The sequence below is a fragment of the Arthrobacter silvisoli genome, from assembly GCF_003369445.1.
In the GTDB taxonomy this organism is placed as follows: domain Bacteria; phylum Actinomycetota; class Actinomycetes; order Actinomycetales; family Micrococcaceae; genus Arthrobacter; species Arthrobacter silvisoli.
The window spans coordinates 1-57,671 of sequence record NZ_QRCU01000036.1 but is presented as its reverse complement, the minus strand read 5'-3'; the positions used below and the strand labels follow the sequence as shown (position 1 = coordinate 57,671).

At 66.3% G+C, this 57,671-nt stretch carries 47 protein-coding genes and 2 pseudogenes (1 of these 49 running past the window's edge); 22 read left to right on the top strand and 27 right to left on the bottom strand.

Annotation, left to right across the window (positions count from 1 at the left end; all coding sequences use genetic code 11):
• Positions 1-1,276, bottom strand: partial view of a helix-turn-helix domain-containing protein gene (locus tag DWV11_RS09105; RefSeq protein ID WP_115788572.1) — the 5' portion only. It extends 35 nt beyond the left edge of the window; 1,276 of the gene's 1,311 nt are visible here — the first part of the coding sequence; its start codon is at positions 1,274-1,276; its stop codon lies beyond the left edge, outside the window.
• 177 nt (positions 1,277-1,453) lie between these two features.
• Between DWV11_RS09105 and DWV11_RS09100 the strand changes: the two genes are divergently transcribed.
• From DWV11_RS09100 to DWV11_RS09090, 3 genes are all read left to right on the top strand, one after another.
• Positions 1,454-3,244, top strand: coding sequence for an NAD(P)/FAD-dependent oxidoreductase (locus DWV11_RS09100; protein WP_115788571.1), 1,791 nt, complete (start codon positions 1,454-1,456; stop codon positions 3,242-3,244).
• 13 nt (positions 3,245-3,257) lie between these two features.
• Positions 3,258-4,313 carry a 2,3-butanediol dehydrogenase gene (locus DWV11_RS09095; RefSeq protein WP_115788570.1) on the top strand — a complete coding sequence of 352 codons (1,056 nt, stop codon included), beginning with the start codon at positions 3,258-3,260 and terminating at the stop codon, positions 4,311-4,313.
• A 208-nt stretch (positions 4,314-4,521) separates the two neighbouring features.
• Positions 4,522-5,601: an alkene reductase gene (locus DWV11_RS09090; protein WP_115788569.1), complete on the top strand. Its 1,080-nt coding sequence runs from the start codon at positions 4,522-4,524 to the stop codon at positions 5,599-5,601.
• A gap of 265 nt (positions 5,602-5,866) precedes the next feature.
• Here DWV11_RS09090 and DWV11_RS09085 read toward each other — a convergent pair whose 3' ends face one another.
• The gene (locus tag DWV11_RS09085) at positions 5,867-6,463 is read right to left on the bottom strand and encodes a TetR/AcrR family transcriptional regulator (RefSeq protein ID WP_115788568.1); all 597 of its coding nucleotides are present in this window, start codon (positions 6,461-6,463) and stop codon (positions 5,867-5,869) included.
• A 92-nt stretch (positions 6,464-6,555) separates the two neighbouring features.
• On the opposite strand from DWV11_RS09085, the gene DWV11_RS09080 reads away from it, so the two are divergent.
• Positions 6,556-7,344 carry an SDR family NAD(P)-dependent oxidoreductase gene (locus DWV11_RS09080; RefSeq protein ID WP_115788567.1) on the top strand — a complete coding sequence of 263 codons (789 nt, stop codon included), beginning with the start codon at positions 6,556-6,558 and terminating at the stop codon, positions 7,342-7,344.
• Positions 7,345-7,432: 88 nt separating this feature from the next.
• Here the strand turns inward: DWV11_RS09080 and DWV11_RS09075 are convergent, their stop codons facing one another.
• Positions 7,433-11,053: a TM0106 family RecB-like putative nuclease gene (locus tag DWV11_RS09075; RefSeq protein ID WP_115788566.1), complete on the bottom strand. Its 3,621-nt coding sequence runs from the start codon at positions 11,051-11,053 to the stop codon at positions 7,433-7,435.
• A 147-nt stretch (positions 11,054-11,200) separates the two neighbouring features.
• Positions 11,201-13,519, bottom strand: coding sequence for a hypothetical protein (locus tag DWV11_RS09070; protein WP_115788565.1), 2,319 nt, complete (start codon positions 13,517-13,519; stop codon positions 11,201-11,203).
• A 344-nt stretch (positions 13,520-13,863) separates the two neighbouring features.
• On the opposite strand from DWV11_RS09070, the gene DWV11_RS09065 reads away from it, so the two are divergent.
• Positions 13,864-14,301: a CBS domain-containing protein gene (locus DWV11_RS09065; protein WP_115788564.1), complete on the top strand. Its 438-nt coding sequence runs from the start codon at positions 13,864-13,866 to the stop codon at positions 14,299-14,301.
• A 72-nt stretch (positions 14,302-14,373) separates the two neighbouring features.
• Here the strand turns inward: DWV11_RS09065 and DWV11_RS09060 are convergent, their stop codons facing one another.
• Entirely contained in the window at positions 14,374-14,670 is a 297-nt protein-coding gene (locus DWV11_RS09060) for a hypothetical protein (protein WP_115788563.1), read from the bottom strand.
• Here DWV11_RS09060 and DWV11_RS09055 point away from each other — a divergent pair.
• Positions 14,669-17,218, top strand: a complete 2,550-nt coding sequence (locus tag DWV11_RS09055) for a Tex family protein (RefSeq protein WP_115788562.1) — start codon at positions 14,669-14,671, stop codon at positions 17,216-17,218. The two genes, DWV11_RS09060 and DWV11_RS09055, sit on opposite strands and share 2 nt — an antisense overlap.
• Positions 17,219-17,408: 190 nt before the next feature.
• Complete coding sequence (locus tag DWV11_RS09050; protein WP_115788561.1) at positions 17,409-19,217, top strand: gamma-glutamyltransferase family protein; 1,809 nt, start codon at positions 17,409-17,411, stop codon at positions 19,215-19,217.
• A gap of 13 nt (positions 19,218-19,230) precedes the next feature.
• On the opposite strand, the gene DWV11_RS09045 is transcribed toward DWV11_RS09050, so the two are convergent.
• The gene (locus DWV11_RS09045; protein WP_115788560.1) at positions 19,231-20,118 is read right to left on the bottom strand and encodes an MSMEG_6728 family protein; all 888 of its coding nucleotides are present in this window, start codon (positions 20,116-20,118) and stop codon (positions 19,231-19,233) included.
• 199 nt (positions 20,119-20,317) lie between these two features.
• Between DWV11_RS09045 and DWV11_RS09040 the strand changes: the two genes are divergently transcribed.
• Together DWV11_RS09040 and DWV11_RS09035 are read left to right on the top strand one after the other, a co-directional pair.
• Complete coding sequence (locus DWV11_RS09040; protein ID WP_115788559.1) at positions 20,318-21,343, top strand: adenosine deaminase; 1,026 nt, start codon at positions 20,318-20,320, stop codon at positions 21,341-21,343.
• Positions 21,344-21,490: 147 nt separating this feature from the next.
• Positions 21,491-22,330, top strand: coding sequence for a pullulanase X25 domain-containing protein (locus tag DWV11_RS09035; RefSeq protein ID WP_115788558.1), 840 nt, complete (start codon positions 21,491-21,493; stop codon positions 22,328-22,330).
• Here DWV11_RS09035 and DWV11_RS09030 read toward each other — a convergent pair.
• The 10 genes from DWV11_RS09030 to DWV11_RS08980 all read right to left on the bottom strand — a co-directional run bounded on the left by DWV11_RS09030 (position 22,327) and on the right by DWV11_RS08980 (position 34,348).
• Complete coding sequence (locus tag DWV11_RS09030; protein WP_115788557.1) at positions 22,327-23,970, bottom strand: ABC-F family ATP-binding cassette domain-containing protein; 1,644 nt, start codon at positions 23,968-23,970, stop codon at positions 22,327-22,329. The genes DWV11_RS09035 and DWV11_RS09030 overlap by 4 nt on opposite strands.
• A gap of 316 nt (positions 23,971-24,286) precedes the next feature.
• Complete coding sequence (locus DWV11_RS09025; protein ID WP_115788556.1) at positions 24,287-26,086, bottom strand: ABC transporter permease subunit; 1,800 nt, start codon at positions 26,084-26,086, stop codon at positions 24,287-24,289.
• A complete protein-coding gene (locus DWV11_RS09020) occupies positions 26,073-27,629 on the bottom strand; it encodes an ABC transporter substrate-binding protein (protein ID WP_245953520.1) in 1,557 nt (518 codons plus the stop codon). The genes DWV11_RS09025 and DWV11_RS09020 overlap by 14 nt, the downstream gene beginning before the upstream one ends.
• A gap of 30 nt (positions 27,630-27,659) precedes the next feature.
• Positions 27,660-28,352: an ATP-binding cassette domain-containing protein gene (locus DWV11_RS20480; protein WP_115788555.1), complete on the bottom strand. Its 693-nt coding sequence runs from the start codon at positions 28,350-28,352 to the stop codon at positions 27,660-27,662.
• Positions 28,349-29,086: an ATP-binding cassette domain-containing protein gene (locus DWV11_RS09010; RefSeq protein ID WP_136017890.1), complete on the bottom strand. Its 738-nt coding sequence runs from the start codon at positions 29,084-29,086 to the stop codon at positions 28,349-28,351. Before DWV11_RS09010 ends, DWV11_RS20480 begins: the two co-directional genes overlap by 4 nt.
• Before the next feature lie 160 nt (positions 29,087-29,246).
• Positions 29,247-30,554, bottom strand: a complete 1,308-nt coding sequence (locus DWV11_RS09005) for an RNA polymerase sigma factor (protein WP_115788553.1) — start codon at positions 30,552-30,554, stop codon at positions 29,247-29,249.
• A gap of 9 nt (positions 30,555-30,563) precedes the next feature.
• Positions 30,564-30,941, bottom strand: coding sequence for a YciI family protein (locus DWV11_RS09000; protein ID WP_115788552.1), 378 nt, complete (start codon positions 30,939-30,941; stop codon positions 30,564-30,566).
• A 90-nt stretch (positions 30,942-31,031) separates the two neighbouring features.
• Complete coding sequence (locus DWV11_RS08995) at positions 31,032-31,649, bottom strand: ankyrin repeat domain-containing protein (RefSeq protein ID WP_115788551.1); 618 nt, start codon at positions 31,647-31,649, stop codon at positions 31,032-31,034.
• Positions 31,650-32,784: 1,135 nt separating this feature from the next.
• Positions 32,785-33,099 (bottom strand): 2Fe-2S iron-sulfur cluster-binding protein, encoded by a 315-nt coding sequence (locus tag DWV11_RS20655; protein ID WP_115788550.1) that lies wholly within the window; start codon positions 33,097-33,099, stop codon positions 32,785-32,787.
• Positions 33,092-34,348: an MFS transporter gene (locus DWV11_RS08980; protein WP_115788549.1), complete on the bottom strand. Its 1,257-nt coding sequence runs from the start codon at positions 34,346-34,348 to the stop codon at positions 33,092-33,094. Before DWV11_RS08980 ends, DWV11_RS20655 begins: the two co-directional genes overlap by 8 nt.
• A 352-nt stretch (positions 34,349-34,700) precedes the next feature.
• Between DWV11_RS08980 and DWV11_RS08975 the strand changes: the two genes are divergently transcribed.
• The 4 genes from DWV11_RS08975 to DWV11_RS08960 are packed head-to-tail and all read left to right on the top strand — an operon-like array spanning position 34,701 to position 38,973.
• On the top strand, positions 34,701-35,879 hold the full coding sequence (locus tag DWV11_RS08975) for a cytochrome P450 (protein ID WP_115788548.1): 1,179 nt from the start codon (positions 34,701-34,703) through the stop codon (positions 35,877-35,879).
• On the top strand, positions 35,869-37,014 hold the full coding sequence (locus DWV11_RS08970; protein ID WP_115788547.1) for a glycine amidinotransferase: 1,146 nt from the start codon (positions 35,869-35,871) through the stop codon (positions 37,012-37,014). The genes DWV11_RS08975 and DWV11_RS08970 overlap by 11 nt, the downstream gene beginning before the upstream one ends.
• 2 nt (positions 37,015-37,016) lie before the next feature.
• A complete protein-coding gene (locus tag DWV11_RS08965; RefSeq protein ID WP_115788546.1) occupies positions 37,017-38,366 on the top strand; it encodes a preATP grasp domain-containing protein in 1,350 nt (449 codons plus the stop codon).
• Entirely contained in the window at positions 38,350-38,973 is a 624-nt protein-coding gene (locus tag DWV11_RS08960; RefSeq protein ID WP_115788545.1) for a peptide deformylase, read from the top strand. Before DWV11_RS08965 ends, DWV11_RS08960 begins: the two co-directional genes overlap by 17 nt.
• 787 nt (positions 38,974-39,760) lie before the next feature.
• On the opposite strand, the gene DWV11_RS08955 is transcribed toward DWV11_RS08960, so the two are convergent.
• Genes DWV11_RS08955 through DWV11_RS20100 form a run of 5 tightly spaced genes read right to left on the bottom strand, consistent with a single transcriptional unit; the run spans position 39,761 to position 44,502 of the window.
• Complete coding sequence (locus tag DWV11_RS08955) at positions 39,761-40,873, bottom strand: mandelate racemase/muconate lactonizing enzyme family protein (RefSeq protein ID WP_115788544.1); 1,113 nt, start codon at positions 40,871-40,873, stop codon at positions 39,761-39,763.
• A gap of 40 nt (positions 40,874-40,913) precedes the next feature.
• Positions 40,914-41,678, bottom strand: a complete 765-nt coding sequence (locus DWV11_RS08950) for an amino acid ABC transporter ATP-binding protein (protein WP_115788543.1) — start codon at positions 41,676-41,678, stop codon at positions 40,914-40,916.
• Positions 41,675-42,655 (bottom strand): amino acid ABC transporter permease, encoded by a 981-nt coding sequence (locus DWV11_RS08945; protein WP_115788542.1) that lies wholly within the window; start codon positions 42,653-42,655, stop codon positions 41,675-41,677. Before DWV11_RS08945 ends, DWV11_RS08950 begins: the two co-directional genes overlap by 4 nt.
• Complete coding sequence (locus tag DWV11_RS08940) at positions 42,652-43,593, bottom strand: ABC transporter substrate-binding protein (RefSeq protein ID WP_115788541.1); 942 nt, start codon at positions 43,591-43,593, stop codon at positions 42,652-42,654. Before DWV11_RS08940 ends, DWV11_RS08945 begins: the two co-directional genes overlap by 4 nt.
• 39 nt (positions 43,594-43,632) lie before the next feature.
• The gene (locus DWV11_RS20100; protein ID WP_168404627.1) at positions 43,633-44,502 is read right to left on the bottom strand and encodes a chorismate synthase; all 870 of its coding nucleotides are present in this window, start codon (positions 44,500-44,502) and stop codon (positions 43,633-43,635) included.
• Positions 44,503-44,605: 103 nt separating this feature from the next.
• Between DWV11_RS20100 and DWV11_RS08930 the strand changes: the two genes are divergently transcribed.
• On the top strand, positions 44,606-46,360 hold the full coding sequence (locus DWV11_RS08930; protein WP_168404625.1) for a PucR family transcriptional regulator: 1,755 nt from the start codon (positions 44,606-44,608) through the stop codon (positions 46,358-46,360).
• A 382-nt stretch (positions 46,361-46,742) separates the two neighbouring features.
• Here the strand turns inward: DWV11_RS08930 and DWV11_RS08925 are convergent, their stop codons facing one another.
• Together DWV11_RS08925 and DWV11_RS08915 are read right to left on the bottom strand one after the other, a co-directional pair.
• On the bottom strand, positions 46,743-47,573 hold the full coding sequence (locus tag DWV11_RS08925; RefSeq protein WP_115788538.1) for a GntR family transcriptional regulator: 831 nt from the start codon (positions 47,571-47,573) through the stop codon (positions 46,743-46,745).
• A 561-nt stretch (positions 47,574-48,134) separates the two neighbouring features.
• A complete protein-coding gene (locus tag DWV11_RS08915) occupies positions 48,135-48,566 on the bottom strand; it encodes a VOC family protein (RefSeq protein ID WP_115788537.1) in 432 nt (143 codons plus the stop codon).
• Between the two features lie 112 nt (positions 48,567-48,678).
• Between DWV11_RS08915 and DWV11_RS08910 the strand changes: the two genes are divergently transcribed.
• Positions 48,679-49,362 (top strand): hypothetical protein, encoded by a 684-nt coding sequence (locus tag DWV11_RS08910; RefSeq protein WP_115788536.1) that lies wholly within the window; start codon positions 48,679-48,681, stop codon positions 49,360-49,362.
• A 14-nt stretch (positions 49,363-49,376) separates the two neighbouring features.
• Positions 49,377-49,775 carry a GNAT family N-acetyltransferase gene (locus DWV11_RS08905; RefSeq protein ID WP_115788535.1) on the top strand — a complete coding sequence of 133 codons (399 nt, stop codon included), beginning with the start codon at positions 49,377-49,379 and terminating at the stop codon, positions 49,773-49,775.
• Between the two features lie 86 nt (positions 49,776-49,861).
• Here DWV11_RS08905 and DWV11_RS08900 read toward each other — a convergent pair whose 3' ends face one another.
• The 3 genes from DWV11_RS08900 to sigK all read right to left on the bottom strand — a co-directional run bounded on the left by DWV11_RS08900 (position 49,862) and on the right by sigK (position 51,951).
• On the bottom strand, positions 49,862-50,314 hold the full coding sequence (locus tag DWV11_RS08900) for a DUF4383 domain-containing protein (RefSeq protein ID WP_115788534.1): 453 nt from the start codon (positions 50,312-50,314) through the stop codon (positions 49,862-49,864).
• 124 nt (positions 50,315-50,438) lie between these two features.
• The gene (locus DWV11_RS08895) at positions 50,439-51,308 is read right to left on the bottom strand and encodes an anti-sigma factor (protein ID WP_115788533.1); all 870 of its coding nucleotides are present in this window, start codon (positions 51,306-51,308) and stop codon (positions 50,439-50,441) included.
• A gap of 1 nt (position 51,309) precedes the next feature.
• Entirely contained in the window at positions 51,310-51,951 is a 642-nt protein-coding gene (gene sigK, locus DWV11_RS08890; protein WP_115788532.1) for an ECF RNA polymerase sigma factor SigK, read from the bottom strand.
• Between the two features lie 294 nt (positions 51,952-52,245).
• On the opposite strand from sigK, the gene DWV11_RS08885 reads away from it, so the two are divergent.
• The 5 genes from DWV11_RS08885 to DWV11_RS20650 all read left to right on the top strand — a co-directional run bounded on the left by DWV11_RS08885 (position 52,246) and on the right by DWV11_RS20650 (position 56,176).
• Positions 52,246-52,557, top strand: coding sequence for a hypothetical protein (locus DWV11_RS08885; RefSeq protein ID WP_115788531.1), 312 nt, complete (start codon positions 52,246-52,248; stop codon positions 52,555-52,557).
• A 485-nt stretch (positions 52,558-53,042) separates the two neighbouring features.
• The gene (locus DWV11_RS08880) at positions 53,043-53,843 is read left to right on the top strand and encodes a GmrSD restriction endonuclease domain-containing protein (protein ID WP_342767732.1); all 801 of its coding nucleotides are present in this window, start codon (positions 53,043-53,045) and stop codon (positions 53,841-53,843) included.
• A 5-nt stretch (positions 53,844-53,848) separates the two neighbouring features.
• Positions 53,849-54,619: an excalibur calcium-binding domain-containing protein gene (locus DWV11_RS08875; protein WP_245953519.1), complete on the top strand. Its 771-nt coding sequence runs from the start codon at positions 53,849-53,851 to the stop codon at positions 54,617-54,619.
• A gap of 419 nt (positions 54,620-55,038) precedes the next feature.
• Positions 55,039-55,875, top strand: coding sequence for a restriction endonuclease (locus DWV11_RS08870; RefSeq protein WP_168404623.1), 837 nt, complete (start codon positions 55,039-55,041; stop codon positions 55,873-55,875).
• Entirely contained in the window at positions 55,862-56,176 is a 315-nt protein-coding gene (locus tag DWV11_RS20650; RefSeq protein WP_115788527.1) for a winged helix-turn-helix domain-containing protein, read from the top strand. Before DWV11_RS08870 ends, DWV11_RS20650 begins: the two co-directional genes overlap by 14 nt.
• 195 nt (positions 56,177-56,371) lie before the next feature.
• Here the strand turns inward: DWV11_RS20650 and DWV11_RS08860 are convergent.
• A pseudogene (locus DWV11_RS08860) lies at positions 56,372-57,106 on the bottom strand (ISL3 family transposase); the annotation flags it as partial.
• Positions 57,107-57,218: 112 nt separating this feature from the next.
• Between DWV11_RS08860 and DWV11_RS08855 the strand changes: the two are divergent.
• Positions 57,219-57,671 (top strand): annotated as a pseudogene (locus DWV11_RS08855) (IS1634 family transposase); the annotation flags it as partial.

The window sequence follows — 57,671 nt, the reverse complement described above, 5'->3', positions numbered from 1 at the left end:
TGGCCCTGGCCAGCTGGAAGCGGGGATCGCCGGGAACCGCGAGCCGGGCCATGGCCAGGGCGGCCTCGGAATCGCCCTGGCCCATGTCCGTGGAGCACCATTGCGCAAGCAACTCCGGGTCCCCACTGGATCGGACCGAGGATGCCACCGCCTGGTCGAGTTCGTCCCGCATGAGCTCCACGGCGAGGGTGGTGGACCGGTTGAGCAGCCGTCCGGTGTAGGCGGCAACGGCGTCGTGGATGCGTCCCGCACGAAGGTGCTCCGCCACCAGCCCCGCGTCGGAAACCACCTTCACGGCTTCGGCAAAACGGTAAGGGTTCGCCTCCACCAGTTGGCCCAGCGAGGCGCGGATGCGGTGCATCTCGGTCCGGATCGTCGCTGCGGCACCGTCCTCGCCATGCAGCTGGTATGCGAGTTCTTCCGCGCTCCAGCCCTGGGACCTGGAGGCGAGCAGCGCCAGGATTTCCGCCCGCCGCAGGGTCACCGGAACTTTCCTGCCGCCGTCGAGCTCCGCCGTCGGTTTGTCGCCGAGCAGCCGCAGGAAGAGCGTGGACCCCGGCCGCCCGGCGCGTCCGGCAGTCCCGACGGCGGCCGCCGGGCCACCTGCCACCGCGCCCGCCGAGCGGAGCAGTTCCTCCGCGAGCCGGACGCCGCAGCGCACCATGCGCATGCTGTCCGGGGTCACGGAGTCGATGGGGCCGGAAACATCCAGCACGCCGAGCAACTCACCGGTGAAAGGGTCGCGGATGGGTGCTGCCGTGCATGCCCACTCGTGATGGGTCCGGACGAGATGCTCGGCAGAGAACAATTGTGCGGCGTCGCCGGTGATGAGGGCTTCGCTGATCGCATTGGTCCCGATTCCCGCTTCGGACCAGTCGGCCCCTTCGACGAATTCCAGCGAATCCGCCTGCCGCAGCGCGGAGGCGCTGCCAAGCCGCCAGAGGACTTCGCCCTGGTGATCAGTGACGATCAGCAGGTGCCGGCCCGCCGCGGATTCGTCGGCCAGCAACTGGGTGAGGGCCGGGACCACTGTGGCCAGGCGGTGCTCCCGGCCGAGGGCCCGGGCTTCAGCCACCTCATGCCGGTGGATGGGCCGGTGTTGTTCGGGGTTGATGCCCAACGCCAGGGAGCGCTTCCACGATTCCAGCAATGACGGCGTGAAGGCGGGATCCGGGGTGCCGGACAACGTTGCATCGTGCGCGTTGCGCAGTGCCTTGGCGTATTCGCGCGGGGCCGAAAACCGCAGGGCGAGGTCGCTTGCCAGCACGTGGCGCATGCGCCAACTCCTTCGCCGTCGAATGGAATCCTGCGGTCCGCAGAAGCAGCGGACCCGGTGCAACCCGATTGTAACCCCCGCCCGCATTTACTTGTGATGCGGGTCACCCACCGGACGTTGCTTGGCGACGTTGCTTGGACCGGGCGGACCCCATGGTCAGCGATGGAAAGAGGAGAGATGCCTGAAACCGCAAACGCCATAGCCGCGGCCTGGCTGGCGCAGTTCGATGAAGCGCTGCGCAGCAATGACACCGGGGCCGTCCTGGAACTGTTCGATGACGAACCATACTGGCGCGACTTCGTGTCCTTCACCTGGAACCTCAAGTCGCTCGAGGGCAAGGCTGAAATCAAGCGCATGCTTGAAGCCACGCTCGGGGACGTGCAACCAGGCAACTGGACGCTCGCCGAAGACGCCACAGGCGATGCCGCCGCCACCGAAGCCTGGGTCAACTTCGAAACTGCGCAGGCCAGGGGACACGCTCATCTGCGGCTCCGGAACGGCAAGTGCTGGACGCTGTTGACCACGATGCAGGAACTCAAGGGCTTCGAAGAGAAGAAGGGCCCCAACCGTGAACAGGGTGTGGCCCACCGGATCGAGAAAGGCCGCAAGTCCTGGCTGGAGCGCAGGGAAGAACAAGAAGCCCGGCTCGGCTACGGGGAGCAGCCCTACACCGTGATCATCGGCGGCGGCCAGGGCGGCATCGGCTTGGGCGCCCGGCTCCGCAGGCTCGGCGTGTCCACGATCATCGTGGAGAAGAACGCCCGGCCCGGCGACTCCTGGCGGAACCGGTACAAGTCCCTGCACCTGCACGACCCCGTCTGGTACGACCACCTGCCGTACCTGAAGTTCCCGGACGACTGGCCGGTCTTTGCCGCCAAGGACAAGATCGGCGACTGGCTGGAGCATTACACCCGCATCATGGAGCTGAATTACTGGAGCAGCACCGAATGCACCAACGCCCGCTGGGACGAGGACGCCAAGGAGTGGGCGGTCCAGGTGGTCCGCGACGGCGAGCCCGTCACCTTGCGCCCCAAGCAGCTGGTCTTCGCCCTGGGCGTGTCCGGGTACCCGAACATTCCGGCGTTCGACGGCGCCGAATCCTTCCTGGGGGAGCAGTACCACTCGTCCAGGCACCCGGGTGGCGGAGACTGGACGGGCAAGAAGGTGGTGGTGATCGGCTCGAACAACTCGGCGCACGACATCTGCGCCGATCTGTGGGAGCACGGCGCGGACGTCACCATGGTGCAGCGCTCCTCCACGCACATTGCCCGCAGCGAATCGCTCATGGACCTGGCCCTCGGAGACCTCTATTCGGAGCGGGCGCTCGCCAACGGAGTGACCACCGAGAAGGCAGACCTGCTGTTTGCGTCCTTGCCGTACCGCATCCTGCCCGAGGCGCAGGTGCCGGTGTACCAGGAGATGGCCAAGCGGGACGCGGAGTTCTATTCGCAGCTTGAGGCGGCCGGCTTCGAACTGGACTTCGGCGTTGACGGCTCCGGGCTGTTCCTGAAATACCTGCGGCGCGGCTCCGGCTACTACATCGACGTAGGTGCGTCCCAGCTGATCATCGACGGCCGGGTAAAACTGGCGTCCGGGCAGGTCGCCAAGATCACCGGCAACGCCGTGGTCATGGCCGATGGCACCGAGCTCGAAGCGGACGTGATCGTCTATGCCACCGGCTACGGCTCCATGAACGCCTGGCTGGCCGATCTTGTTTCGCCCGAAGTGGCGGACAAAGTGGGCAAATGCTGGGGCTTCGGCTCGGACACACCGAAGGACCCTGGACCTTGGGAGGGCGAACTGCGCAATATGTGGAAGCCCACCAACGTGGAGAACCTCTGGATCCACGGCGGCAACCTGCACCAGAGCCGGCACTATTCGAACTACCTGGCGCTGCAGCTCAAGGCCCGCCTGGAAGGCCTCCCGACGCCGGTGTACGAACTCCAGCCCTCCCACCACACACGCTGAAAGGCGGAACTGCATGAAAGCGGCACGTTTCCACGGGCAGAAGGACCTTCGCGTGGAAGACATTCCGGAGCCGGGCACCCGGCCGGGCACAGTCAAGATCGCCGTCGCCTGGTGCGGCATCTGCGGTACCGACCTGCACGAATTCCTTGAAGGGCCCATCTTCATTCCGCACCCCGGCCATCCCCATCCGCTGGCCGGGGAGGACCTTCCGGTGACCATGGGCCACGAGTTCTCCGGCGTTGTCGAGGAACTCGGCGAAGGCATTACGGGTCTCGCCGTGGGCGACGCTGTGGTGGTGGAACCCTATTTCGTCTGCGATGCATGCGGCCCCTGCAAGGCCGGTAACTACAACCTTTGCACCCGGATGGGTTTCATCGGCCTGGCCGGCGGCGGGGGCGGTCTCAGCGAGAAGATCGTGGTGGATGCCCGCTGGGTGCATCCCGTAGGAGACCTTCCCCTGGATGAGGCTGCGCTGATCGAGCCGCTCTCCGTGGCCTACCACGCGGTTTCCCGTGCGGGCCTCACGGCCGGCGACGTCGCCGTCGTCGGGGGTGCCGGGCCGATCGGGCTGCTCACCGCGGCCGTGCTCAAGGGCCTGGGCATCACCACCATCCTCACCGAGCTGTCCAGCGCCCGGAAGGAGAAAGCGCGCAGCTCCGGTGTCGCGGACCATGTCCTCGATCCCTCGCAGGAAGACGTCACGAAGCGCGTCCTGGAGCTGACGGACGGCGCCGGTGCGGATGCAGCGTTCGAATGTGCCGGCGTCAACGCCGTGCTGGATGCGATGCTCGACGTCGTCAGGCCGGGCGGGGTGGTGGTGAACGTTTCCATCTGGGGGCGGCCAGCAACGGTGGACATGCAGAAGATCGTGCTGAAGGAGATCGACCTCCGCGGGACCATCGCGTACCGCGGGGACCACGCACCCGCGATCCGGCTGGTGCAGGACGGGAAAGTGGACCTCAAGCCGTTCATCACCGGAAGGATCGCGCTGGAGGACCTGGTGGATGAGGGATTCGACACCCTGATCAACCACAACGACACCGCGGTGAAAATCATCGTCCATCCGTAGCTGATCATCTGACAGCGGCAGCCTTTCCGGCGGCACCATGAGCCGGCTTCGTTGCGCAGGCGTCACGCCTGCGCAACGAAGGCCCCGGTGACTGTACAACTGCGCAGCCGGACACCCGAAGACGTGATCTACGCCTCACCCGGAATAGTTGCACGCGCCCCATAGTTGCGCCAGACGGAAACGATTCCCTCTGTGAAAGGTTCTGCGCATGCTGTTCTCACCCCTGACCGTCGGCGAGCTGGAAATCCCCAACCGCCTGGTGATGGCACCCCTCACCCGTGTCCGCGCAGGCCAGGAAGGCATTCCCGGTCCCCTGCTCGTGGAGCACTACCGCCAGCGGGCTTCGCTGGGCCTGATTGTCAGCGAGGGCACCTACCCGACACCTGCCGGCCAGTCCTACCCCGGGCAGCCGGGCCTCGTCACCGACGAACAGATCGCCGGTTGGAAGAAGGTCACCGACGCCGTCCATGCCGAGGGTGGACGCATCTTCGCCCAGATCATGCATGGCGGACGCGTCTCCCACCCGGACATCATCGGCGGCCGCGAAGTCGTCGCCCCGAGCGCAGTGGGGATCAGCGGCGAGGTCCGCACCCCGAACGGCAAGCAGCCCTACCCGGTGCCGCGTGAACTGCGCACCGACGAGCTTCCCGTGGTGATCCAGGAACTCGTCACGGCCTCCCGCAACGCCATCGAGGCGGGCTTCGACGGCGTCGAGCTCCATTCCGCCAACGGCTATCTTCTCCATGAGTTCCTCGCACCGAATACGAACGTCCGTACGGACAGCTACGGCGGTTCCCCCGAGAACCGGGCCCGCTTCGTGATCGAAACCGTACAGGCCGTGGTCGAGGCCCTGGGCGCCAGCCGCGTGGGAATCCGGATTTCCCCCGAGCACCTGGTCCAGGAGATCGCCGAGACCGACCCGGCCGACGTCCGTGCCACGTACGAGGTGTTGGTGGACACGATCGCTCCGCTCAACCTTGCCTACCTGAGCATCCTGCACGACGACCCCAAGGGCGCCCTCGTGCAGGACCTGCGCGAACGCTTCAAGGGCACCTTCCTGGTCAACACCGGGTTCAGCTCCGTGACCGGCCGGGACGAAGCCGTGGAACTGGTCGCCGGCGGCCACGCGGACGCCGTCGTGGTGGGCCGTCCCGCCATCGCCAACCCCGACCTTGTGCGCCGCTGGCGTGAGGGCCTGCCGCTGAACGAAGCGGATCCCACCACGTTCTACGGCGAAGGGGCCAAGGGCTACACGGACTACCCGTACTACGAGGAATCGCAGAACTAATCCCCACCGGCCCCCTAACCTCCGCTGCGCTGCGGTCAGGGAACCCTGCCGGCGTGGGCCCAGCCACCGGCCCCCTAACCTCCGCTGCGCTGCGGTCAGGGAACCCTGCCGGCGTGGGCCCAGCCACCGGCCCCCTAACCTCCGCTGCGCTGCGGTCAGGGAACCCTGCCGGCGTGGGCCCAGTCACCGACGGCGGCATGCCCCAGAAACGGGTATGCCGCCGTCGGGCGTTGAGGCGTCTTACCGGTATGCGAGCCCCGCGGCCTCAGCGCGGGGTCACGGTGATCGCCCGCAATAACAGCTCGACTGTTGCCGCGGTCGCGTCTTCCACACTCATGCCGTCGAGCAGTTCATCCGTCGCGAGCGATGCGACGCCGTGCACGCTGGCGAACACGACGAGCGCGATGCGACCGGAGTCGCCGGGTATCACCTGCCCGGCCGCCTGTGCGGCCGCGACGAGGGAGACTGCCAGATCCATGCTCCGCCGGCCTGCGGCGATGAGCGCGTCGCTGGCCCCTTCGGCGTGCTTCGCGATGTACATGAGCCCGAGGAGGGCCGCGTTTTCGACGGCGAAGTCGACGTAGGCAGTCGCCAGCGCACGGAAGCGGGTCTCAAATGAGCCTTCGGATCCCGCGGCGTCGGACATCATGGCGTTAAGCCGCTCGAAACCATCGAATGCCAAGGCGTCCAGCAGCGCCTGCCGGTCACGGAAATGCCGTGCTGGTGCGGCGTGGCTTACGCCGGCGTCGCGCGCCAGCTGCCGCAAGGAGAGCGACTCCACACCAGAGCTGCGCACCGTGGCCTCGGCGAGCTCGAGCAGCGTCGCGCGGAGGTTCTCGCGGTGATACTTCGAAGCGGGCATGCCTCGAGTCTAGGGACGTAAGTAGGCATTGACAACATTGGGTAGTGCGGGCATGATGTTGTCATTGCCAACATCGATCGATCGGAGCCCCTATGTCCCGCAGTCACGCCGGCACAACCGTCCTCATCACCGGCGCTAGCTCTGGCCTTGGTGCCGAGTTCGCCCGGGTGCTCGCCGCCAGGGGCGCATCTCTCGTGCTCGTGGCCCGCCGCGAACACCGTCTCACCGAACTGGCCGACGAGATCAGGTCGACGCACGGCGTCGACGTACACACCGTCGCCCTCGACCTCACCGCGCCGGCCGCTACCGCCACCCTGGTTGCCGCCGTTCGTGACCGGGGCCTCACGGTCGACTCGCTCATCAACAATGCCGGGTATGGCATGCACGGCGGACTCGTCGACGCGGATGCAGCCCGGCTCGACGAACAGGTGAGGCTCAACGTCGCCGCGGTGGTGTCGCTAACGCGGGCCTTCCTGCCCGAGATGACGGCGTCCGGCCGCGGCGTGCTCGTGAATGTCGCGAGCACGGCCGCTTTCCAGCCCTTGCCGCTCATGGCGGTTTACGGTGCGACGAAGGCCTTCGTGCTGAGCTTCACGGAGGCGGTCGCCTTCGAGACGCGCGATTCCGGACTGCGCGTCACCGCGCTCTGCCCCGGTGCCACCCGCACCGAGTTCTTCGACGTCGTCGGCACCGAATCCGCCGCAGTCGGCAGGCTGCAGACCGCCGGGCAGGTCGTCACGACGGCCATGCGCGCCCTCGACGCCCGCCGCACCCCCGGCGCCGTCGTCTCGGGCGGCATCAACCGCGTGGGCGCCGTGTTCGCCCGCATCATGCCCCGGTGGGTGGTCGTGCCGATGACCGCCCGGTTCATGGCGCACTGAGCGGATCCCGCACCTCCGATCAGTGCGCGGTGCCGGCCTCTCGCCGAAATGACGGCACCCCTTGGCGGGCGGGTTCGCTCGTCGTGCGTTAAGTCGTTCCGAGCAGTTGACCATCCGCCCTCCGGCCGCCTGCTCTCTGACAGAGTCCGATGAACCCGCCCAGCTGCTCGAGGCCCTCCGGGTGGACGGGCAGGTAGTTGCTCAGCTCCGGTGAGCGGACGACGACGGCGCGCCACTGCCCGCGCGAAACCGCCACGTTGATCCGGTTCCGGGAGAGCAGGAACTCCATGCCGCGCGGAACCTCGCCGGCCGCCGACGCCGCCATCGACACGATGACCACCGGCGCCTCCTGGCCTTGGAACTTGTCCACGGTCCCCACCCTCACGTTCCCCAGTCCAGCCGCCCGCAGTTCGCTCCGGATCAGTTGCACCTGGGCGTTATAGGCGGCGACCACCAGGACATCCTGCTCCTCGAGTGGCCTGGCTTCGGGATCCTTCTGGGGGTCGAGCCAGCCCAGGCCGAGGTGGGCCCCGACCTGCCGGACCACCTCCGCAGCTTCCTCGGGTGACGACGTCGAATTCCCGCGGTGTGGCACATAGACACACTCGATCCCGGGTGGGCAACCCTCAAGGTGCCGTGCCGAGGCCGGGGGAGCGGCGCGGAGCCGGCCGTCGTAGGAGAGTTCTGACACGGCCGCGCACAGTTCAGGGTGCATCCGCCATGACGTGGCCAGGAAATAGCCCAGTTCCGGCGGCAAGGTGTGGTGTCCCTGCGAGAGCCAGCCGAGGGCCGATTCGTCCACCGGCTCCGGATGCTTCCCTTGCGTGACCTGCGGGAGTTGCTGCGGGTCGCCCAGGAGAAGGAGCCGTTGTGCCGCGCGGCTGACCGCCATGGTGTTGGCCAGCGAGAACTGACCGGCCTCGTCGATGACGAGCAGGTCCAGGGACCCCGCTGGCACCCCGTTGCCTGTCATGGTCCACGCCGTGCCGCCGATCAGGGCGCCGCCGGGTCCGGCGAGGAGGCGTTCGACGCCGGATTTGTCGCGTTGCTGCCAGGGCAGCGGATCGTCGTGCTTGACTTCCTTCGCCACCCGCTGCGGATCGACGCCCGCTTTCTCCACGGCAGCGCACAGCATGTTCTCCACCACGGCATGCGATTGGGCGACGACCCCCACCTTCCAACCGCGCGCCACCAGCCGGGCCACCACATGGGAACCGACGTGCGTCTTCCCGGTCCCGGGCGGCCCCTGCACCGCAAGGCAGGAATGGTCGAGATCTGCCACGGCTTCGGTAATCGCGTCGATGTAGCCGTCCGGGCCGTCCGCCACCGGGGGCAGCGCAGCACGGCTCCTCAGCCGGGGTGGGCGGCGGCGGAGCAGATCCAAGGCGGGGTCGCGGGGCCACGACGGAAGGGCGTGCCGAAGACTGGTGGCCAGCTGCGCCAGGGCGGCCTTCTGCCCGTCGGTGGGAATCGGCCTGTCCGGGGTCAGGGCCATGGGCAATGCCGCAAACTCCGTGGCGCCGCGGGGCAACCGCTCGGCGATGACCACGGCATCCCGGCCACCAATTTCGGCGCTGTCGACCACCTCCGTGCCCGCCCAACCGGAGCGGCCCAAGGCGGACTGAAGGCCCGAGGCGTCGTCCTTTCCCTGCAGGCACTCCGGCAGGGGAGGCCCATACATCCGGAAGAACGTCCTGCCCGCCGAAAAGTCGGACCCTTCGGCGGCCCTGCCGGTCAACCGGATCGTGCGGACAGGATTCTTGCGCGGCCCGGGTTTCGCCCAGTTCTGGAGCACTTCAACGTTTTCGGCCAGGAACACATCCCGGGTGTCTTCCCATTCTGAGACGGGCTTGTCGAGGCGGTCGAAGTGGCCCCACCAGTACTGTTTGTCTTCGCGCCGGTGGTAGCCGACGGCGGCAGCCACCAGGGCAATGGCGCGGGCATCGTCAGACTGGAGTTCTTCCTCCGTCAGGGTGCCCAGGTACTCCAGCAACGCAGCTTCCCCAGGGGCGGCTTCGTACCCGGCGGCGACCTGCGAGGACTCGATGACTGCGTCGGCGGGGGACACCGGGGCAGCAGCGCCTACCTCGATGGACCGCTCCGCGGCGAGGCCGAGCAGCCAGTTGCGCAGTTCCAGGGTGGAGAGGCAGTCGTATTCGTTGTAGTCGGAGATGCTCGCCAGGATCGCCGCGGCTTCGTCCGTTTGCCCCGTGTCCCGGGCCGTGCAGTAGTTGGCGTACGCAATCACGGAGGCTCCGGCGTCGGTGACATCCCCGGAGCGCAGGTGTTCGCCCATGTAGAGGGGTTCGAGCTTCTTGATGCTGTAGGAGTTCTCGGAAATCCGCAGACTGTGGCGCACGGTGTCGTACAGGTCCACGAGCACGCCGTCGCGCAAGAGCCCGTCCACCTCGGCTTCGCCCATCACGTGGCTCAGGGACAGGTTCCGCAGCGCCGTCTTCTCGTAGGACGCGTAGTGGTAGATGTGCATGCCGGGATACTTGGCGCGGCGTTCGGCGACGTAGTCCAGGAAGTTCCGGAAAGCCTTGCCCTCCTCGGCCCGGGAGTGGGCCCAGAACGGCCGGAACACGGGCGCCGCACCAGGCTCCACCGGATTTTCGACCACCCCGAACAGATACTCCAGCCCCCACACGCCGGCGGGATCCTGCCACAGGGGGTCGCCCTCGAAGTCGAAGAAGATATCGCCGGGGTCCGGAGCCGGGATACGGCCCAGGGTGTTGTCGGGCAGGACCGTACAGCCCACGGCCTTGGCCTCACCCAGCTTGTTCGTGTAGTGGACGGTGCCGTCCGGCGTGCCGGTGCCGGTCTGGAGCCGGGCCTGCTCCCGCAGCCGCCGGAAGGTGGCGTCGCCGTCAGCGGGCGCCGCGGCCAGTTGGTCGATGGTGGTGATCCCTGATTCGATCAGCTTCTTGCGCCGGTTGACGCGCATCCCGGCCACCATCAGGAGGTCGCGATGCAGGAGGACCTGCTCGGCGCAGTAGTCGCAGCGGCCGCAGGCGGAGTAGCGCGGATCGCCCCAGCCGACCGGACCGGTGCCGGCGATGTGGTCCGCCGTCATGTCGAGGAAACGCTCCCGGCGTTCCCTGAAGACAGGAAGGATGTCTGCCAGGACGTGGTCGCTGTGGCTTCCGTTTCCGAGCACCAGGGTGACAGTGGGATCGGGTGCGATATCCGCTGTGAGGAGCTGATCTGCGTACGCGGCCAGCTGCAGCAACGCGGTGACTTTCGCGTGCCGGGCCAGCTTGGTGTCGAACACCGCATACCTGCCCTGGCCGCGCTTCACCAGGAAGTCGGAGCGGCCGTGGAAGGTGCCGTCGAAGAACGCGGCCTGGAACACGATGTCCGCCCCGGACCGAAGGGCTCCGATCGATTCCTCATGCTTGGCGCGCAGGGTGGCCCGGTCCATCTCGCCGGCGGGAACGACGTCGTACACGCCCCGTCCCGTGGCCGGATCCCAGGTGCCGAACTCCGCGAGGAACGCGTCAAGCACCTTGTGCTCGTGGACGTCGCCGAGCGTCGCGGCGCGGTCCAGCATGGGGTCCTTCGGGAAATCCGCAGGGGCGCTGCGGCCGAGTTTCTCGTCGAGCTTCCGCAGGACCTGGTACTCGCACGTAGCAGCGGCCACAAGGTCGCTGGCCGAATACACCAGGTCCTTGGGCCGGCCGGCCGTCTCCGCGTCGAGAAAGAACATTGCGCCCCCAAAAGGCTGTCGAACTGATGAAGCCAAGCTATCAGCGGGGGCTGACATTCACGCCGCGCCATAACGCAGCACGACGGCGGCACCCGCCTTCCCGAAAGAAGGCGGGTGCCGTCGTCGTCGGCTATGCCTGGGGGCGCCTCATTTCCGCGGTGACCGGCGGGTCTTGGGAGCGGGCTTCTCCTGCTGCTTTTCCCCAGCCGCCACCGGGGCCATCAAGTCCCGGACTTCAGCGACCACGCTCGGATGGACTCCGCGCTCGCTGAGGTCCTTCGCCAGGGTCTCGACCTCGGCGTTGGCGGCCTGGGCGTTGTCGGCGGCCAGGTGCAGGCCGGTCCGGAACTGGACCAGGTTCCGGTACGCGAGGTTTCCCGACGGCGTCGCGGCCGCCTGGTACCGCTGCAGCCCCGGTTCGGTGAGGGCCAGCGCCCGTTGCGGGTCGGCGCTGTGGCTCTTGACCATGGTGAGGTGCTCCCGTCGGTAGAAATCGTCGCCTACGGACTGCGCGACGGCGGTAGCGGCCTTGACGCCCAAGGGTTCGCCCGTGAAGCGTTCGGCTGCCTCCGTGAGGGCGTCCAGTCCCTTGCTCAGGTAGGGCGACATGGACCCTTCGAAGGCGAGGGTGAGCCCGACTTCGCGGTTGAAGAATTGCGGCGCGAAGCGGTCCTCTTCCTTGGTGACGGGGAAACCGATCCGCAGCGGGAAGGTGTTGGATGCCTGCAGCACTCCTTCGCTGCCGTAGACCACGCGGACCAGGTATTGGCCCGGCTCGTCGAACACGAAACCGCCGGTGCTGTAGGCCAGTTGGACCAGTTCGCTGAAGCGGTCCTCGCCCTCCTTGCCACCGGCCCCGGCCGCCGGGCCGAGGGTCACGGGTTCGGGGATGCCGTAGTAGCACACCACTGATTCGTGCAGCACGGTGGTACCGTTGGGCTTCTGCACGTACACGGTGGTGTTCCCGTAGCGTGGGTCGAGGCGGCGGTCCAGCACCAACGGCGCGTCGCTGGTGTTCCGGAGCCGGAACTCCAAGGCCACCGGCTCCATGAAGTCGAAGTGGTTCTTGCCGGTGACGGTGAATTCCACATCGCTGCCCGGGCCCGAAACCGTCATGGCACCGGCCGGGGATTCCAGGTGTCCGCCCGAGGCCCACGGATCCCCGCCCATGATTACCGAGGCGCGGTCGCCGTGGCGCATGTGCAGGAGTTCGTCGTCGTCGAAGCGGAACCGGAAGTTCGCCCAGAACTGGTCCGCCCCGTTGCGCTGGTCATAGCGCCAGTCGTAGTTCATCCAGGACAGCGAATCCGGGCGGGCCTTGTCCCACGAGTGCAGGAAGTTGAAGGCGTGCCCGGCCTCGTGCACCCAGGTGTAGAGGTAGTGGCGCTGCGCCCACGCCTGGTCCTGGTTCGCGGGGGTTCCTGCCACCAGGTTGGTGAACCACGAGTGGTTGCGGAACACGGCGAAGCCCTGCCGGTCGGGACCGCGGCCCGCCCCGCCAAAACCGGCGGCGGCGTCGAACATGATGCCCCCTACGCCCGCGCTGTCGAACAATCCGGCCTGCATTCCCCAGAGATTCCAGGCCGGCCAGCCCGAGTTGAAGCGGCTGAAGGAAGTCTCCATGGCATCGTGGAGTTCGCCGACATTCCACGACACGAAGGCCGGGGCGCTGTCGTCGATCACGGTGTGCACGGAGTCGATCCGGACGTCCACGCCGGCGTCCTTGTAGCTGGCGCCGATGTCCAGGGTGCGTTCGGCGAGGTCCGCGGGGCGGTTGTTGTGGCTGTGAGTGTTGTAGGACGGGGCTTTGGGGTCAACGTCCACCGAACTGCAGAAGTCCATTTCCAGGTTCACATCCCGGAAGCAGTCGGACTTGTACGCGCAGGTGTATGCGGCTTCCGCGGCGCCGCCGACCGTGAAGACCACGCTGGCCGGCTGGATGGCGCCGAAGAACCAGCCCACGGAGATGTCCACCGTGGTGGGCGGGTGTACCCCCTGCCAGTAGCGGACGGTGCCGCTGATCCGTACCCGGCAACGGGTCCACGTGACCACCGGATTGTCTACGATCCAGGACTCCAGGTAGGTGGTGACCAATTGGAACCGGCCGCCGATCCGCACGAAACGCTTGGTGTAGATGTCCCCGCTGACCTTGTTCAGCACGGGGGATTCGACGTTGTTCCGCCGGTCGATGTCCAGGCGGAGGTCCAGGGACCGGCCGATCAGCGACGCGCCGGCCTGGCTTCCTTCGTAGCGCCCGCTGATGGCCGCGTTCCGCCAGCACCGCCACCAGTCGTGGTCCGGCGGGAGCGGCAGCGGTCCCGGCTGCGGGAAGGGGATAGGGCCGGGCAACGGAACGGGTCCCGGAAGCGGGATCGGACCCGGCAGGGGCGACGGCGGCAGCGGCACGGGAAAGGGGTTGTCGGGGTTGGGCGTGAATGAGGCATCGGGCATGTTGGGGTTGTTCATCGCGGGGGTCTTTCTCGCTCAAAGCAATGGAACATAATCGTTCGCCGGGACGGCACGGGCGGCGCGGCGGGCAACGGGTAGCCCGGAGGGCGGGTCCATGGAGGGGCCGGCGGAAAGACGGTCCAGAGCGAGGCGGTGCGAGTCGGTCGGCGTCCCCAGAACAGTCAGAAGTTGGCCCGCGCCCCGAATCCGTAAGTAACCAAGGGGAACAATACTCCAACGAATGGATTATTGAAATGGTGGGCTAGACCACGATCCTTCCGGTCCCCTCGAGGCGTAGTCTGGCATCATCGGCGCCGGTGCCGGGCGGGTCAGCGTCGATGCCAATCGATCAAGGAGGACTCATGAGTGTTGTACGCGAATTCATGACCACCGATGCCCAATGCGTGAAGGAAGACCAGTCGCTCTTGGAAGCGGCCGTGATGATGCGCGATTTGGACGTTGGTTCCCTGCCTATCTGTGGCGGTGATGGGAAGCTTAAGGGATTCATCACCGACCGCGACATCGTGGTCAAGTGCGTCGCCGAAGGCTGGGTTGCCAGTGAGAAGAAGGCCGCCGACCTTGCCCAAGGAAAGCCCATCTGGATTGACGCCGATGCCAGCGTCGACGCCGCGATCGACCTGATGGAAAAGCACCAGATTCGGCGCCTTCCGGTCATTACCGACCACAAGCTGGTGGGCATCATCAGCCAGGGCGACATCGCCAGGAACTACTCCGAGCAGCGTGTCGGCGAATTGGTGGAGCACATTTCCGCCAAGACTCCGATGGCGCCCATGGGCTGACCAGACAACGGACCGGGCACCGCGGCGGACGCGCCGCGGTGCCTTTTCTTATCCAGCGTTCCTGTACTGCAACTAGAGGAACGCCTCGCGCCCGGTGCCTTCCCGCAACACGAGCTCCCCGCCTTCAACCGACGCCAGCAGGCTCTTCGGCCGGCCGTGGACCGTGATCTGGGCGGACATCTCCCTGGACGGTATTTCGACGCCGACCGTGGCCCCCTTGGCCGGCAGTTCCACGGAGATTTCGGCAGCCATCCCCAGCAGCATCTTCGTGGACGCGCCCGGTTCGTGGTGGGCTTCCTTGCCGTTGACGGTGATAGTGACGTCGTCGCCGTCGAACCCGTCCTGGAGGATAACGAGCAATTCCTGCATGGTGCGCCCCTTCCTCGCGGTGCCTTCCCACTACAGCACGCGCCTGCTCCTTTCGGTAGGGCAAACTGTGTTGGTGACTCAAATTCCTTCCGGTACCGCAACCGCCGCATCGCCCGAGGCCGCCATCCACGCCGTGATCGCCGAGGAACTCGGCGTGAAAGCCTGGCAGGTGAAGGCCGCCGTCGAACTGCTCGACGCCGGCTCCACCGTGCCGTTCATCGCCCGTTACCGCAAGGAGGTCACGGGCACCTTGGACGACACCCAGCTGCGCCAGCTGGAGGAACGGCTGCGGTACCTGCGGGAACTGGAGGAACGCAAGCGCACCGTCCTTGAGGCGATTGCCGCCCAGGGCAAACTGACCCCGGAACTGGAGGCCGCCGTCGTCGGCGCGGACACCAAGGCCCGGCTCGAAGACATCTACCTGCCCTACAAGTCCAAGCGCCGCACCAAGGCGCAGATCGCCCGCGAGGCAGGCCTTGAGCCCCTCGCCGACGCGCTGCTGGCCGATCCCACGCTGAACCCCGAGGCCGAAGCCGCCAAGTACCTCAACGCCGAACACTCGGTCGACGACGCCACTGCCGCGCTCGCCGGTGCCCGCTCCATCCTGGTGGAGCGCGTCTCCCAGGATGCCGACCTCGCCGAGACCCTCCGCGAGCGGCTGTGGACCCAAGGCAGCATGGTGTCGCGGGTGAAGAAGGGCATGGAGGTACAGGGCCAGAACTTCAAGGACTACTTCGAGTTCTCCCAGCTGCCCGCCAAGATGCCCGGCCACCGGGTGCTCGCGCTGCTGCGCGGCGAGAAGGAAGACGTGCTGGAGCTGCAGCTCGCCGAGGCGGAACCGGCCGACGACGACGCCCTGGCCGCCGCGCGCACCCGCTATGAGAACGCCGTGGCCGCCTGCCTCGGGGTCGCCGACCGCGGCCGGGCTGCGGACAGCTGGCTGATGCAGACGGCGCAGATCGCCTGGCGGTCGAGGATCCTGGACCGGCTCGCGAACGACCTGCGTGGGCGCCTCTTCGCCCAGGCCGAGGACGAGGCCGTGCGCGTCTTCGCCGCCAACCTCCGCGACGTGCTGCTCGCCGCGCCGGCGGGCAACCGCGCCACGCTGGGCCTGGACCCGGGGCTGCGCACCGGAGTGAAGGTGGCCGTGGTCGACGGCACCGGCAAGGTGGTCGCCACCGACACCGTCTACCCGCACGCCCCGGCAAAGAAATGGGATGAGGCCCTGGCGACCCTTTCGCGGCTGGTGGCGCAGCACGGCGTCGAACTCGTCGCGATCGGCAACGGCACCGCCTCGCGGGAAACGGACAAGCTGGCTGGCGAGCTCATCAAGTCCCTCAAGGCCGCCGGCGGTCCGGCGCTGCAGAAGCTCGTGGTCTCCGAAGCCGGCGCGTCCGTGTACTCGGCGTCTGCGCTGGCCGCCGCCGAACTGCCCGGCATGGACGTCTCCCTGCGCGGGGCCGTGTCCATCGCACGGCGGCTGCAGGACCCGTTGGCGGAACTGGTGAAGATCGAACCGAAGTCGATCGGCGTCGGACAGTACCAGCATGACGTGACGGCCGCGAAGCTGGACCGCTCCCTGGACGCCGTGGTCGAAGACTGCGTGAATGCCGTCGGGGTGGATTTGAACACGGCCTCGCCCGCGCTGCTCAGCCGGGTGGCCGGCGTCGGTCCGCTGCTGAGCGAGAACATCGTGGCCTACCGGAACGAGAACGGCCCCTTCGCCAAACGTGCCGAGCTGAAGAAGGTGCCGCGCCTGGGCGCCAAGGCCTTCGAACAGTGTGCCGGCTTCCTGCGGATCAGCGGGGGAGCCGAGCCGCTGGACGCCTCCAGTGTGCACCCGGAGGCGTACTCCGTAGCCCGGAAGATCCTGGCTGCCGCTTCTTCTTCGGCTTCGCCGGTGTCCGCGCTTGACCCGCACGCATTCGTGGACGGCGCGTTCGGTGTGCCGACCGTGCGGGACATCATGGCCGAACTCGAAAAACCCGGACGCGACCCCCGCCCTGCGTTTGTGGCTGCGAGCTTCTCTGAAGGCGTCGAGAAGATCTCCGACCTGAAGCCGGGGCTGATCCTGGAGGGCACGGTCACCAACGTGGCAGCGTTCGGTGCGTTTGTGGACGTCGGGGTGCACCAGGACGGGCTGGTCCACGTCTCGGCGATGTCCACCAAGTTCGTCTCCGACCCGCGCGAAGTGGTCAAGTCCGGCCAAGTCGTGCGGGTGAAGGTCCTTGAGGCCGACCCCGAGCGGAAGCGGATTTCGCTGACCCTGCGGCTCGACGACGAAGCTGGGGTTGGCGGGGCCGGTCGTCCGGGAGGGGGTGCTCGTCCGGGCGGCGCTGGTGGCCAGCGCGGGGCCGGCCAGGAGCGGGGAGGACAGGAACGGGGCGGGCAGCGCGGCTCCCAGGAGCGCGGTGGCCAAGACCGCCGCGGCTCCAACGACCGGGGCGGCCAACGCCGGAACCCGGGTGGCAGCCAGCAGGGCCGGCAGGCGCCGGCGGCCGATACGGCGTTGGCGGAAGCCCTTCGCCGGGCCGGCCTCGCCAAGTAGCGCCGCCCCGCAACGCAGGCCAAGCACCGCAGGCCAAGCAGCATCCGACGTGGGAAGGAGCATCGCACGACGCTCCTTCCCACTTGCTTTTCCGGGCACCGCCCGGGCCGCGGCGAGTCGCCCGGACACGCCCGGGGTTTTTCGTGGCCCAAGCTGAGTAAGCGGGAGGGAACGCGCCTACAGTGTGGCAATGAGCTTCACCAGGCCCGATGCTTTCACCACCCGGCCCACCCTCCACGGCACTTTCGGCATGGCCGCGTCCACCCACTGGCTGGCAACAGCATCGGCGCAGGCCGTGCTGGAACGCGGCGGCAACGCCTTTGATGCCGCAACTGCCGCCGCCTTCGTGCTGCATGTGGTGGAACCGCACCTCAACGGTCCCGGCGGCGACCTGACCGCGGTCTTCAGCACCGCCGTCGAGCCCGGGAAGGCAGTGGTCCTCATGGGGCAGGGACCGGCACCGCAAGGGGCCACGGTGGAGCACTTCCGCGCCGAAGGGCTCAGCCTTGTCCCCGGATCCGGAGCCCTCGCCGCGGCGGTCCCGGGCGCCGTCGACGCCTGGCTCCTGCTGCTGCGGGACCACGGCAGCTGGGAGCTGGCCGAGGTGCTGGATTTCGCGATCCACTACGCGCGCGACGGGCACCCGGTCCTGGCCAGGGTAGGAGCGACGATCGCCTCGGTGGCCGGGCTGTTCAGGGAGCACTGGCCAGCGTCCGCCGCGTTGTGGATGCCGGGCGGCCGGATTCCCGCGGAGGGCGAACTGATCCACAATCCGGCATATGCCCGGACGCTGCAAAAGCTGGTCCAGGCCGGGGCCGGACTCGGCGAGGCGGATGGCGCGGTGGCCCACACCCGCGAGGCAAGGATCGACGCTGCCCGCCGGGAATGGCGCGAAGGGTTTGTCGCGCGCGCCATGGTGGAATCCGCCCAGCAGCCGCACCGCCATTCCACCGGCACGGACCACTGCGGCGTTCTTGTGCTGGCTGACTTGGCGGAGTTCAGGGCAGGCTACGAAGCCCCGGCCACCTTGGAGTTCCGGGGCCACACGATTTCGAAGACCGGTCCGTGGGGCCAGGGGCCTGCGCTGCTGCAGGCTTTGGCCATCCTGGACGGCTTCGACGACGAGCACCTGGACCCCTCCACCGAGCTCGGCGCCCACACGATCCTGGAGGCGATGAAGCTCGCGCTCGCCGACCGGGAAGCCTACTACGGCGACGGCGATGTGCCCCTGGAGGAGCTCCTCTCACCCGGCTATGCGGCGTCCCGGCGGTCGCTGATCAGCGACACTGCATCCCTTGAGTTCCGGCCGGGCCACGTCCCGGGATGGGAGCCCTACCTTCCCGGGCTGCGGACCGACGGCGTTGCAGAGGCCGGGACGGGGGAGCCTACCGTGTCCCCCGAGGGCGAGACCCGGGGCGACACCTGCCACCTCGACGTCGTGGACCGCTGGGGCAACATGGTGTCGGCCACGCCGTCCGGCGGCTGGCTGCAGTCCTCGCCGGCCATCCCGGAGCTGGGGTTCTGCCTGGGCACCCGCCTGCAGATGACCTGGCTGGAGCCTGGCACGCCGTCCACCCTGACGCCCGGCAAACGACCGCGCACCACGCTCACTCCCACCCTGGTCCTACGGGACGGCGCCGCCGTTGCCGGGCTCGGCTCACCCGGCGGCGACCAGCAGGACCAGTGGCAGTTGCTCTACCTGCTGCGCACCATCGTCGGCGGTTATTCACCGCAACAGGCCATCGACGCGCCCGCGTTCCACACGACGTCCATGCCCGGATCGTTCTGGCCGCGCACCTGGGAACCCGGCGGCGCTGTGGTCGAGGACCGGCTGGGCGAAGAAGTGATCGCAGGACTCGAGCGGCGCGGACACCGCATCACCCGCGCCGGTGACTGGGCGCTGGGACGGCTGTCCGCCGTCGTGCGCGACCCGGTGAACGGCGTGCTGCTTGCGGCCGCGAACCCGCGCGGTGCGCAAGGGTACGCGGCCGGCCGGTAGCGGGTTTTCGTTATTAGAGCGCGGGATCCGGGACGGGGAAGAAGATCCGCGGGTCCTGGAGCAGGGCAGGGTTGGACAGGTCCGAGCGGTCCAGGACCTGGCTGAGCTCGAAGTTGCGGCCGAAGCGTCCGTCGTCGAGCGTGATCGGCCGGCCCACGACCTTGCCGAGGGCCAGGGTGCGGCCGTCCTCCAGCGGGACGAGCACCGGGGTCTTGCCCGGAAGGGTCCGGAAGATTTCCTCCTGGCGCTTGCGCCGCGCGGTGGGCTTCTTCACGAGGCGCTGCGGTTCCTTGCGGACGGGCGGGGCCTCTTCGGGGGTCTCGACGTCGGCCGCTTCGCTTCGCGCTGCAGGCTTGCCGACGGCGGGGAGGCCCACCGTGCGGATCTTTTCCGGGACGTTTCCGGTCTGATCGGAGCGGACCACCCAGAGGAAGTCCTCTTCGGGGTCTTCCGGGATCAAGTCCATGGCGGGCTCGGGCCAGATGTACTCGAGTCCGGCCGGCGTTCCGGGGAAGGCCTCGCCGTAGAACCTGGCGTCTTTCTGGATCAGCTTGGAGCGGTGGCTCAGGTGGAGGTCGGGCTCGCCAAGCCAGTGGGGCATGGGAATTTTCGCGGCATAGTCCGGGTGGGCTGCCTGGGGAGCGAATTCGGTGATGTCGGCCCGGAGCTTGTCCGGGTTGCCGCGTGACTCCCATTCGTCGACCATCGCCAGGCCGTACAGGGTGAGGGCCGGGACGTGGCCCATCCACATCCGGATGGCGGGGTGGCCCAGTCGGCCGAACTCGGGAATGACCAGGGTACGCAGGATCTGCAGGACCTCGGCGCGCTGCTTGCCCAACCGGTTGGTGTCCAGGGCGGCGGCGCATTGCTTGAAATCAGGGAACGGGAGGTAGGTCTGCATCCCTTTAGTTTGAGGGTGGGGCTGGCTTGCAACCAAGTCGGGCGGGCCAACCCCGGCTTGGGTGCTCACCTGTGGCGGGTATTCCGCGGAAAATCGCACCACAAAGGAGCACTCAGCGGCGGGACCGATCAGGCTGGAAGGTTCAGGACCCGCAAGCGCGGCCCGCGACGGCGGTACCCTCGCAGGCTAGTCTTGTCGGGTGGAAACTCATGGCGCGAACACAGCACTCCCGGTGGCCGAACTGCACCTGCACATTGAGGGGACGCTCCAGCCGGAGCTGATTTTCGCCCTCGCGGAGCGGAACGGCATCGAGCTACCGTACGTGGACCTGGATGAGCTTCGCTCGCGCTACGAATTCACGGACCTGCAGTCATTCCTGGACCTCTATTACGCCAACATGGCTGTGCTGCGCACTGAGCAGGACTTCGCGGACATGACCCGCGCCTACCTGGCCCGGGCCGCGTCGGGCGGTGTGCGGCATGTCGAGGTCATGATGGACGCGCAGGCCCACGTTTCCCGCGGGGTGCCGCTTGAGACCTGCGTCAACGGTGTCGCCTCAGCGCTCGCGACGTCGGAGCGGGAGTTCGGTGTCTCGACCCTCCTGATTGCCGCTTTCCTGAGGGACTTGCCCGAGGACGACGCGCTGGAGGTGCTTGAGCAGTTGCTGGCCATGAACGCCCCGATCGCCGGCATCGGCCTGGATTCCGCGGAAGTGGGCAACCCGCCGTCGAAATTCGTCCGTCTTTACCAGCGCGCGGCGGAAGCCGGGCTGCACCGGATCGCCCACGCGGGCGAGGAAGGGCCGGCGTCGTACATCACCGACTCGCTGGACCTTCTGGGCGTGGAGCGGATCGACCACGGCATCCGCTGCATGGAGGATCCTGCGCTGGTGCAGCGGCTGGCGAAGGAACAGATCCCGCTGACGGTTTGCCCGCTGTCCAACGTGAGGTTGCGTGCCGTGGAAACCCTGGCCGACCACCCCTTGCCGGCGATGCTCGCCGCGGGCCTGAACGTCAGCGTGAATTCGGATGACCCCGCGTATTTCGGCGGCTATGTGGACGACAACTTCGTCCAGCTCACCGCCGTCCACGGACTGACGACGGCGCAGCGGTCGGCACTCGCGGCGAACTCGATCCGTTCGTCGTTCGCCTCCGAAGCACGCAAGGCGGAACTGCTGGGCGAAGTGCGTGCGTGGGAAGCGGCTGCCGGTTCAATTTCGGGCTGAAACCACCCCTACCCGAGACTCCACAATCACTTGGGCGGCCGTCGGCGTAACAGTGGGTCACGACACACGGAGTTAACCGGTTACGGTACCCGGAATTTACAGAAGCTTGGCAGACTGCAAGCAAATACCCGCCGCTGAAGGAGCCACATGGCCAAGACTGCCGCCGACAACAGCATCGCCCGTCTCAAGACCGTCCTCGATGTACTGGCCGAGGGAACCTGGTCCGAAACCACTTTGAATGCCGGCGAAGTCCTCGCCGAAGCGGCCTCTCGCGTGCCCTTCAGCGACCACGAAGCCGAGCTCCTCAGCGGCGGCATCCCGCGCGGCCACAAGGGCCTGACCACGGCCACCGCCAAGCTGGTCAAGGCCGGCTGGCTGGTCAAGGGCCGCTCCGGCTGGACCATCACCGAGGACGGGCTGCGAGCCACCGTGGCGTTTGCCAAACCGGATCAGTTCGCCGCGGCCCTTGCCGAAGGCACCCCGGTTCCCGAAGGCACCCCGCTGCCGGAGGCACCCAAGAAGCCGGCCGCCAAGAAGACCGCAGCCCGGAAGCCGGCCGTGAAGCGCACGGCCAGCACCGCCGCCGCAGGCACTGCCGCCTTGAGCACCGAGGCCATCGGGACGGACAGCACGACGGCGGCGGAAGCCCCCGCGAAGAAGGCCCCCGCCGTGAAAGAACCGAAGCTCGAGCAGCCCTCCGCCGTCGCCGTCGCCGGTGACTTCAGCACCATCCTCGGCGCGCCGGAAGACTGGGCTCCCCAGCATGACGAAGTCCAGATGAAGTACAACGCGCGCAAGAAGCTCTGGACCCTCACCGCCGAGCTGCCCGCCGGTTTCTACACCTACAAGATCGCGCTGAACCGCTCGTGGGACGAGAACTACGGTGCATTCGGCGTCCGTGACGGTGCCAACCACGAACTGCACCACGACGGCGGCAAGGTCACCTTCACGTACAACCACGCCACCCGCGACATCGTCCTGAGCTAGTCCAAGGCAACATCCTCCAGGCTTCGCCGCTGCTGGAGCCGGCCGTCCGCGCCGAGCTCCAGCACGGTGTCGATGCCGAGCCGTTCGAGGAACGCGAAGTCGTGGCTGACGATCAGCACGGCGCCGCGGTAGGCATCCAGGGCTTCGGCGAGCTGTTCCACGCTGGAGATGTCCAGGTTGTTGGTGGGCTCATCCAGCACGAGCAACTGCGCGGGCGGTTCGGCGAGGAGGAGTTTCGCCAGGCCCACCCGGAAGCGTTCGCCGCCGGAGAGCGTCCCCACCGGCCGGTCCGCCGCCGGTCCGCGCAGCAGTAGCCGTGCCAGCCGGTTGCGGATGGTTCCCGACGGCGTCGAGGGCGCCACGGACTGCACGTTCGCGAGGGCGCTTGCGCCATCGTCGAGCCCGTCCAGCCGTTGCGGAAGGTACCCGACGCGGTCGGTCAGCAGGACCCCGCCGGGGAGCCCTGGAGGGGTACCACCGACGACGGCGTTCCCGCCCGCCGCCGGGCTGCCGGCCAGCAGCCGGGTCAGCAGCGTCGACTTGCCGGAGCCGTTCGGACCCACCAAAGCCACGCGCTCGGGGCCTTGGATGACGAAGGTGCGGCCGCCGTCGTGGAGTTCGGCGATCCGCTTGGCGCGCGGCACCTGAGGATCGGGCAGTTCGAGCTTGATGTGCTGCTCGTCCCGGACCTTGGCGTCGGCGGCGTCGGCGGCGGCTTGCGCCGCAACGATCTTGTCCTCCAAGGTGCCGCGCAGCTTCCCCGCGGAAACCTGGGCGTTGGCCGCCCGCTTTCCTGCCAGGATTTTCGGGATGCCGCCGTCTTTCTGGGTTTTCTGTGCCGTCCGTTCCCGCCGCGCCAGCTTCGTTTCGGCCTCGGCGCGCTGCCGCTTCTCAACCTTGAGGGCCTGTTGGGCGGATTGTGCTGACTGCAGGGCGGCGGCCTGCTCCTGTTCCCGGTAGGCCTTCCATTCGCTGTACGGGCCGCCGAAGGTTTCGAGCTCCCCGGCATGCAGCTCGGCCGTGTTGTCCATGTGTTCCAGGAGATCGAGGTCGTGGCTGACCACCACCAAGGTGCCCGGCCATTCCTCCACCATGCGGGTGAGGCTGCGGCGCGTGGAGCGGTCGAGGTTGTTGGTGGGTTCGTCCAGCAGCGTGATGGGCGTTCGCCGGATCCGCAGCCCAGTCACGGCGATGAGCATCGCCTCGCCGCCGGAGACCTCGGCCACGCGGCGCTGGAGGTCGGCGGCGCCGAAGCCGGTCTGCTGCAACTCTTCGTCCGCCCGCGATTCGATGTCCCAGTCGTTGCCGATGGTGTCGAAGTGTTCCTGGCTGACGTCGCCGGATTCGATGGCCTTCATGGCTGCGAGGATGTGCTCGATACCCAGCAAAGCGGCGACGGTGGTGTCGCTGCGCAGGGTGAGATTCTGCGGCAGATAGCCCACCTCGCCGCTGCGGTCCACCCGGCCGCTGCTTGGTTCAAGCAGCCCGGCGACGAGCTTCAGCAGGGTGGATTTGCCGGTGCCGTTGCGTCCCACCAGGCCGGTCCGTCCGGGAGTGAAGGAACCGTTGAGGCCGGATAGGGCAGGGGTTCCGTCGGGCCATTGGAACGTGAGGTTGTGGAGGGAGATCGCTGATTTCATGGAAGGGGTCTTTCGTCCGGAACGCCGCGTCCCCGAACTGCCCGGCGACGGGCAGGCGGCACGGCAGCGTGTTTCGCGTGAAATGGTTCGAATCAGAGGCGCGGTAGGTTCCGGTTCCCGGGAGCGTCACCAGAGGGTGCGGCGGGGAATCAAAGAGAGCGGCGCATGCCGTATGAGCTGAGGATTTCCCTGCTGCGGGTCCACACCCGGCGTGACAACGCGGCGGGTGCTCAAGAAGCGGGTGCTCAAGAAGGGCGATGGCCACCGGAACTCCGGCGGCTAGATTCTGTCGACCTCAATCTCCATGCGGTCGAGGCTACCACAGGGCCCCGCCCGCACCGTCGCGCTGTACGGCCAGGGCTGTCTTCCTGCCAGTCCCGCGCCGCGCCGCCTGCCGGTCCCGCGCTGCCTGCCGCAGTCCCGCCAGTGCGACCGCCAGGACCGAGGTCAGCACGAGTGCCGCGGCTGGGGCCAGGGTGGTCCACGGCGCCCGCTCCACATAGTCGATTCCTTCGGAGAGCAACAACCCCCATTCGGGGAGGGGCGGCTGGGCCCCAAGTCCCAGGAAGCCAAGTGCTGCGAGGGCCAGTGCAACCCCCGGCAGGCGCAGCATCCCGTGCCTCAGCAGTGGCGGGACGGTGGCCGGCAGCACGTGCCGCAGCCAGACCTCCCAGGGCGGGACGCCGGCCAGCGGCAGCCACCGGATGTGGGGCATGGCCCGGGCTTCGTCCAGCAGGGCCGTGGCATGGGCCGTGAGCGGGGGCCACGTGACCCAGAGGACAGCCAAGGCGGCGCCGCCCACGGAGGGCCCCAGCAATGCTGCGATGATGACACCGGCAAGAATCGGTGGTGTGGCGTTTGCGATTTCGGCCGGTCCGCGCGACACCTCGCCGAGCACGGCCAGTATGAGGGCCGTGAGGATGGCCAGCAGGACGATGCCCAGGGACGGCAGGAGTGTGCCGAGGGTCCCGTGGGCCACGCGCGCCAGCAGGTCCCGCCCGGTGGCATCGGCACCGAAGGGCAGCTCAGCGCCCGGTGGTGCCAACCTTGGATGCGCGATCGCGTAAGGATTCCTGGGCAAGCCTGCCGCGAGCAGCAGCGTCAGGCCCGCCAGGGCGAGTCCGGCGGTCCACCGGGCGGCACGGTCGTCGCCGCGCGGTTCCGGAGGGCCGGGAAGGGTTCCCGGGGCCAGCGGCCCGCCCAGCAGGGCCCGCCGGGCCAGGCCTGCAAGCATGCCCAGCAGCACGGCGGCAGCCGCCATGAGCAGGACCCCGGCCTGCAGTGCGGGAAGGTCCTGGGCGTTGGCCGCTCCTAGCAAGTACCGGCCCAGGCCGGGAATCGCGAACACCTGTTCCACCGCCACCGCGCCGCCCAGCAGCCCGATGAAGACGAGCCCCAATTGATCGACGACGGCGGCACCGGCCCGCCGCAGTACTCCGGCGAGGAGGGTGGTACGGGAGGCCCCGGCGAGCCGCCAGACCTCCACCCAGCGTTCGTCCGAAACTCCGGCGACGGCGTCGGCGACCAAACGGCCCAGCAGGCCTCCGGCGGGAATGCCGAGGGCGAGCGCGGGCAGGATCGCGGTGTGCAAGCCGGTCCAGCCGTACGGCGGCAACCACCGCAGCTGGACCGCGACCACCACCAGGAGCGTGCTTGCCAGGAGGAACTCGGGTAAGGCGGTCAGCGCGACGCCGGCCGGGCCGGAACCCCGTTGCGGGACCCCGCGCAAAACGCGCCGCGCGGCCGGCGCCACGAGCGCCGCCGTCACCGCGACGGCGACGACGACGGCGAAAAGGGTGAGCGTCACGGAAACGCCGAGGGCGGCCCAGACGCCGGGGCCGATTTCCCCGCCGCTCACCCAGGACCTGCCGAGATCGCCCCGGAGCACGCCCGCCCACCAGCGCAGGCTGGTGGCAAACGGCCCGCCGTCGAGCCCCAGCTGGGCGCGGATGGAGGCCAGTGCCTCGGGTGTCGGTTCGAGTTCCGCGTAGCGGGCACGAAGCACGGAGGCCGCGGGGTCGCGCTGCGAGAGCCAGGGGAGGGCCCCGGCGACGAAAAGCAGGAGGAAACCGGACAGGACCCGCGACGCAAGCCCCAAGCCGCTACTTCGCAGCATCGAGACGGGTGCCCGCCGTGATCAGGATGCGTTCACGCGGATCGCGGGCGGCATCCAACACCCTGGCCGATTCGCCCTGGATGACGCGTTCGTGCAGCAGCGGAATGGCCGCGTCTGTTGCAAGTACCTGGGCTTCGGCAAGGATGGTCGCTTCACGGCGGCCCTCGCCGGCCTCGGCCTCAGAGGCGGCAGCCACGGCCCGGTCCACTTGGGGCGTGCAGAGCTGGGCAATGGAGAAACCGCCCTTGCAGCTGAAATCCGAGGCGAGGTACGCGACGGGGTCGCCGGAGTCCAGTACGGTGGCCCGGGAGAGGATGAAGGCGTCGAACTTGCCGGCGAGGGCGTCCGCTTCGATGAACTGGTACTCGCGCACATCCTGTTGCACCACGAAGCCGGCGGCCTCGAGCTGCTGCTCGAGGATAACGGCCACCTCAGGCAGTTCGGCGCGGTCGGTGAAGGTGCCGAGGCTGATCTTCACGCCATTGACTTTGGCCGGCGCGGGGCGGGAGGCGAGGAGTTTGCTGTACGCCGGGTCCTTGCGGGCGTCAGCCGCCCAGGACAGGGCCGGTCCGAGCAGTCCCTCGGCGATATCGGCCCGACCCTCATAGACGGACTTCACGATCGCCGCCCTGTCGATCGCTTCCCTTGCCGCCGCACGCACGGCCGGGTCCGCGAAGGGACCCCGCTTGGTGTTCAGGTACAAGGTATTGGTCCGCGGCATGGGTACTTCGACGATCAGGTTCTTGTCGATCGATGCCACCTGCCCTGCCGGGATTGCCTCCACGACCTCCGCCCCACCCGTTCGCAGGGCCGCCGCCCGTGCGGTGCCGTCCGGAACGAACGCGACGTCGATGCCGCCGGCCTTCGCGGGGGTTCCCCAGTAACCGTCGAAGCGGTTGAGGGTGGCGCCCACGATGCCGTTGACCTTGACCAGTTCAAAGGGGCCGGTGCCCGTGCCCACCGGATCGACGGTGCCGCCGGTGTAGGCAGCAGTGTCGAGGATGGCCAATTGCGGGCTGGAGAGCCGGTGCGGCAGCAGCGGATCCGGCGTGGCAGTGCTGATCTCAACCTTGTTGCCGCTGGCCCGGACCCGCATGTCCACGCCGTCGAGGATGCGCGGCAGCGGAACCGCCTTGATGGCGTGCTCCAAGGCGTTCACCACGGTGGCCGGGCCGAGCTCCTTGCCATTGTGGAAGCGGACACCGGAGCGGATGGTGAACTCCCACGTGGTTCCGTTGGTGCGCTTCCATTCCGTCGCGAGCGCCGGGATGGCCTCACCGGCGTCATTCAGCGAAACGAGGGTTTCGGCGGTGGCCCAGCGGGAGAGTTTGAAGGCATCGTCGCTCAGCGGGCTCAGGCCCGAGCGTGGCGGCTGCAGCATGGCGATGGAGATCCGGTCGTCGGAGGCACTGGCGGCGCGTGTTTCCGAGGGTGCGAAACAGCCGCTGAGGAGAAGCGCTGCCGGCAGCACGGCGAGTGCCAGGGCGCGCCGGGCCCGGGGCTTACGGGACTTCTTGGTGTTGTGCGGCATGGCTTGGCTCATGGGGTGGTTCCTTTCGGGGTGGATGCCGGTCTAGGCGGCAGCGGGCGCCGTCAGCGTGATAGTGCGCGAGCAGCGGGCGGCGAGGGCCGGATCATGCGTCACCAGCAGGAGTGCGATGCCCGTTTCCTGGACCAGCGAAAGCAGGGAGCCGGAGACGGCGGCGGCCGTTCCGGCGTCGAGGGCGCTGGTGGGCTCGTCGGCAACCAGGAGGACGGGGTCGACGGCGAGCGCGCGGGCCAGCGCCGCGCGCTGGGCCTGTCCGCCGGAGACTTCGCCCGGCCTGCGGTCCAGCAGTGCGTGGTCGAGGCGGGCCAGTTCCGCGGCACGGCGGATGCGGCGCTCGACCTCGTGGTCTCCGGTAAGCCTGTGTACCGCCTGCCCGATGGACCGGCGCAACGTCCAGCGCGGCACGAATGCCGCCGCCGGATCTTGCGGAACTCCTTGCACGAGGTGGCGGAGGCCGTGCGGCGGCCGCCGGGTCGGCAGGCACCAATCCTTGCCGGCCACGAGGACGTGGCCCCCTGCCGGGTTCCGCAGGCCCAGTGCGATGTCCGCCAGGGTTGACTTGCCCGCTCCGGAACGGCCGACGACGGCAACGGATTCACCTGCCATGACGGTGAAGCTTGTGGGGGAGAGCACCGGCCTGGCGTGTTTGCCGTGGCCGTGGACTGCGGTGAGCTCGGAGATTTCCAGGACTGGCGGGTTATGTCCGTCGGTGCTCACGCCGCTTTGTCCCCGGGGCCGGGGACGTCCGGAGCGTGCACGGGAGGTGCCGCGGCCATACTTTCCGTGACCTTTCCTGACGAAACCTGCAGGCGCCGCGTGCCGAGGGTTTCTGCCACTACGTCGTCGTGCGTGGAGAGCACCAGGGTGCGCTCCGGGCCGATCAAGGTATCCAGGAGCTGAAGCATCACGTCGCGGGATTCGTGGTCCAGGGCGCTGGTGGGTTCATCGGCCAGGACAAGCGGCGCATCGGTCAGCGCTGCGAGCGCGACGGCGGCGCGCTGCGCCTGTCCGCCGGAAAGTTCAGCCGGCCTGCGGTGCTGCAGCCCGGCGTCGGACAGTCCGGCTGCCTCCAGCACTTCGGTGACCCGCTTGGCAGTTGCGCCGGTGACGCGGCGCAGCTGGCGGCCGAGGGGGATCAGCGGATGCAAGGCATCGAGGCCGCGCTGGGGCACGAATCCCACCCGGGAGTAGTAAGCCGTGCGCTCGCCGCGGAAGCTGATTCCCGGTGCCCAGCTTCCGGCAAGAGTCGCCAACAGGAGCGATTTACCGCTGCCGGTCGGGCCCGTTATGACCAGCCGTTCCCCGCGCAGGACGGTGAGCGCCGGAACCGTGAGGAGGGTTCGGCCGTCCCTGGCGAACACGCAGGCATCCCGTAGCGTGACGAGGCCTTGGCCGGGTACCGGGTGGGAGCCAGTGATGGCGGACGCACGGGCGGTATGGTGATCAGGCATAATAATAATGATTATCATTAATGGGAGGAGGCTGCAATTGAGTCGTGGTGTCCGCAGGCCTGTCGGAGCACCGGTGCTGCTCGGCACGCAGTTGTTGTTCAACGTTGCGTCCCGGCCGTGGCTGCGGCTTAGCGCTGCTTCGGGTGCAGGAACCGGACCTTCAACCTGCCACGCCGCGCAGCCTGCCTTGGAGATACTCCCGGACCCGTACGTCGGAGCTCAGCCCGATGGCAATGCGCAGGCAGTCGGCGGCACTATCCGGGTCGCCGGCGGACGCGTAGGCATCGGCCCGGGCGGCGAAATACGGCTGGAAACGTTCGCAGCCCGCCGGACGCTCGGCGGCAATCGCGTCCAGTCGCTTGAGCCCGGCCAGGGATCCATCCAAACGTCCGATCACCGCAGCTTGCGCCACGAGCGATCCCAGCGTGGGCGCCACAGTGTTCAGCGCCGCGTACAAGGTGCCCAAGGCCGTCCAATCCGTGCGGCCGCTCCGGGATCGCGTGGCGTGCACCGCCTGGATGGCCGCCTCCAGCTGGAACCGGCCCGGACTGCGCGAAGCGGTGACCAGGCGCGAGGCCCGCTGAAGGTGCTCCTCCCCGCGCCGGATCAGTGCGGCATTCCAGCTCCTCGGATCCTGTTCTTCCAGGGGTACATAGCTGCTGCCGGAGGGGCGGGAGAGCAGGAAGGCGGCCAACGCGGCCAGCGCCCAGGCCTCCGGTTCCGTCTCCAGACTGCCGGCAACGAGCTCCGCCAGGAATAAACCTTCGGCGACTGATGGGCGGGAACCCGCCGCGCCGTCGTCGGGACCTGCGGAGCCGGGAGCTGCGGAGCCGGGAGCTGCCGAACCGGACGCCCCGGAATCCGCCACCGCCGGAATCGCCAGGCACCCGTACACCGCCTCCAACACGGGCTGCAGCCGGTCCGGCAGGACCTCGGGCCCGGGGAGCTCGAACGGGATCCGGGCATCCCGGATGCGGCGCTTCGCCCGGACCAGGCGCTGGGCCATGGTGGCCGGCGGGACGGCGAACGCCGCGGCGATCTGTGCGGCGTCGAATCCGAGGACGGTCTGCAGCATGAGGGGCGCGCGGATGTCCTCCGCGATGGCCGGGTGGGCGCAGACCAGCATGAGCGGCAGGCGCCGGTCGGGGAACGCCGAATCACCAACATCGTTCATTGCAGGCTCCGGAAGCGAGTCCAGGGGAGTGGAGAGCCGGTGCCGGGCGGACTTCCATTCGTCGCGCTGCCGGTTCCGGGCGACGGTCAGCAGCCAGGCCTCGGGACGCTCCGGCACGCCGTCGGCAGGCCAGTGCCGCAGCGCCTGTTCGAAGGCGTCTGCCAAGGCGTCTTCCGCGAGGAGCACGTCTCCGGTGCCGCCCGCGAGGATGGCGAGCAGGCGGCCGTACGACGCGCGGGCGGCCAGTTCCGCGGCCGCCCGCGCCGCGCCGTCGTCGGCTGGAGTCCCGGTCACCGAAGCGGGTCAGGCATTCGGCACCCAGGCGCCGTCCACGGTGTGCGTGGCGCCCGGGCGGATTTCCACGCTGCCCCACATGGCGGCGGGCGCCTGCCCGGCCCATTGGATGGCGGCGTCGAGGTCCGGGACGTCGATCAGGAAGTAGCCGCCCAGCTGTTCCTTGGTGTCGGCGAACGGCCCGTCCTGGATCCGCAGCTTCCCGTCGTCCGTGGTGACCGTGGTGGTGGCGTGCGAGGGCTGCAGGACCTCGGCGCCCAGCAGCACGCCGGCCTGCTGGAGGGTGGCGGCGTAGCTGTTCATGGCCGCCTCGCCCTGTGCCAGCATCTCCGGGCCGAGTTCCTCGGGAGTCATTTCCTGGTAGTGCATCAGCAGTGTGTAGCGCATGATTCCTCCTTCATCCGATCGTGGCCCGTATCGGGCTCACTCTCAAGACGAACGGGCGCGCCGCCGATCGACACCCGGAAGGAAAAAAGATCAGGACGCGGCGATGTGCCGTTCGATGATGGCCGCGATGTCCGTGTGCCCGTGCTTGCGGGCGAGTTCCAGGGGAGTGACGCCGCGTTCGTCGGCCATGCCGGGCTTGGCGCCGTGCTTGAGCAGGAGGCTGACGATTTCCTGGGCCACGGGGCCGCCGTCGTTGAGGATGATCGCCTCGATCAGCGCGGTCCAGCCGAGGGTATTGGTCAGGTTCACGTTGATGCGGGTGTTTTCCAGCAGGTACCGCACGATCTCCACGTGGCCCTTTTCGGCCGCCGGAGTCAGGCCGTTGCCGCCGAAGCGGGTGCGGCGCTTGAGGTCGCAGCCGGCCTCCACCATGGTCTTCACGAGTTCGGGATCGTTGGTGATGCAGCCGTGGATGAAGGGGTTGAAGCAGGTCTGGTCCTGGGCATCGATGTCCACGCCTTCGGCGATGAGTGCGCGGACCACGTCCAGGTGGCCGCCGCGTGCGGCGCGGAGGATCGCGGTGGCTTCTTCGTGGTCGACGGCGTCCTTGTCGGCGCCGTCCGCGAGGGCCGCCTTCACGGCGTCCAGATCGCCCGCTGCCGCGGCTTCGAGGTAGCGCTCGTCGACGGTCAGGGTGGTGGTTTCCATGCGGTCCTCCAGGTGCGCGGTCCTGGGGTGGCAGGACGATCTTGGCATACGTGTCAGCGGTCCTCACCGGTGGGCGCGCGCAAACGGAAGGACCTTCTCCTCAAAATGGTATACCAAACGGCTGTTCTGAGGGAATGACACCTTCTGCAGCCCGTCCGCCCTGACTCCGACGAGCTCGCCACCTGCGCCGTTGCGTGGAACTGGCACGCGAGTGGCTCGACGTCGGCGACGCCACCCGCCACCCGGAATTCGAGATCGCCCGCTGGGCCGCCGGGCACCTCAATCGCGGTTCTCAAACTTCAGGGACGAGAAGAAACTGACGGTGATCTGGGACGAAGCCTCGACCGATCAAGCGTTGCAGAGGAGGCCACGCCTTCATTTCCCCAACGAGACCTACTCGTCCACTGCCCAGCCCTGGTACGGGGTTCGTGAACGGAATAACTGATCGGTTGCCGGCGTGTGGGCGCGTGTACCCGAAGATGTTCGTCCTTCATATTGGGGTCGCATCAGGGGTCAAGGAACGCGGGGACGGGTTTCTCATTGAGGGGCCGGGCAATGTCCTATGAGTCCGCCGTTGGTGAATCCTTCTTCGACTTGGGGGCGGGCCCGATCGGGTGCTGCGGGCCTGATCCCATCCCATGGTTCCGGTCATCGCCGGCTGCCGCGGGCTGTTTCTCCATCCTCGAATTCGCCCGCATCAGCTCAACCCAGGTGGCAGCTCGCACCCAGTAATTCGCCCGCTGCAGCGGGTCTCGATCATCCAGTAGTCGTCTCATCATTAAAATGCGGAAACAGGGCGTGTCGACCTTCATCCGGGCAGAGATTGCAAAAACAAATGAAGTTTGCAAGTCAAAGGATCGCGCGCTTCTTTTTGTTTGCAATCAGCCGGCAGGATCTGGGCGTTGGGAATGTTGACTTGACATACCGCCATGCGACGGGATCCCATGACTTAGCGTGTCCAATCTCCCAGATTTGCGGGAATGCCTCGTCGATTGGGAAGATCGGGCTTTTCAACTGACGATTGGGGAAACATGAAGGACTCATTGATTCGGGGCGTCATCAATTGTTCCTTGACTGCATTTTGGGGTCGCGGCGATTCTGAGAGTGTGGTTCCCGGGACCGGACAGTCAGCCGATCACGGAACGGTGAAAGAAAGCGTCGGGGACTCCGGAGAAACTGATATTTGACATCCCAGGCGGCTTGTCTCTCGGACTTCCGTATCAACCCCGGCTAATACTTCTGCTTCAAGAACAGGCGCGGGGAGAGTAACGGACCCCGCTATGTCCGCTTCCACCCATACGTGGCACGTACCGCAGCTCGCATAGCCTCCGCATCGTCCGATGATGCCGGGAATCAGATGTTCCAAGGCTAGCTTCATCACTGTCGTTGGGCCGGTAACGGGGACAGTAAGAGGGTCTCCGTTCCGGGGCCGGAACGTGACGCTAGACATTGGAACCCTCGATTTCCTTGGCCTTGGAGACTACGAACTTTCGGATGTCTGGATGAGTCCAGGCTGCGAATCCGACGGCTACGAGGCCGGCTGCGGCACCTGCTGCTATTCCGGCACTCGGGCCGAACAAGGTTCCAAGGAGTCCTCCTCGTATGTTTCCCAGTTGAGGGCCCGCCATTCCTGCTACGGATTGAAAACTCGACACGCGGCCGAGGAGGTTATCCGGAACGGCCATCTGGAGAATGATTGATTGGCTGGTCATCGCGACCGTGTCGAGTGCCCCGACGAGCGCGAGGACGGTTAGGGCGGTTGCGAAGTTTGGAGCCCAGGCAAGCAAGAGTATTGCCCCGACCCAGGCTGCGGCCGCCACGACCAGTACGTGGCCTGGCCGTTTTGCAGACGTGATGGGTCCCGAAAGAAGTGTGGCGAGGAGTCCGCCAATGGACATGCCTGCAACCAGCAAACCGTATTCCGCGGGGCCTCCTCCGAGGATTTCCGCGTTCAATGCCGGAAGTAGTGCGGTGGGAAGGGCTATGACGGTCACGCAAAGGTCCAACAGGAAGGCGCCGCGTAGTGGTTTCGAGCGGACAACGGCTACAAGGCCTTCTATGAATGCGTGTTTGACGCCGGTTCCGACTTGCCCAGCAGGGATATCGGGGAGGAAGAACACTGCCAGGAGATAGGCGCCAGCCGCGGCGGCGGCCAGGATCAGGACAACGCCCAGTGTTACGGTGCCGATAAGGACACCGCCGAGGAAGGGCCCGAGAATCATTCCAATGTGCATCGACAGCATGTAGAGGCTCGATGCTGAGGGCAGGAGTTCTCTTCCTAACAGATGCCGCAGGTATGGCCGGCGCGTCGGGGCGGAGAAGGTGCCGCAAGTGATTTGGAGCACCACGACGAGGTAGATCACCCATACCGTGCTCTCGGTTGGATCCCCGACAACCAAGAAGCAGCCGGCCGCGGCCAGCAGAACGAGAAATTGACCGATCGAGCCGATTAGCCCAATGACCTTGGGTCTTCTTGTATCAGCGTAGGATCCGCCGAGAAGCCCGAAAATGACGGTCGGCACCCCCACGGCGACACCTAGCAGACCAACCATCAGCGGTGAGTGGGTAATGTCGTAGATTTTCCAGGCCAGAGCGACCTGCAGGAACTGACCTGTTACCGACATCAGCACGCCGGTGCTCCACAACACAGAGAATCGCCTGGACGCGCGAAGCGGGCGCAAATCTATAAGCAAACCCATTACGGGAGTATCCCTTCGGTCGAACTACCGTCGCTCTCGGATGATCCTGAAGCCAACAGCTGGCGCTTAGATATTGACTTTTTCAACCTCGTGACTAGGAAGAAAACATTGAAGTAAAGCACCAAATCGTGAAAGCCGCAAGTCATGCCAATTATTTAATAAACACGCCGGATTTGAGTGGTGACTATCGCCTAAAATGTGTATTTTTTCTCTTGCACGATCCGAGCTAGCAGGAGGGGGACCGGCATGCTGTACGACCACATCGCGTAATCGCCAAAACGACGTGGGGTGTCGTGATGCAAGCATTGCGGCACCCCACGTGTGCGCTCCGAAAGATCACGAGGGGGAATAGATGGACGTTGCGGCGCAAGGGGTTTTTGCACCACTATCGGAGGAGTACTTCAGGGACCGTCTGGGCGTTCAGGCTTGGTTCCGGGAGAACGATCCTTGTACGTGGCAGGACGACATGCAGTCGTGGGTGGTGTTTCGATACGAAGACTGCAAAGAAGTCCTGAGGAACAACGAACGGTACGCCCGCGACCCCGGACGCCTGGGCCGCTCTAAAGAGCACCTTGCGACAAGTATCCAGACCGAGGATCCGCCATCGCAGATGGTCTTGCGTCGGCGCATGCTGAAGGCCCTTCACCAGCAGGACCTCAAAGGCATCGCCATTGAAGCCGTCGAGGCGTTCATCAGCAGGATGTCGGCACCCGCCAGCGGGACAAGGGTTGATCTGATGGCAGAATGTGTGGCCCCTTCCGTCGCCGAAATGGTTGCGAACGTCCTCGGTTCTCCAACCGTTCCCGCCGAAACGTACACCCCGATTTCCACTGCGCTCAGCCGGGCTATGGATGCCGGGCTCGACCCGGAGCGCCTTCCCCCCGGCCGGACAGCGGGCGACTGGGTGAGAGCGGAAGTGGAGACTTGGCTCTCGCATGCACCCGAAGCAGGAATGCTGGCGACCCTCGCTGACGATCCTGTCGTGGGCGACGAACTTGAGCGGAAAGGCTCGAACTACCTGAGAAATACCGTGGGCGGGATCTACAACGCGGGATTTTCAACATCGTTCGCCCTCGGCGCCGCCCTGATCCAACTGGCTGAAACCGAGCCGGAAGCATTCGCCCGGGCCGCAGCTTCACCGAACCTCATCCAATCGGCAAACGAGATTGTCCGGTATCTCAGCCCCGCCCAGGCTACGGCACGCATTGCTCTGGAAGACCACACAATCCAAGGAAGGCAGATCAGACGAGGCCAGAGCGTCGTGACGATGCTGTCCGCCGCGAACCGTGACCCCCGCATCTTTTCCCGCCCGGATGACCTTGACCCCGACCGGCAGGAGAGCAATCATCTCGGATTCGCGTGGGGACCCCACGTCTGCCTAGGGGCCCAGCTCGCTCTCAATTGGGTTGCCGCCCTGCTGGCCTCGGAAAACCGGTGGACGGGGCTCTACGCACACCTGACCCCTGACTACCTCGACACCGCAACGCTAATGACCGTTTCAACTCTCAAAGGAGACAAACGTGGTAAATAGCCACAATGAATGGGCCCCGCTTAAGGAAATCATCGTCGGAACGGCAAAGAACTACGTCTCGCACGACCGGGAGCTATCATTCGATGTCTTCTTCCACGAAAACCTGTACAAGTCCGATTGGGCCTACCCCCGGCTGGCGCAAAGCGACGCTGATGCACGGAAGAACAGCCGATCCTGGAACATCTCCAAGCAGTACACCGAAGAGCTCGTAGAAGACGTTGAGACCCTGGCCGAGACCATCGCGGGATTCGGTGTTAAGGTCCACCGGCCAATGGACCTGCCTGAAAATCCCGACCCCATTGCCGGGTTTGGCTGGTCCGCACCGCCTGTGCCGGCGTTGAACATCAGGGACAACTCGATCATCGTCGGCAATGAGATCATCGAAACGCCTCCGGCCATCCGGTCCAGATATCTCGAGACCCGTCTCATGCAGCCGGTCTTCACCGACTATTTCAAAGACGGCGCGAAGTGGTCGACCATGCCCCGTCCGATCATGACAGACCGTTCCTTCGATCTTTCGTACGCCCGCGACCTGGAAACCTCGCTTGGCGGGCCCACGGAGGCGATTTCAGACCCTCAGTCTTCACCCTTTGACGCAGGTTTCGAAATGATGCTTGACGGCGCCCAGTGCATTCGGCTTGGACGCGACATCATCGTGAACGTTGCAAATGAAAACCACCAACTGGGCTACGAATGGCTCGTCCAGCATCTCTCCCCGGCCTATAGGGTTCACCGCGTGTACCGACTGAGTGACAACCACATCGACAGCATGCTTCTGGCCCTGAAGCCTGGAGTCTTCCTAGCCAGGCACCCGGACATCCAGGAACAACTCCCCGCCCCATTCAACAAGTGGAAGTTCATCGTCCCTCCAGAACCCGAAGCAGGAAGCTTCCCTGAATACAACACCAACGATCTGGTCCTGACTAGCCCCTATATTGACCTGAACGTCCTGTCGATTTCACCAGACCACGTCCTCGTCAACAAAGACTGCACCGGACTCATCCGGCTCCTCGAATCCGAGGGATTCGGAGTAACCCCCGTCCAGCACCGACACCGCCGGCTCTTTGGTGGAGGGTTCCACTGCTTCACCTTGGACACCGTACGGGACAGCTTCCTTGAGGACTTCGCGAACTAACCATGAAGATCTACGTCTGCAATGATTCTGATCCCAGCATCATGCGCAAGATTGATTCTCGGTCCTATGCGGCACACGGCCTCTGGTTTCTCAATCCCGGTGACGTTGCTGTACTGATGGACGTTCCAGACCCGGCATTTGTTGACCACGTCCTCGCGGTGAAAGAGATGCCAACGGACAGCGTCGACGTGTGCGTAATGCCCGAGGGCCGGTACGAACGGAAGATGTTCGATCAGCTCGCGATCGTTGACTCCGAGCTCATCAACGACGTTCTCCGAACTCTCAGGAACCGGAAACCGGACACGGTCGATGCGCTCTGGATGACGCCCGGGGTTTCGGAATTCGCTCATCAACTAGGTTTGAATCGCGCGGTCCCCGGGTTCGCCTTCTTCCAACAGAACGGATACGAGCTTGCCAACAGCAAAGGAAACTTTCGCGCGTTAGCTGCAGCATCCGGCCTTCCAATCCCTCACGGAAGAGTGTTACGGGATGCCGAAGAAGCCAAAGAATTCAGCCAGAAACTCCTCAGCCGGGACGGTGCCTACATGGCAAAGCGGTCTCACGGCGGAGGCGGAGGCGGCAACTACCTCGTTCATTTGCCGGAATCCACGGCGGTCCCAGAGGAGTCTGGAGCTGTAAGGGTCTACCAGGCAACCACGCCTGAGGCAGCGAACGCTTTCTGGGATTCCCACTGGTCCTGGATGTCGTACGAAGACCGGTACCCAGTAGTGGTCGAAGAATTCGTCGGAAACCACCGGACTTTCTACGCCGAGTATTCGGTCGGTGACGGCGCCCTACCTGAGCCAAGCGTCGGGGAACTCGTCTATCGAGACAGGGGCCTCGCCGTTGAAATCAACCCTGCCGATGACCAGATCCCCGCACAGCTGCGGGGCAGAATGCAAACCTGCTCTCATCAATTAGCAAGCATCTACCAGGGGCTAGGTTACCGAGGGCACGTAAGCGTCGACTGGATCGTGACCGATTCCGGGAAGATGCGCATAACCGAAGTCAACTGCCGCTACACAGGCTCGACGCACATGTACGAAGTCATGCGAAACCTGCCCGGCATCCATGGAGACAGGCACGTCTTGCAGACCGAAATCGAGCTCCTGCGCGACGAGGTCAAATATGCCGATTTCCTGACCCTGCTCAGCCAGGTTCCGCACGGATACAACCGCACGACCGGCGAAGGAACGGTCGCATTGACCCCGCCGCTCGGCGGCGCACCCGACGTCATGCATGTCATGCTCAACACCGTCGCCAGGTCTCGTGACGACGCTTTCGTCTTGCTCGCTAACCTTAAGTCCGACTGCGTAACAAGGGGGTGGACCACTGATGGCAGCAATGAGTGAAACACAACATGCTCTGGTTTTTTGTGGAGACAGCGCACTCCGCTTGCCGGTGAACGAAATCCCGCCGCGGGACCTCCGGGCAGGAAGATTCCGGGACCTCTTCGAAACGATGACCACGGTCATGAGGCAGACAGGGGCCGTGGGAATCGCGGCGCCGCAGATCGGTGTCTCGTCGAATGTCGCTGTCATCGAAGACCATACGGTGCGGGACGACGCACACCTCCAAAACAAACACCTGAAAAGGGTTGACCTGACGATCATGGTCAACCCCTGTATCACCCACCGAAGCAAAGAAACTGCTACACACTTCGAAGGTTGTCTCTCAACACCCGGGTACCAGGCTGCAGTCCGCCGGCACCTCTCCATTGATGTGTCCTGGCTGGACCAACAAGGCATCGCACAGGAATCGACCTTCACTGGTTGGCCAGCACGCATTGTCCAACACGAGATTGCGCACCTTCAAGGCAGGACGATCTTCGAAGACTGTGTTGAAGGCGGCATCGTTCATGAAATAGCGCTCAGGTCTGTCTGGAGCGTCCGCGGCGTTGACGCTTTCCTCAAATCAACCATCACGACAGCCCGCTCAGACAAGTCATCTTGCTGGTAAGGCTCGGCATGCCAGCGGAGCGTAAACAGTCCGTCGCCCAGCAGTTCTACGCGCACGGCAGACCCTCCCTGGGAAAAGTATGCCTGCCCGGGACACATCCATATCGTTCGTCGTCGCCACATAGGTGATGCGGGGTACGGCAGCTGACGACCCCATCGCAGGGTGGGGCCTTCAAACCCTCAGGTGTGGGGATGCCAGGCCACTACAACGTGCTGGCTCCCTTTAGGTCACGGCCTTCGGCGGGCTGGTTCAAGGCTTGAGGGTGAATGCCTGGGAAGCGGCTATTCGTGCGTTGTCGGCAGGGCTCACGATTACCGTAGAGGTTTTGTTGAATAGCCCGGGATTGGGGTCATATCCCTGGAACTCGATGAACTCTTTGGGCGCTACCCACGGGGCGGCCGGTTGCATGATCAGTGCGGGTTCTCTCGTCTGCGGTCCCATTGTTGTTGCGCGGTGGCCATTGTCCCGATTACGGGCGTTTGCGAGGACTTAAGTACGCCTGCCATTGTGACTGCTTGGTCCTTGAGGAGTGATGACAGAACAGGGACGCCAAGGATGAGGCAGCAACGTCACAAGGCATTTGGCCGACGATCTATGTTCCCAGTTCCCTAAGATGAAGGGGTTTTCGCCCCGGAATCTCCAATATTATGACTACTCTTGCCAAATCTTGGCCGGGGACCTCAATAGCGCAACAGCCTGTTGAGCAATTGCCCTGGGGCCACGTCACCGTGCTCCTGGATAGGCTCGAACGCACAGAAGATCGTCCCTGGTAGGCGCTCGGCCGCACCTACGCCCCCACCTCGAAGCGCCCCACCGCGAGGTCCTCCAGCACATCCAGGTCCACGTCCACCCCGAGCCCCGGCTTGTCCGTCACCAGCACCTCGGGAATCCGGAATTCCAGGTTGCCCGGTTCGCGGGAGAACTTCACCGGCCCGGACAGCTCGGTGGACACGATGGCCGGGTGCGCCAACGCCAGGTGGTAGCCGGCGGCGGAAGCGATGCTGGTCTCCAGCATGGACCCCACCTGCACGGAGAACCCGGCCAGCTCGGCCTGCGTGGCCAGGCGGTGGCAGCCCCGGATGCCGCCGCTCTTCTGCAGCTTCAGGTTCACCATGTCCACGCTGCGTGCCTTCACGAAGCGCGCCAGGTCGCTCTGCGTCACCACCGCTTCGTCCGCCATGAGCCGCACGCCCACCTGGGCGCGGATCAGCTCGAATCCGTCCACGTCGTCGGCACGGATGGGCTGCTCCACCCAGTCGATCCCGAACGGTTCCAGTTCCCGGATCATCTCGATCGCCGTCGCCGGGTCACCCCAGCCCTGGTTCGCGTCCACCCGGATCGCGAGGTCGTGCCCGATCGCGGCGCGCACCGCCCGGACGCGTTCGACGTCGAGCCCGTCCTTGCCGCCCAGCTTCATCTTCAGGTGCCGGAAGCCTTCCTCCCGGGCCTGGATGGCCTGCTCCGCGAGGAGCTCCGGGGCGAGGATGCTCATGACCCGCGCGATGGTGGGGTTCTCCGGCTTCCGCCCGCCCAGCAGGCTGTACACCGGCCGCCCGGCGGCCTTGCCTGCCAGGTCCCAGCACGCGATGTCCACGGCCGCCTTCGCCGAACCGTTGTTCTTCATCGCGGTGTCCATCCGCTGGTGGATGGCGGTGATGTCGAAGGGATCGAGCCCGACGACGGCGGGCAGCAGTTCGCTGCGCAGCGCCTCGACCGCTCCTCCCGGAGTTTCGCCGGTGACGTGCGCATCCGGGACGCTTTCGCCGTAGCCCACCAAGCCGTCGTCGGTCTCGAGGGCAAGCACGATGCTCGGCATGGTGGCGTACGTGTCGTAAGCCACCACGAACGGTTCCTTGAGCGGGACGTCGATCCGGGTGATGGTCGCTTTGGTGATCTTCATTGGGTGCCTTTCGGGTAGCGGGCGTTCAGGTAGCGGGCGTTCACATCACGGAGTTCAGGAAGGCGACGGTGCGCGGGTTCTGCGGGTTGTCGAGCACTTCGGCGGGGGAGCCTGCCTCGACCACCACGCCGCCGTCCATGAACACCACGGTGTCCGCCACGCTGCGGGCGAAGCCGATCTCATGGGTCACCACGATCATGGTCATCCCGTCCGCGGCGAGCCGGCGCATCACGTCCAGCACATCGCCGACCAGTTCGGGGTCCAGGGCAGAGGTGGGCTCGTCGAAGAGCAGCAGCTCGGGGTCCATGGCCAGGGCGCGGGCGATTGCCACGCGCTGCTGCTGCCCGCCGGAGAGCTGCGCCGGGTAGTGGCCGGCCACGTGGGACAGGCCCACCCGCTCCAGCAGTTCGTGGGCGCGGGCCTTCGCGGCGGCGCGCTCCATCTTCTTGACGCCCACCGGTGCCGCCATGATGTTCTCGACGGCGGTCATGTGCGGGAAGAGGTTGAAGCGCTGGAACACCATGCCGATGCCGCGGCGTTGCCGGGACACTTCGCGCGGGTTCATTTCGAAGATCTTCCCGTGCCGCCGGGCGTAGCCCACCAGTTCACCGCCCACCTCGATCCGGCCGCCGTTGATCCGTTCCAAGTGGTTGATGCAGCGCAGGAAGGTGGACTTCCCGGAGCCGGAGGGGCCCAGCAGGCACATCACCTCGCCCGGTTTGACGGTGAGGGAAACGCCCTTGAGGACTTCCACATGGCCGTAGCTCTTGCGGACGTTGCTGGCCCGCACCAGGGTTTCCGTCATCGCTTGCTCCTTGGGGTGATGCGGTTTTGGGTGATGCGGTTCTGCAGGATGCGGCCCAGCAGGGTGGGGGCCTGCGCGGCGGTGCCGCGGCCGTAGTGCCGTTCCAGGTAGTACTGCGGCACGGACAGCACCGAGGTGAGGAAGAGGTACCAGGCGCTGACCACCAGCAGCAGCTCCACCTGGCGCAGGTTCTGCGAGGAGATCTGCGTGGCCACCGTGTACAGCTCCAGCACCGCGATCACGGACAGCAGCGAGGTCTGCTTCAGCATGGAGATGGTCTCGTTGCCCATGGGCGGGATGATCACCCGCATGGCCTGTGGCAGCACCACCTTGAACAGCGTGTACGACGGCGACATCCCCAGTGACGCCGCAGCCTCATGCTGTCCGGGGTCCACCGAGAGCATGCCGCTGCGGATGATTTCCGCCGAGTACGCGGCCTGGTTCAGGGTCAGCGCCAGCAGGCCGGCCACGAACGCCGGCACCAGGGTGTTGGTGTCCACGGAGAAGATGGTGAAATCCGTGAAGGGAACACCGAGGCTGATTTGCGAATACAGCAGGCCCAGGTAGCCCCAGAACACGATCTGGATCAGCAGCGGCGTCCCCCGGAACACCCACACGTACAGCCAGGCGAAGGCGTTCATCACCGGGTTCTTGGAGAGCCGCATCACGGCCAGCAGCACACCCAGCACGGTGGAGACGAGCATCGCAATGACTGTGACCAGCAGGCTCAGGCCCACACCGTTGATGATCTTCGGGTTGAACAGGTACGTGGCGATCGTGGAGTGCTCGATGTTCGGGTTCGTCCACAGCGAGGCGAGCAGCCCCGCCAGGGCGAGCACCAGGACGGCGGCCACCACCCAGCGCCACGGGTGGCGCAGGGGGATGGCGACGACGTCGTCCTCGGCTTCCGCGGCGACGGCACCCTCTTGCCGGGCCGCCGCCGTGGCCGCCGTCGTGGCCGGTACAGCGCTGCTCACTTGACGTCCTTGCCGCGGTTCATCCCGGCAGTCTTCACCGAGTAGTCGGAGAGCTCGTACTTCTTCAGGATCTCCTCGTACGTGCCGTCCTTGACGATGGCCTCCATGGCCAGCAGGAGCGCCTTGCTGAGCCCGGCGTCCTTCTTCAGCACGCCGATGCCCGTGTACACCGGGTTGTAGCCGGCCGGGTTGGCGGGGTCGCGGACGATGTCGAACACCTTGCCGTCGCCGGCGGTCTTGGCGGCGTAGGCCGCCGGGGCGGAATCGACGACGTCGGCGCTCGCCTTTCCGGCGCGGACCGCCGTCTGCACGTCGGTCTCCAGCGGGAGTTCGGTGACGTTGATCGGGTCCGAGCCCTTGTCCTTGCATTTCTGCTCGTAGCTGCGCAGGATGTCGCCCTGCACGGTTGCCTTCTGGACGGCGACCGTCTTGCCGCACAGGTCCAACGCCGTGGTGATGTTCTCCGGGTTGCCTTCACGGACCAGGATGGAGAAGCCGGCGTGCAGGTAGTCCACGAAGTCCAGGGTCTTCTGGCGCTCCGGGGTGTCGTTCATGCCGGACATGATGATGTCGTTCTTGCCCGACTGCAGGGACGGGATGATGCTGTCGAAGGCCTGCTTCTGCAGCTCGAGCTTCACGCCGAGCTTGGCGCCGAGTGCCGCGGCGAGGTCCACGTCCAAGCCGGTGAGGTTCTGGTTCTCGTCGAACATTTCCAGCGGCGGGTAGGGGATGTCCGAGGCCACCTTGACGACGCCGGCGCTCTTGTAGCGGGCCGGGAGGGCGGCAGCGGCGGCGGGATCGGCGTCGGCGGCTGAAACGGGCTTGGCCGTTTCGGCGGGAGTCGCGGCACCACCGCAGGCGCTCAGGCCGAGTGCCAGCGGGAGGGCGGCGGCGCAGAGCAGGTAGCGCAGGGAGTGTTTCCGGGTGGAGGCGTTCATGGGGGGCTCCTTGGTGGGGGTGGCTGGTGGCTGAGCCGGTTACTTGCTGAGCCGGTACCAGCCGGTGCGGGTGACGCCGTCGGCCTGGTACCCGGCGGCGAAGGCGGTTTCGAAGGACTCGCGCATCGTGATGCGCCAGAGGGCGGCTTGTTCCGGGTCACTGGCACGCAGGGCCACGATGTCGCGGGGTGCGCGGCACCAGAGGGTGCCGGCCGCCTTGCCGTCATCCGAGCGAAGGAGTTGCGGCTCACCGTCGGGCCCGTGCTTCAGCACCGTTGTGCCCTCCGAAGCCGGGAGTTCGACGTCGCGGGGGGTGCCTTCGCTGCAGGCGATGCTCGTCCCGGAGGAGAGGGGCCAGACGGCCACGAGGCGGTCGCTTTCGTCGTTGGCGTTGATCTCGTCCTCCATCAGGCCGTAGAAGTTCCGCTCGTACTGGCGGACGTGGGCGCCGAGCTTGCTGAGGTTGAAGCGGGCGTTGCGGCTGACGAGGGGATCGAAGGTCCAGGTCATGGTCTCGATCCCGCGGTCCAGGGACCAGGCGCGCTGGTGCTGCTTGAGGGCGAAGCCGACGCCTTTGTCCGCAATGCCCGGGGCCACGCCCGCGATGAACGAGTAGGTGGCGGTGTCGCCCGGGGTGACGATCGCGACGGCGGCCCCGCAGAGCGTGCCGTCTGGCAGGTAGGCGGCGGAGATGTTGCAGCCGGCGTGCGAGATGGCGCGCAGGATGTCGAAGGGGACGGGGGCGCCGTGCGGGGACGTGCCCCAGATGCTGACGAGCAGGCCTTCGATGTCCCGGAGCTTTTCACGGTCAGTTTCTTCGATGACCGTGACGCCGGCCCGTTCGGCGGCCGCGGTGGCCGCTGCCCTGGCGTGGCGTGCTGCGGGGTGTGCTTCAAGGGTGAGTGACATTCCTCCACTATGGCGAGGCACCTGTGCCGCTGGCTTTAGCGTGCGACACCAAGCTGCTTCGGTGAGCTTGTTGTTTCCTACAAGGACGGCTAGTTTGCTGGGCATGGCTTCGAACCCCTCCGCGTCCCGGCCCGCCGGCCAGTCCCGACAGATTCCGCTGCAGGAACTGCTGAAAGTGTTGGAAGGCTCGGGCCTGCGGATCCGCACTCACGGCCCGACGCCGGAACTCGCCTTGCTGAGTCCCGGCCTCTACGACCCCACGGCCGAGCTCGAATCCCTTCCGGGCGGCATCCTCCTCGGCATCGGGCTGGACCCCGCGGAGCCGCGCACCGCCGCCGTCGTCGAAGAAGCGGCCGGCGCCGGATTCGCGGCGGTGGTGGTCAAGGCGGCGTCGCAGGCGGCCGCCTCGCAGGAGGGGCTTGAGGAACTGGCCGCCGCGGCGGACCGGGCCGGGATCGCGCTGCTGGTGGTGGAGGACGGGGTGTCCTGGCGGCAGCTGGACGGGCTGCTCGAATCCGCCGTGGGGACGCTCGCGGAAGCCAACAGCTCGCTGGTGCCGCTGGGTGTCGGGGATCTGTTCGCTTTGGCCAACGCGATCGCCGCCATGGTGGGCGGGGCCACCACCATCGAGAACCTGCAGGAACAGATCCTGGCCTACTCCACCCTGCCGGGCCAGCCCATCGACGAGGACCGCCGCAGTGGCATCCTCGGCAGGCAGGTGCCGTACCTCCCGGAGAACGCCGGGCAGTACGCCGCGGTGTTCCGGGCCCAGGGCGCCGTGCACATCGAGGGCGTGGGCGACGCCATGGACCGCCTGGCCATTGCCGTGCGCGCCGGGACGCAGCCGCTCGGGTCCATCTGGGTGGTGGACGCGGAGGGCAGCTTCGACGCCGAGGCCAAGCGCGCCCTGGAAAGCGCGGCCGACATCGCCGCGCTGCACATGCTCCGCGCCCGCAGCAGCTACGACCTCGCCCGGCAGCAGCGCGCCGAACTGCTGCGCCGGCTGCTGGAAAGCGACAGCGACTCCCAGCTTGTGGCAGAACAGTTGGCGCTCGGACGCCAGGGCCCGTTCGCCGTCGTCGCCTTCCAGGCGGAGGTGGTTCCCGGCTCGGAGGAGATCGCGCTGGCCCGGGTGCTGGACCTGGTGACCACCCAATGCGAGGCGTACCGGCAGGGGACCCAGTGCGTCATGATCGGCACCACCATCTACGCCCTGTTCACCCAGGCCCAGCCGGCCGCGCTGCCGCAGATCGGTACCCTGGCGCGGCGGCTGATCGAGCGGGCCGCCGCCTCGCTGCGGCTGGAGTTGCGGGTCGCGCTGGGCACGCCCGTCGCCGCGGTGAGCGAGATCAGCCGCTCAAAGTACGACGCCGACCTGGTGCTTTTGATGCTGGCCGACGGCGGGGCTTCCGGCGGGGCTGGGTCTGCCGGGGCCGCTTCTTCCAGGATCGCCGGGGCCGGTTCGGCAGGGGCCGCGTCCGGCGGTGCCGCCTACGCCAGCGCGGAGGAGCTGCGCAGCCGGCTCACCCTGCTGGAGCTGGCGGCACTGTTCCGGAGCAAGCCGCGGCTGATGGCACCGGCCGCGGCAGCGATGCTGGAGCATGATGCCCGCTCGGGCACCGATTACGCGAAGACCCTGCGCACGTACCTGGCCTTCTCCTGCGACTCGGCCAAGACCGCGCAGGCCTTGTCCTTGCACCAGAACACCCTGCGGTACCGGCTGCGGCGGATGGAGGAGATCTTCGGCATCGATCCTTCCCAGCCGGACGACATGCTGGTGCTCTGGCTGAGCCTGGCCGTGCAGGAGTTGGGTGGTGCTGGGCCTGCGCACATTCTGCTGGATCACCCAACCGGATAGACCCGGCAAGCCCGGAACGGCGGGGGGTGGCTTCGGGATGGTACGCGGTGATCCGGCAGAGCCGCCGCGGGCGTGCCGGGGTCAATGGGGTTGAGCCCGTCCGAGGCCGTCGGATTCCGGGGCATCATTCCTGCCGGGTGTGGGGTGTGCCCAATGACTCCGCGGCCGAGTGCGGTGTCTGGCCGAATGGTGGCGCAGAATCCGGCGCGGCAGAATCCGACGCGGCAGTCCAGGAATTGGGTGGGGCCCGGCCCGCGCACATTCTGCTGGATCACCAGCTTGTCACCGGCTTGCTGAACCCGATGGGCCGGGAACCACACGGCAGGGCTTCGGGCTTGCGCGGGGTGATCCAGCAGAATCGTCGCCGCGGCCCCGAACGTGCCTAGGAGGACTGCATCACCGAGAGGTGTCCGGCCTTTGCCGCCACCAGGCACTTGGCGAGGTAGAAGGGCTTGCCCGCGCGGCGCACGTACTGGGTGAGCACCAGCACCGGGTCCGAGGGGCGCAGGTCCAACAGCTTGGCGCGGCTGGGGCCGGCCGTGCTGAGGCTGATCTGGCACTCGCCCGGACCCAGGCTCATGCCGGGACGTTCGGCGAGGATCTCAAGAAGGGTCTTCGGGGCCAGGCTGGTGCGCCCGGCGGGGTCGGCCGCGGCGGCCAGCCAGTCGCCGTCGTCGGCTGTCTTACCGGAACCGGCTGCTTTTCCGGTACCGGGCTCCCGGCCCGCACTGATGGGCACGTTCTCCTGCAGGTGCCCGATCGCTTCGCCGTTGCGGATGAGCACGCTTTCCCAGAGCCAGCAGTCCTCGTTGGGTTCGACGCCGATGCCGGGCGCGACGAACTCGGAGGCCGGTTGGAGTTCGGCCAGGGTGCGCTTGACCTGGACGTCCAGTTCGGAGCCGCCCAGGAGCTGGTCGAAGGGGCGGATCTTTTCGATGCCGATGCGGGGGAGGGTGTCCGCCACGAAGCGTCCGACGCCGCGGCGCGCCCGGGTGAGGCCGTCTTCCTCGAGCAGCATGAGGGCTTCGCGGATCACCGTGCGGCTGACGTCCATCATGACGCCGAGCTCGGTCTCGGTGGGCAGCAGCGAACCGGGGGAGAGCAGCTTGGTGCGGATGGCCTCGGCGATGCGGGAGTACGCGGCCACGCGCAGGGGCTGGCCCGGCTGGGCGGTGAGGGGTCGGGACAGGAACTGGACGGCGGTGTCGCTCACGGGGCCTCGCTTGGGTGGGGTCTGTTGGAGCCACTGTACTGAGGTTGTTATACAAACCAAACTTGCACGCAGGCGTGCGCCGCCCCCAGCGGCAGCGTACGCCTATCCGTGCATCAGCGAGCCGAGGCTAAGCGAGACCCGGGCCGCTGTCCGTGTAGGATCCGGGGCGGGGGGCCGCCTGGCACGTGCAGTTGCTTTCGACTTCGATGCGGATGGTCACCGTTTCGCCGCCCTCAACACTGAGGACGACGGGCTCCTTTCCGGTACTGGAAACTCGCAGGACAGTGTTCTCTGGAGACGCTACAGACATGGGGGAGTTCTTTCGGATTGAACGGGATGGCGAGGATCGGCCGGTCGCGTCGAGCACGCGGCGCACGATGGTCGCCGCCGTGGCCCGCATGGGCAGGGATCCTGAACGGGAGCTGGGCGGCGCGGGTGGGCACGCACCTGGCGGCAATATCGCCCGGCACCAGCCCGGTAAGGCAGGCTCCGGCAGCGGACAGCCAGACGGTCAATCGTAGCTCCGGGAAGGACACCGGTGATGTGCGTTACGTCAGGACGTCACCCGAGCGCCACCTTGCCGTCTTCGCCGATGCTCCAGCCGGGGTTGTACGCGATCTCCCAGATGATGCCGTTGGGGTCCTGGACATGGCCGTGGAAGATCCCGCCGAAGGCCCCGGCCTGCGCCGGCTTCAGCACCGTGGCCCCGGCCGCCTCCAGTCTGTCGATCGTGCTCGACACCTCGGCCGCGCTGGCCACGTTGTGTGAGAGGGTCACGCCGCTGACGCCGACGGGTGTTCCGGAGCGCCCCAGGTCCTGGTTGAACTTCGCCGAATCGAACAGGCCGAGCACCATGCCGGGCGCCATCTGGAAGAAGATGATTTCCCCGGGAACATCCAGCAGCGGGTCCCAGCCAAGGCCGTCCTTGTAGAACGCGCGGGCGCGGTCCAGGTCCTCGGTGGCGAAGGTGATGAAATGCAGTTTCTGGTCCATGGGGCGATCGTAACGGAGGGGCCGGACAGCCACGCCGGCGGCGCATTCCCTGCCATTCCAAGCCGAATCCGGGCCCCTTGGAGGCACCCCGGCCCGATGGGAGGATGAACGAGTGGAACCCTTCTTCGACTTCCTCGGAAACTACTGGTGGCTCGTTTTCCCCCTCGGCGGAATGGCCGGCGGGTGGGCGCGCCAGTTGTCCAGGGCGAGCGAACGGCGGCACCGGCGCAAGGTCGAACTGCTGAAACTGAAGAACCAGGCCGCCGCGGCAGAGCAGGCCAGCCGGGCCGAGGTGGCCGCCTTGATGGCAGCCCACGATTCCGTGAACCGCACGTGGCTGGACTACGAACTGGACGTCGGCAAACTCATTGATTTCCCGCTGATGACGGACGTCCGTGAACCCCTCACCGTCGCGTTCCTGCGGGCCAAGAAGGAGGCCGACGCGCTGCGGCCGGCCGCCCCGGAGGACATCACGACGGCGGCCCGCCTGGCTGAGTACCGCGCTGCCGTGCACGGCTTCGAGCTGGCGTTCGACGTCGCCGAGCGTGAGGCCAGGCGGATCAAGGACGGCAACTTCACTGGCCCCGAGCGCCAGCGCCTGGCGACCGCCCGGAAGCTCCTGCGGATCGCCGAAGACAGTGCGGCCACGCCGGCGGAACGGCAGACCGCGTACAAGCGCGCCCGCAAGGAGCTTGATGGGCTGATCGTCCTGCCGGAAGCGGCGGTCGCGGCGCTCGAGGAGAAAATCGCCGGCAGGCTCGACGCCCGGAAGGACCCGGCCGGACCTTCCGCATGACGTAGATTCGGGGGATGGACAATTTGCTTATCCACCACAACACCGGGCGGGAACGCTTCGAACTGCAGGATGCCGGCCGCGTGATCGGCAAGGCCGTGTACAAGGATTACGACGGCGGTGCTGCCGCCGGCGAAGGTGCCGCGGACCCCGGTTCGCAAGCCCCCGCCGTCGGGCAGCGGATTTTCTACCACACGGTCATCAACGAGGAATACGGCGGGCAGGGCCTGGCCGGGAAGCTCGCCGCCGAAGCGCTGGACCAGACGGTCGCCGCGGGCCTGCGGATTGTTCCCGTGTGCCCGTTCATCAAGAAGTTCCTGATCAAGCACCCCGGGTACGAGGCCAACGTGACCAAGCCGACCCCGGCCCACCTCGGCTTCCTCGAGGACGCGCTGGCGCAGCGGGTACGGGCGTAAGATCCCGGAAACACACAAGTCAGGGCTCCCGGAATTCCGGGAGCCCTGACTTTTTCTCCCCGGGCTTCAGTGGGGAAGATCGAAAGTTAGGAACGGACGCCGTTGCGGCCCCGGGTGAGGATCACGGACAGCGCCACCATGCCCACGCCCAGGAGCAGGTGCAGGATGTTGTCGAAGCTGTTCAGCGGCACGAAGTTACCGGCCGAGTCCTGCGGGACCACCAGTCCGTAGACGAACAGCACCAGGTAGATGATGCCGCCGTAGAGCAGGAATGCCTTCGAACCTGCTGCGGTCCGCTCGAGGAACAGGCCGGCCGCGCCGAAGAGCAGGTGGACGATGTTGTGCAGGGCCGATACCTGGAACAGGCCCAGCAGCATGGCTTCGGAGTGGTGGCCGGCGAAGCCCAAGTCACCGAAGTTGGACGTAATGCCGGGAACAAAACCAAGCACACCGACCAGCAGGAACACGGCGCCCACGGCCAGGGATGCCTTCTGGACAACGGTGCGGCTTGCTGTGTGGGTAAGCGGGTGAGTAGCCATGATGATTCTCCTGAATGCGATGGTGTTCCTTGGATCAGCGGCTCGTGGCTCCCGCTGGTCCGAGGGGTTACGCCTGTTATTCGGGGCGCATCAGAGGCCGGATGGGTGCTTCAGGAAAAAAATTCTACGAATCCAGTTTTGCGGCGGCGACGGTCGGGAACGTTGGCGACGCCGAGCCGCCCACGGGTTCCACCGTGATGCCCAGGGAGGAGCCGGCGCTGATGCCGCTCACCACGGCCGGTTTGGATAGCGCTTCGGCGTCCATGGTTCCCTGCGAGACCGGCGCCGAGCCGTTCTTGGGGATCAGCCACATCTGGTAGACCTTGCCGGCGGGCGGCGGCGGCACGTCCTTCATCCGCACCACCACGGCGTCCTTCGAGGCCGAGATCGCCAGCAGCACTGTGCCGCCGCCGGTCACGTTTGCCGTCGCTTCGTGCACGTCCTGTGCCTGCAGGATCTGCTTGACGGGGTCGTTCTGGGACGCCACATAGCTGCCGATTCCCACCCCGCCCACGGCGAGCACAATGGCCGCCGCGGCGGCGATCAGCCAGTTCCGGACGGCGGAAGGCCGGCGTCGTGCCTCACGCTTTTGCCGCGCGGCTGCCAGTTCATCGCCCGACGCCGGGAGGCCGGCTTCCGGCGCAGCTTCCGACGGCGCCGCTTCCGGCAGCTGTGCCGGAGTTTGTGCTGGCGCTTGCGCCGGCAGTTGCGCCAGCGTGCGCTCGAGCAGTCCGGCGGGCGGATCTTCCTCTGCGGTGAAGGCCAGGGCGAGGGTTTCGCGGGCCTGGCGGACGCGGTCGTTGAAAGCGTTGCGTTCTGCTTGCGGGGCGGTGGAGATGTAGGCGTCGATGGCGGCGCGTTCGTCGTCGCTGACGGCGTCCAGGGCGTAGATCTCCGCCAGTTCGACGGCGCGGCCGGCCTTCAGGTCGGTGGCAATATCGGCGGCGAAACCGCGGGGCTGCGTGCCGCCGTCGTTCGTGTCCATGCGGTTCATCTCAACTCACCTCCAAACAGGTCTTCAGGCGGATCAGTCCATCGCGGATCCGGGATTTGATGGTCGGTAGCGCGGAATTGAGTTTCTCGGCGACTTCCCGGTAGCTCAGGCCTCCGTAGTACGCCAGCCGCACCGATTCCTGTTGCGTCTCGGTCAGGGTCTCCAGGCACCGGACCACGGCTTCGGCGTCGAGGCGGCTGCCCACTTCGTCGGACACGGAGTCGTGGTCGATCTCCTGGCTGTCAGCGCCGTACCTGGCTTCGCGGTCCGTGGCTGCCTGCGCGGAGCGGACCTTGTCCACGGCCCTGCGGTGCGCGATGGTCATCAGCCAGGCCAGCGGGCTCCCGGCCGCGGCGTTGAAGCTTGCGGCGCCCTGCCAGACCTGCAGGAAGACTTCCTGGGTGGCGTCCTCGCTGAGCTCCAAGTCCACCAGGACCCGCCGCGCCATGCCGAAGACCCGGCGTGAGGTGAGCCGGTAGAAGTCCGCGAAGGCATCCCGGTCGCCGTCGGCGATCTGCCCGAGGAGGGCCCCCAGCTGGGCGTTCAGCTCTGGCGCCGTGGCACCGGACGTTACGGCGCCGGGCGCGCCTGAAGCAGGCCCGGCGGCCGTCTCCGCCGTTTCGGGAGCATGGGGATTGTCCATTGCGTTCCAGCATAGGCGTCCCAGCTGCACCGTTGTCACGCAACCCACCTCCTGCCCTGTTTCTGTCTGTGAACACAAAGCATTCGGTGCCGCGGGGGCTTTGGACGGGTGCGCTTTCTTGGCCGTGAGCATCGTGGGACACAGCATCGCAGCAGGATTTACCCAAGATTTGCCCAGTTTGCGCCGTGGCTGGGAATGGCTGCGTATCTTCGTTTCGGGGGATGCACGGCGGACCGAGAATGCGGCGCGGGAGTCTCCCGAAAATCACCGACACCGTCGTCGAAAGGTCTCAGAATGTCCCAGTCGAACTTCAGCCAGTCCTACCAGTACCCGAATTACCCGAACGTGCAGCAGAACAATTCGCTGGAGCACTTCCAGGGAAGCAAGTTCAAGGAAAAGTCGATCATTTTCGGGGCCATCGGATTCTTCTTCCTGGGAATTGTCTTCGGCCCGTTGGCGATTTCCAACGCACGGAAGGCCGAAGCCCTCCATCATTCGGCAACACTGGGCAAGGTCCTTGGCTGGGTGGACACCATCTGTTCCGCACTGGGGATCGTTGTGGTCCTGTTCATCATGATCTCGGCGGCGTCTAACGCGGGGAGTTAGACGCCGCCGTTCCTGGGGGGAGGGTCGCCGTCGTGCGCCGGCAGGTCCGGTGCACGACGGCGGCCGCAATTGTCGAACAACGAGAGACCGGCTAATTGCCGGGGACTTTGAAAACAAGGAAAAGAATGTCGAAGAATCCGGCCCCCAGTAGGTCAGTGGATAGTGCGCCGGAGCCAGGGCCGAGGTTACCGCGCAGACCCCGATCTTCCACCCTCGTCGTTGTAGGACTTGCCGCGCTGTTCATGATCGTGGGTACGGCGGGCTGTGGCCTTGGGGATGCATCGGCCCCATCGAATGGCACTTTTGCCCCGGTCACGGCAGAAGCGAGCGTAACCGCCAAAGCCACGCCGACGCCGTCGTTCGCTCCGACCTCGGCGGAGACCAGCAAGCCCCTGGATCCTGAAACACCCAAGGTATCGGCACGGGGCGGCACGGCAACGGCTCCGAAGACGCAGTCTGCGTTCGCAAGCAAAGCACTCGAGGTGTTGGCTTCCCTTCCCGTCAAGGGACGGGCGCCCAAGACGGGATATGACCGCGCGCTGTTCGGACAGGCCTGGGCAGATGTTGACCGTAACGGTTGCGACACCCGGAATGACATCCTCAACCGCGACCTCACGGGTGTGAAATACACCAACAGCGTGCTCTGCAAGGTGCGGTCCGGCACGCTGGCGGACCCGTACACGGGCACCACCATTAACTTCCAGCGGGGGATCACGACCAGCAGCGCCGTCCAGATCGACCACGTTGTTGCGCTCAGCGACGCCTGGCAGAAGGGCGCCCAGCAGTTGACCATGGAACAGCGGACAGCGTTCGCCAACGACCCCCTGAACCTCCAAGCAACCGACGGGCCGACCAACATCAAGAAGGGCGACGGCGACGCGGCCACGTGGCTGCCGCCGAACAAGGGCTTCAGGTGCGAGTACGTTGCCCGGCAGATTTCGGTGAAGGCACGCTACAAGCTTTGGGTTACCCGGGCCGAGCACGACGCCATGGCCGCCATTCTGGGCAACTGCTCCAGCCAGCCCGCAGCAAGCAAGAAAGCTCCAGAGGCGCCTGTAACTGCACCTGCTACAGCTAAGCCAGCGCCTGTTAAGGCCGTACCCGCTCCGGCTGCTGTGGCCCCGAGTCCTGCTCCGAGGGTCCCCTTGCCACCAGCGCCGGCAGTTGCCTATTACGCCAACTGTGCAGCCGCCAGGGCCGCCGGAGCTGCCCCGATCTACGCGGGACAGGCCGGCTACCGGGCGGCGCTGGACCGCGATAAGGACGGGATCGCATGCGAAGGATAGGCCGAATGGATGACTCCACAGTTTCAAAGTTTTCAAGGGGAAAAATGATGAAGAGCCAAATTCCAACAGCGTCCCGTGAAGGTAGGGCTAACGCCGACAGGGGAAAGCTAAAAGCTGCGCTGACTCTCGTTGTGCTGACCGTCCTAGTGCTGACCGGGTGCAGCGGCAAGCACGCAGCAGGGGAGCCGGCAGGAGTTGAAACGGTCACGGTTCCAGACGTGGTGAACCTGACCCTGGACAAAGCAATGGATGAACTGAAAGATCTCGGGCTCAAAGTCGAGGCTGCGGACACCGTCGACGGTAAGTCGATCATTCTGAAGAAGAACTGGCAGGTAACGTCGCAAGATCCCGTCGAGGGTGCACAGCTGACAAAGGGTTCCACCGTACACCTCGGCGTCAAGCACAAGGACAAGGAGGCGGCCGAAAAGGCCGCCGCGGACAAGGCGGCTGCTGAGAAGGCTGCTGCGGACAAAGCGGCAGCGGAAAAAGCAGCGGTAGCCAAGGTCGCTGCCGCCAAACTCGCGGCGGAAAAAGCTGCGGCAGCAAAACGCGCGGCTGAGAAGGCGGCAGCCGATCGTGCTGCAGCGCAATTGGCAGCCGAACAGGCAGCGGCAGCAAAAGCCACACCTGCTGTCCCTGCAGCCCCACCTGCGGCTGTCTACTACAAGAACTGCACCGAGGCTCGCGCGGCGGGGGCGGCGCCGGTCTACGAGGGAACACCCGGCTATGGGAAGCACCTCGACAGGGACGGGGACGGCATTGGATGTGATAAGTAGCTACCCGTCGGCGACTGGCACAGGGTAGGCCCCTTCCGGACGTCCTGCTACGACTACTCCTGTCCGTGACTGCCCGTCGTCCATTGGCCGCAGCCCGGAAGCAGCTTCGCGGGCGAAAGGCCCACGAAGTTGGCAGAATGGCGGTGAGTGGCATACCCGGGTGTTGGTTAGAGCATGATGAGCTTCGAAAGGCACGTGAGTAGATGACTGCATGGCTGGTTCGGGCAGGAAGCACGGGGGAGCGGGAACAATGGGCTCTCAGTAAGTCGGTCACGGGCGCCGGGTATGGCGATGTGGACTCTCTTCAAGACTCAGACACCAGGGAAAAAGTCTTCTCAAAAGTTGAGGCAGGAATCCCCGGCCAAAAGGTCGGAGCCGTCCGGAATTTCGCCGCCCAACTTTGGGCTCTGCGAGGACGCATGGAGCTCGGAGACCTCGTGGTCATGCCCTTGAAGCGCTCAGCTGCGGTCGCTATTGGAATAATCGAAGGCCCGTATGAGTACGACTCCAACGAACCGGATCCAGAACGTCGCCACATCCGCCGCGTTCGATGGGATGCCCCTGACATTGCCCGTTCCCGGATAAATCAGGATCTGCTCTACTCCCTCGGGGCCTTTTCAACCGTCTGCCGGATCGAACGGAACGATGCTGAATTCCGGCTGCGCACTGCCATGACGACTGGCAGGGACCCGGGAGCCCGACTGGAGATGCAGGAAGTTCCTTCTAGAGGCGGCAGCTTTTCGGTCGATGAAACAGAGCAAGAGAACGTGCCTGTGGATATTTCACGTTATGCAGCTGATTCGATAGCAAGCCGTCTCATCGAAACTTTTGCGGGGCACAAGATGGAAGCATTGGTTGCCGAAATCCTCAAAGCCGACGGATTCGTGTGTACCGAACATGGACAAGGAACTGATGACGGCATCGATCTCGTGGCCGGGAAGGGGCTTCTGGGCCTGGATAGCCCGCGTGTCATCGTTCAGGTGAAGAGCCAAGCCAGCCCAGTGGACGCTCCGACCGTATCCCAGCTACACGGGTCGCTATCGATCCACAAGGCTGACCAGGGCCTCCTCGTAGCCTGGGGAGGACTTACCAGGGCAGCCCGAAAGCTGGTGGATTCGCAGAGGTTCGCCATTCGCGTTTGGGACGCGGACGAACTTGTGAGCCAAGTCCAGAATCACTATGCAGAATTTCCTGCACGCGTCCGACAGGAACTACCGCTGAAACAGATTTGGACACTAGCCGATGAAGCCGGCTGATAGCAGGGGCCCGGAGATGTTGAGAACCCAAGAACCCATCCACCGCTCGAGAATCTTGACCCTGTTGGCGGAGCAAGCTGACGGGACACTGACTGCTGAGGAATGCCTCAGACTGCTGGAAGAGCGGTACGGTCACCTGCTTAATGAGATTGACTTGGAAGAGCACTCCAGAGGCGTGAAGAAGTGGATTACGCGCGCCAGGAAATCCAGCAGTCTCATGTTTCAAGAAGGCCTGATTGAACGGCCCAGCCGCGGGACCTGGAAACTGACGGCGTTGGGCTGGGCCGAAGCGCGGAAATAGCAACCTACTCCCGCCGCGCCGCCCCCTCGAACACCAGCCGCACCGCGTTCCGCACCCGCTCCCGGGCGGCCGCCGGATCCTCGGACCGTCACAACCACACCGGCGAGTCAGGAAGTGGGGCCAGAAATAACCGTCCTACCGGGGCCAAACAAACCTGTCACAGTCAGCTGCCGAATCGTAGGGATTAGCGGCTCTTCAGAATTGAGGGTGTAGTCGGGGTCTGAATCCGCCGGTTTCCAGGAGTGATCTGGCGATGTAGTTGGTGAGGTTGCGAAATCCGAGGGCGCTTCCGCGGAGGTGTTCGAGGCGGCCGTTGATCGCTTCGGTGGGGCCGTTGGAGGTGCCGGGGTGGTCGAAGAACGCGAGGACGTCGGCTGCGCGGCGTTTCAGTGTCCGGCCGAGGCTGGTGAGCTCGGTCAGCGCGGCAGGGATGCCGTGTGAGAGGGCAGTGATCACGGCCTGCATCATTGTTTTCCCGTTCTTTTTCTCGGGCTCCCGGTAAGCGGCGATCATGCGTTGGTAGACGCCCCAGGTTGCTTGGACCTCGCTGTGGTGGTCGTCGGTGAAGAGGACCATCAAGCGCTCTGCTTGTTTGTCGGTGAGCAGTCCCTCTCCGGTATGCAGTGTCCGCCGCGCCTTGTAGAGGGGATCCCCGGCACGGCCCCGGTGGCCGTGGACGGCTTGCTGCACGCGCTGCCGGCACCTGTCGAGCGCGTCCCCGGCCAGGCGCACGACGTGGAAGGGATCCATGACCGGGGCCGCGTCGGGCAGTTCCTCGGCAGCGGCGGTCTTGAACCCGGTGAACCCGTCCATCGCGACGACCTCGATCCCGTCCCGCCAGGCCTGGGGGCGCTCGGTGAGCCAGGCGGCGAAGACCTGTTTGGAGCGCCCTTCGACCATGTCCAGCAGCCGTGACGGGCCCGTGCCCCTGAGTTGGCTCACGGGTCTCTGTTTCGTGGGCGGCCAACGCGCTGACCTGCAGTGATGCCAGCAGAATGGTGCTTTTTCACGCACTAATGGGGTTTTGTTTTAGTGTCACGTTGTGGCGTTCATCAGGAGGGTGCGGACGGCGTCGGGCGCGACGGCGGTGCAGATCGCGGAGTATTTGCGTGGTCGTCAGCGGATCGTGGAGCACATCGGCTCGGCGCATACGGAGGCCGAACTCGGCATGCTGCTGGAGCGCGCCCATGAGCTGCTGGACAATCCCGCCCAGGGCGTCCTCGATCTCGGTATCGAGCCCACCCCTGCGGTGAAAGGCCTGATTGCGCCTCTCGGACCGGGCTTGTTCGAGCCGGCGGGCGCGGTGGCGCCAGCCGGTCGTGACGGTCCGGGACGCGTGGTCGGAACGGACTCGCGGATCCTGTTCGATGCGTTGGCCGGAGTGTTCACCGCGCTGGGGTTCGATGGCCTCGACGACGAGGTGTTCCGGGACCTGGTGATCGCCCGGGTTGTCGAGCCGACATCACTGCTGGATGCTGGCAGGGTGCTGCGGGAC

Coding starts and splice junctions, on each gene's coding strand:
- DWV11_RS09000 (WP_115788552.1), bottom strand. CDS start 30,941: ATGCGCTACACACTGCTGATGCACTACCAGGAAATGACTCCCGAGGAA.
- DWV11_RS08875 (WP_245953519.1), top strand. CDS start 53,849: ATGGATGACTCCACAGTTTCAAAGTTTTCAAGGGGAAAAATGATGAAG.
- DWV11_RS08915 (WP_115788537.1), bottom strand. CDS start 48,566: ATGGACCAGAAACTGCATTTCATCACCTTCGCCACCGAGGACCTGGAC.
- DWV11_RS09075 (WP_115788566.1), bottom strand. CDS start 11,053: ATGTTCTTTCTCGACGCGGAGACGGCCGGCCGGCCCAAGGACCTGGTG.
- DWV11_RS08980 (WP_115788549.1), bottom strand. CDS start 34,348: ATGGGTTTGCTTATAGATTTGCGCCCGCTTCGCGCGTCCAGGCGATTC.
- DWV11_RS08955 (WP_115788544.1), bottom strand. CDS start 40,873: ATGAAGATCACCAAAGCGACCATCACCCGGATCGACGTCCCGCTCAAG.
- DWV11_RS08870 (WP_168404623.1), top strand. CDS start 55,039: ATGGAGCTCGGAGACCTCGTGGTCATGCCCTTGAAGCGCTCAGCTGCG.
- DWV11_RS09065 (WP_115788564.1), top strand. CDS start 13,864: ATGAGTGTTGTACGCGAATTCATGACCACCGATGCCCAATGCGTGAAG.
- DWV11_RS08975 (WP_115788548.1), top strand. CDS start 34,701: ATGGACGTTGCGGCGCAAGGGGTTTTTGCACCACTATCGGAGGAGTAC.
- DWV11_RS09020 (WP_245953520.1), bottom strand. CDS start 27,629: ATGAGCCAAGCCATGCCGCACAACACCAAGAAGTCCCGTAAGCCCCGG.
- DWV11_RS08900 (WP_115788534.1), bottom strand. CDS start 50,314: ATGGCTACTCACCCGCTTACCCACACAGCAAGCCGCACCGTTGTCCAG.
- DWV11_RS09080 (WP_115788567.1), top strand. CDS start 6,556: ATGTCCCGCAGTCACGCCGGCACAACCGTCCTCATCACCGGCGCTAGC.
- DWV11_RS09085 (WP_115788568.1), bottom strand. CDS start 6,463: ATGCCCGCTTCGAAGTATCACCGCGAGAACCTCCGCGCGACGCTGCTC.
- DWV11_RS09050 (WP_115788561.1), top strand. CDS start 17,409: ATGAGCTTCACCAGGCCCGATGCTTTCACCACCCGGCCCACCCTCCAC.
- DWV11_RS09060 (WP_115788563.1), bottom strand. CDS start 14,670: ATGCAGGAATTGCTCGTTATCCTCCAGGACGGGTTCGACGGCGACGAC.
- DWV11_RS08930 (WP_168404625.1), top strand. CDS start 44,606: ATGGCTTCGAACCCCTCCGCGTCCCGGCCCGCCGGCCAGTCCCGACAG.
- DWV11_RS09100 (WP_115788571.1), top strand. CDS start 1,454: ATGCCTGAAACCGCAAACGCCATAGCCGCGGCCTGGCTGGCGCAGTTC.
- DWV11_RS20100 (WP_168404627.1), bottom strand. CDS start 44,502: ATGTCACTCACCCTTGAAGCACACCCCGCAGCACGCCACGCCAGGGCA.
- DWV11_RS09095 (WP_115788570.1), top strand. CDS start 3,258: ATGAAAGCGGCACGTTTCCACGGGCAGAAGGACCTTCGCGTGGAAGAC.
- DWV11_RS09070 (WP_115788565.1), bottom strand. CDS start 13,519: ATGAACAACCCCAACATGCCCGATGCCTCATTCACGCCCAACCCCGAC.
- DWV11_RS09035 (WP_115788558.1), top strand. CDS start 21,491: ATGGCCAAGACTGCCGCCGACAACAGCATCGCCCGTCTCAAGACCGTC.
- DWV11_RS09055 (WP_115788562.1), top strand. CDS start 14,669: ATGGTGCGCCCCTTCCTCGCGGTGCCTTCCCACTACAGCACGCGCCTG.
- DWV11_RS09090 (WP_115788569.1), top strand. CDS start 4,522: ATGCTGTTCTCACCCCTGACCGTCGGCGAGCTGGAAATCCCCAACCGC.
- sigK (WP_115788532.1), bottom strand. CDS start 51,951: ATGGACAATCCCCATGCTCCCGAAACGGCGGAGACGGCCGCCGGGCCT.
- DWV11_RS08885 (WP_115788531.1), top strand. CDS start 52,246: ATGTCCCAGTCGAACTTCAGCCAGTCCTACCAGTACCCGAATTACCCG.
- DWV11_RS08960 (WP_115788545.1), top strand. CDS start 38,350: ATGGCAGCAATGAGTGAAACACAACATGCTCTGGTTTTTTGTGGAGAC.
- DWV11_RS20655 (WP_115788550.1), bottom strand. CDS start 33,099: ATGTCTAGCGTCACGTTCCGGCCCCGGAACGGAGACCCTCTTACTGTC.
- DWV11_RS09030 (WP_115788557.1), bottom strand. CDS start 23,970: ATGAAATCAGCGATCTCCCTCCACAACCTCACGTTCCAATGGCCCGAC.
- DWV11_RS08950 (WP_115788543.1), bottom strand. CDS start 41,678: ATGACGGAAACCCTGGTGCGGGCCAGCAACGTCCGCAAGAGCTACGGC.
- DWV11_RS20650 (WP_115788527.1), top strand. CDS start 55,862: ATGAAGCCGGCTGATAGCAGGGGCCCGGAGATGTTGAGAACCCAAGAA.
- DWV11_RS08940 (WP_115788541.1), bottom strand. CDS start 43,593: ATGAACGCCTCCACCCGGAAACACTCCCTGCGCTACCTGCTCTGCGCC.
- DWV11_RS09025 (WP_115788556.1), bottom strand. CDS start 26,086: ATGCTGCGAAGTAGCGGCTTGGGGCTTGCGTCGCGGGTCCTGTCCGGT.
- DWV11_RS09010 (WP_136017890.1), bottom strand. CDS start 29,086: ATGCCTGATCACCATACCGCCCGTGCGTCCGCCATCACTGGCTCCCAC.
- DWV11_RS08895 (WP_115788533.1), bottom strand. CDS start 51,308: ATGAACCGCATGGACACGAACGACGGCGGCACGCAGCCCCGCGGTTTC.
- DWV11_RS09045 (WP_115788560.1), bottom strand. CDS start 20,118: ATGCAGACCTACCTCCCGTTCCCTGATTTCAAGCAATGCGCCGCCGCC.
- DWV11_RS08905 (WP_115788535.1), top strand. CDS start 49,377: ATGGACAATTTGCTTATCCACCACAACACCGGGCGGGAACGCTTCGAA.
- DWV11_RS08965 (WP_115788546.1), top strand. CDS start 37,017: ATGAAGATCTACGTCTGCAATGATTCTGATCCCAGCATCATGCGCAAG.
- DWV11_RS08995 (WP_115788551.1), bottom strand. CDS start 31,649: ATGGAAACCACCACCCTGACCGTCGACGAGCGCTACCTCGAAGCCGCG.